The organism is Streptococcus ratti FA-1 = DSM 20564 (genome assembly GCF_000286075.1).
Lineage (GTDB): Bacteria > Bacillota > Bacilli > Lactobacillales > Streptococcaceae > Streptococcus > Streptococcus ratti.
Map to the genome: position 1 here is coordinate 1 of NZ_AJTZ01000004.1, position 57,321 is coordinate 57,321.

The following is a 57,321-nucleotide window of genomic DNA, read 5'->3' on the forward strand; positions in this document are numbered from 1 at the left end:
CACCCTTAAATATTTGGCCTCTCCATTTCCACGCTGATGAAGACCTTCCAGACTGCAATCCAATAAACTTTCAGTGAATTTTTTTATCTTTTCTCGATCTTCTGTCTTTTCTTTCTTCTGACTAAAGCGCCGTCTCAACCCTTTGTAATCATGATGATAGACAGATAAAAAATCACTTGTCTGTAAAAATTTTTCCAAATTATCCAAATTTGCTAAAAGTCCGACATGAAAAGCAACAGGTGCAAAAGTTTGATCTAAGGGTTGAGTACAGACGCTGCGAAACTCAACGGTCCCACGCTTAGTCAAATTTTGATACTGATAACTGCGATGACTGTCAAAATCAGTTTCTTGAGGAAACAGTGTTACCTTTTCTCCTTTAAGATTCCAAGCTGAAATGTCTTTTTGCAGCAGGTAGTCTCTTGCACGAATCGGTTCAAAATAATAGACTTCCCCATTTCTTTCCGCAGTAAAAAGAGCTGAACCAGCAAGATAGTCAAAGAAATCTTCCTCTGTTTTAAAACTTCTGCTATTGACACCGACATTCTCCTTAAAGACGCCGTGCATGGAATTCTCCCAAAAAATATCTCGTGAAATCTTAAACGGCCAGTTTTGTCCCCAAAACTCTGAATTGGCAAACAGATAGGCCTTAGCTGCTTCGATCTTATTAAAGGCATTAATGACACGCAGATAGTTATCTTTACTGACATCTAGCTGAACTTGATTTCCACAGATAAAAGATCCGTATTGAGGAAATTTATGAAAAAAGGGATCTTTTTTATTTTTAGATAGGGCTAAGAAATCCAGTAACATTTGATAGCGCGGCAGTTTAACTGCACTATTGTCATTTAAATTCCAATAAGGATGCACTCCAAAGCCTTGTATGGCATGATTATATTGGCCTAAAAAATCCTGCACAGCCTCTAAATAATGATTAAATCTCTTTTCCGCATCCTGAATCTTTTTTACTTTTCCAAGAGCAAACTCTATCGTATTGTAAGATACCTCAAAGAGAATTCTGTCTTCTGTGCTCTTATTAACAAGCTGAACGGGCTGCCCATCTGTATCGCACTTTTCCACTTCAAAGGGAAGAACCTGAGGAAGATAAGACAGTAAAGCCTTTGTAACCCGCAGATCGGTCGCTTCCTGTTTTAAATTAACGATTGGAAATTCCAGTTCAACCCCTATGTAAGCTTCAGGAGATTCTTTGATATTATCAAGGTATCGTCTTTTCAGTAAATCTATAGCTTTAGTCATATTCTGCCCCCAAGTGTTTGAGATTAATTATAACAAAATTTCTAAAGAATTCAAAAAGCGCTTATTTAGGAAATGCTTCTAGCCTTAAAAACATTTCCTAAATAAACGCTGACGCTTCAATATGATGAGTGTTCCACTAGGAGAGGCTCCTAGTGGCAGACCAGAGCTAGACTAAGAATTCTTAAAATTCCATCATCGTAACACTCAACAAAATTGATGATCTTATACTAATTCAATAATTGCCATTGGGGCAGCATCACCACGGCGCGGTTCTGTTTTCAGAATACGAGTGTAGCCGCCATTGCGTTCTGCATAACGCGGTGCAATTTCTGAAAAAAGTTTTTGAAGAGCTGTAGTTGACGTGTACTTATCACTAGCTTCATCATAGTTTTCAGATGCAATTTCGTTGCGAACGAATGCAGCCGCCTGACGACGGGCATGGAGATCGCCGCGTTTACCAAGAGTAATCATTTTTTCAACTGTTTTGCGGATTTCTTTTGCACGAGCTTCTGTTGTTACAATAGATTCGTTGATAAGAAGATCAGTCGTTAAATCACGAAGCATTGCTTTACGTTGTGAGCTAGTACGTCCTAGTTTACGGTAAGCCATTATTTCCTCCTATATTATTATTTATCGTTTTTTAATCCCAAACCAAGATCAGCAAGTTTTACTTTAACTTCCTCGAGGCTCTTGCGTCCAAGATTTCTAACCTTCATCATTTCAGGTTCAGTCTTTTCTGTTAAATCATAGACTGTATTAATACCAGCACGCTTCAGACAGTTGTATGAACGTACTGATAAATCAAGTTCTTCAATCGTACGATCGAGTACTTTCTCATCAGAAACTTGTTCTGTTTCTTTCATGACATCCGTTGCTTTGGCAACTTCAGTTAAATCAGTGAAGAGATTTAAATGTTCAATCAAAACACGGGCAGATAAACCTAAAGCATCTTCAGGAATAATAGTCCCGTTGGTCATAATTTCGATTGTCAGTTTATCAAAGTTATCATTGCTGCCGACACGAGCAGGTTCAACCTGATAATTGACTTTCTTAACCGGTGTATAGATAGAGTCTATCGCAAGTGTCCCAACCGGTGCATCGTCTTTTTTATTTTCTTCTGCTGGAATATAACCGCGATTAGTACCCACAGTCAGAGTAGCTTTTAGGCTGGCACCTTCAGCAATAGTAAAGAGATAGTGGTCAGGATTAACAATTTCAATATCACTGTCTGTCAAAATATCTCCGGCAGTAATTTCTGCTGGACCTTCAACATCTAGTTCAATGATTTTTTCCTCTTCAACATAAGATTTTACAGCAAGCCCCTTAAGGTTCAGGATAATTTGCATGACGTCTTCGCGCACACCTGGAACGGTATCAAATTCGTGTAGTACCCCGTCAATCTTAATTGACGTAACAGCTGCACCTGGAAGTGAAGACAAGAGTACCCGACGAAGAGAATTACCTAGAGTTGTACCATAGCCACGCTCAAGCGGTTCAATGACAAATCTGCCGTAATCTTTATTTTCATCAATTTTTGTTATTATTGGTTTTTCAAACTCAATCATCTATTTTACTCCTCTAAAACATTCCTGTGTACTATGAGATTATGATTATACACGACGGCGTTTTGGAGGACGAGCACCATTATGCGGTACAGGAGTCACATCACGAATAGCTGTTACTTCCAGACCAGCAGCGGCAAGCGCACGAATAGCAGATTCACGACCTGAACCCGGCCCTTTTACGGTAACTTCAACAGTCTTTAGACCGTGTTCTTGAGCAGATTTAGCAGCAGCTTCTGCAGCCATTTGGGCAGCAAACGGAGTAGATTTACGTGAACCTTTGAATCCAAGCGCACCGGCTGATGACCACGCAAGAGCATTACCATGCACATCTGTAATCATAACAATAGTGTTATTGAATGTAGCGTGAATATGGGCAATACCAGATTCAATATTTTTCTTCACACGACGTTTACGTGTTGGTTTAGCCAATTTTTTTACCTCCTATTTTATTTTTTCTTACCAGCAATCGCTACAGCTTTGCCTTTGCGAGTGCGAGCGTTATTTTTAGTATTTTGTCCACGGACAGGAAGTCCACGGCGGTGACGGATTCCGCGGTATGAACCGATTTCCATCAAACGTTTGATGTTGAGGTTAACTTCACGGCGAAGATCTCCTTCAACTTTAATTGCATCAACTTCGCGGCGGATAGCATCTTCTTGATCAGATGTCAAATCTTTAACACGGATATCTTCTGAAACACCTGCTGCAGCAAGAATTTTTTTAGAAGTTGGCAAACCGATACCATACACATAAGTAAGTGATACGACTACACGTTTATCGTTTGGAATATCAACTCCAGCAATACGAGCCATTTTTTCTCCTTTCTATTTTAACCTTGACGTTGTTTGTGTTTTGGATTTGTCGGACAAATCACCATAACACGGCCGTTGCGGCGAATCACTTTACAGTATTCGCAAATTGGTTTAACCGATGGTCTTACCTTCATTCTTATCCCTCCATTTATTTCGACTATTTAAAGCGGTATGTGATACGTCCGCGAGTCAAGTCATAAGGACTCATTTCAACAGTGACCTTATCACCTACCAAAATACGGATATAGTTCTTCCGGATTTTCCCAGATACGGTCGCTAAAATTTGATGTCCGTTTTCTAACTCGACTGTAAACATCGCATTCGGCATTGTTTCAACAACCTTGCCTTCAATTTCAATCACATCTTCTTTTGCCACGCAAAAGCCCCCCTAAATTTCGATTTGATGTCCTCTGAGCACAGAGGTAACAATTATAAGTCAGACTAGCTTATTCTATCACTCTTTGCAATAAAAATCAAGCCACTAAGCTGATTTATTTTAAATTTGACAAAACCTTGTCAATAGCTTCAAAGACTAGTTCAATATCTTGATCTCCTTCGATATCATGAACCAATCCTTCAGCACGATAATATTCAATGATCGGCTGACCCTGAGCAATATTAACATCCAAACGGCGTTTGACAGCTTCCGGTTTGTCATCCTCGCGTTGATAGTAATCCTCTTCATTGTAATCAGCAGGGGGATTAAAAACTTTATGGAACGTTTCACCAGTCTTACGATTGATAATACGTCCGCTCAAACGCTCAACTAATTTGTCAGCTGCAATCTCAATGTTGACCACTGCATCTAATTTTAGGCCAAGTTCCTTCAAGATAGCAGTCAGCACTTCTGCCTGTTCCAAAGTTCGTGGGTAGCCATCAAGAAGGAAACCTTTTTCTTTGATGTCTTCTTGCGCCAGACGTTCTTTGACAATACCATTAGTCACCTCATCAGGAACCAAGTCTCCCTTGTCCATGTATGACTTAGCTAACAGGCCCAGCTCTGTTTGATTGGCGATGGCAGCGCGGAACATATCTCCTGTTGAGATATGAACAAGGCCAAATTTTTCAACAATTTTAACTGCCTGAGTTCCTTTCCCAGCACCCGGCAAACCCATAATTAAAAGATTCATGATAGTCTCCTTATTTTGTTTTCAAATAAATCTGCCAGTTTGGCAAACTTATTAAAAAGCAAAATAGAAGGGAGCAGAATATGAACTCCGAAAAAACCAGAGAATTCATTATTCTGCCCCCGCAGCCTTGCCCGCCTTGCTGGGCAAACAACTTCCGCATTTTTTAATGCTCTGTTATAAATGCTGCTCTATAGTCTATTCTGCAGTATTCATGAAACCAACATACTGTCTCTTCAAAAGATAGCCTTCCAGCTGTTTCATTCCTTCAATACCTGTTGAAATAACAATCAAGAGACTGGTTCCTCCCAGAGCTACGCTTGATGATAAATCAAACTGCTGCTGAGCAACAATGGGGCTCAGGGCAACAAAGGCCAAGAAAACGGAACCGATTGTAGCAAGCTTTTTAAGGAGCGATGACAAGTACTCTTCTGTTTCGCGGCCAGGTCTGACACTCGGAATATAGGAAGCATTCTTTTGCAGATTCTCTGCTGTCTTTTCCGGATTCACCTGTACAAAAGTATAGAAGAATGAGAAAAGAACAATGAGAACAGCATAGACAGCCATTCCTGTCGGATTAGTGTAAGACAGCCACTCTTGCAAGGTTGTCATCCAAGGAATATCTCGGCCGTGTTGGAAAAACGGCAATATTGTACTTGGAATAGTTGTAATGGAACTTGCAAAGATGACCGGAATAACTCCGGCTGGATTTATCTTCAAAGGAAGATAGGAATTAGTAGGCGCACCTTGGGCCAACTTAGTATATTGAATTGGAATTTTATACTCTGCCTGCTGAACAAATGTTGTAAAGAAGATAATGATCAGACTGGCTAAAATCAGTAAGCCTACAAAAATCAGAGAATTTGTCATCTCATCCGAGCGGATATTGACAAAATAATCTTCATAGACTGATTTAATGGTCCCAGGTATAGAAGAAATAATCCCTGCAAAGATAATCATCGACACACCATTGCCGAAACCTTTATCAGAAATTTGATCCCCAAGCCAAGTCACAATCACACTTCCTGCAGTTAAAACAGCACCAATTAAAAGGAATGTTTGCAGATTGGGAGTTGATACAATACCGACACTAGAGAGTGCATTGAAACCGTAAGCAATACCAATAGATTGGAAGAAAGCAAGAACCAACGAAATATAGCGCGTTGCCTGATTAAGTTTACGGCGTCCAACTTCGCCTTGCTTCCCCCATTCAACAAACTTAGGCAATATATCCATTTGTAAGAGCTGAACCACAATTGACGCGGTAATATAAGGGCTGACCCCCATGGAGAAAACCGAAAAGTTACTCATGGCATTACCACTGACCAAGTTTAGCATGTTTAAAAATGGCAGATCACTTATTTGTTCAAGACTTTTAGCATTGATGCCTGGTACGGTGATGTGTGTACCAACACGAAATACAAAGATGATAAAAATAGTAAAGAAAATCTTTTTTCTAACACTTTTCACCTTTAGGGCGTCTTTTAAAAGTCTAAAAAACATTAGATCACCTCGATTGAACCACCTTTAGCAGTGATTGCTGCTTCAGCAGATTTTGAGAATTTAGCTGCTTTAACAGTTAATTTTTTAGTTAATTCGCCATTACCAAGAATTTTAATTCCTGATTTTTCATTGCGAACGATTTTTGCTTCTTTAAGAAGAGCAGGAGTAACCTCTGTACCGTCCTCAAAGACGTTTAATTTGTCAAGGTTAACAAGCGCATATTCTTTAGCATTGATATTTGTAAAGCCACGTTTTGGAAGACGACGGAACAATGGAGTTTGTCCACCTTCAAATCCTGGACGGATACTGCCGCCGCTGCGGGATTTTTGACCTTTTTGACCGCGGCCTGCAGTCTTACCGTTACCTGATGACGAACCGCGGCCGACACGGTTGCGAACTTTGCGAGAACCTTCTGCAGGTTTTAATTCATGAAGCTTCATTTAAATTTTTCTCCTTATTTGTAAAATGCTAACGCCTTCACAGGGGAAAAGGTGTTCCCTGTAAAGACTCGCCTATACGATTTTATATTGCAGTCAAGCCGCAGTGATAAATCGCTGCGACTTGATAACTTTTAGCAGCTGACTGTGCAGCTCCTTCCAGCCAAAGCTGGGAGTATCTGTACAGTCAGCCTAGCAGGAACAAGCATGAAAGTATTTTTGAGAAAGCTGGATTTCTCATCACTTCAGCTGCTTGGCCTTATTTAACTTCTTCTACAGTCACTAAGTGTGAAACTTTGTTGACCATACCGCGAATAGCTGGGCTGTCTTCTTTAACAACTGAGCTGTTCAATTTACCAAGTCCAAGGGCAACAACTGTTTTACGCTGTGCAGGGATGCGGCCGATTGGAGACTTAGTCAAAGTAATTTTAATTTGTGCCATGACTTCTCCTTTCTTATGCTAAATCAGATACTGAAACACCGCGAAGAGCAGCAACTTCTTCTGCACGCTTAAGCTGTTTTAATCCTTCAACCGTTGCACGAACAATATTGATTGGTGTGTTTGAACCAAGTGATTTAGATGTAACATCTGCCACACCGGCCAATTCCACAACGGCACGGACAGCACCGCCCGCAGCAACTCCGGCACCTTCTACAGCCGGTTTCAGCAAGACACGAGCTCCGCCAAATTCTGAACGTACTTCGTGAGGAATTGTTGTTCCAACCATTGGTACTTCAATCATATTTTTCTTAGCAGTATCGACTGCCTTACGAATAGCTTCTGGTACTTCTTGAGCTTTGCCGGTACCAAAACCTACACGGCCGTTACGATCTCCAACAACTACAAGAGCAGCAAAGCGAAGACGACGTCCGCCTTTTACAACTTTTGTAACACGGTTAATTGCAACAACGCGTTCTTCAAGTTCTACTGCATTATCTTTAAATGCCATTATTAAGTGTCCTCCCTATTAGAATTTCAATCCGTTTTCACGAGCTGCATCAGCCAAAGCTTTAACACGTCCGTGATAGAGATATCCACCGCGGTCAAACACCACTTCAGAAATACCTTTAGCTACTGCGCGTTCAGCAACGAGTTTACCAACAACCTCGGCTTGTTCTGTTTTAGTTCCTTTTGAAACTTCTTTGTCAAGAGTTGAAGCACTTGCGAGCGTTACACCCGCTACGTCATCAATTACTTGAGCGTAGATGCCTGTATTAGAACGGAAAATGTTCAAACGTGGGCGATCAGCAGTTCCAGAGAGTTTACCGCGAACGCGACGATGGCGTTTTTGACGGATTTTATTTTTATCTGGTTTCGAAATCACAATTTTTACCTCTTAAATTTTATAATTATCAAACTGACAAAGTTGTTTTATAGCAGTGTAATATCTTACACATACTATTAAACCGATTCTATTTACCTGTTTTACCTTCTTTGCGGCGTACGTATTCACCAACGTAACGGATACCCTTGCCTTTATATGGTTCAGGAGCACGGAGTCCGCGAATATAAGCAGCTGTCTGACCGACAACTTCTTTATTAATTCCGTTTACAACGATAGCTGTAGCAGAGGGTACCTCAAAAGTGATACCTTCTGGAGCTTCCACTTCATCTTGGTGAGATTTACCAACGGAAAGCACAAGTTTTTTCCCCTGAAGCTGAGCACGGTAACCGACACCCTGCATTTCAAGTTCTTTTTTGAAACCTTCAGAAACACCAACAACCATGTTATTCAAGTTAGCACGAGCTGTACCATGGATGGTTTTCATTCCTTTAGAATCGTTTGGACGGTGAAGAGATACTTCAGTACCTTCAACCTTGATTTCAATATCTTTTGGAAACTCACGAGTCAGTTCCCCTTTAGGTCCTTTTACAGTAACCACATTGTCTTTGTTGCTGAGTTCTACACCAGCAGGCAATGTAATCACTTTATTACCAATACGTGACATATTTTCTTTTCTCCTGTTAGATTATCAGGCCGCTTGAGCGACTAGTTTTCACGGGGCAAACAAGATACAAAGTCGTGAAGCAACTCGAAGAAAAATAAGCGGTAAGTCCGAAATCTTTGATTTCGTAGACGCATCCTCGTCAGAACGACTAGGACTTTCCTGACCGAAGGGCAGAGAAAGTTCAGACGTTTACGACGCATAAAGTGAATATTTCTGAAACTACTTTTCACTTTTTTCAAAGAGTTGTAGGCGTGTTCAATTAGTGTATCTTGTTCATGTTTGGCTACATGACACCATCAAATCACATTATGAAATTTGATAGCATCATCATTTTAGGTTTCAATTTCTAAATGGGACAAGGCAGAGCAACGCGGGCTATACTCAAGTATACCAAGATGCTCTAACACAGGCCCATAACGAAATCGGAAGCTAAAAGATTACCAAACGTAAGCAATCACTTCGCCGCCAATATTCTTTTGACGGGCTTCTTTGTCAGTCAAAAGACCTTCCGAAGTTGAAATGATAGCAATTCCAAGTCCGTTAAGAACCTTAGGAACATTTTGGCTTTTCGCATAAATACGAAGACCTGGTTTAGAAATGCGCTTTAGGCCAGTAATAACTTTTTCACCATTTTGTCCGTATTTAAGAAAAACACGAATGATGCCTTGTTTGTCATCTTCAACGACTTCAACATTTTTTACAAAGCCTTCACGCTTAAGAATTTCAGCAATTCCTTTTTTGATGTTTGATGCAGGAGCTTCGACAACGCTGTGGTTTGCTTGGTTAGCATTGCGGATGCGTGTCAGAAAGTCTGCAATTGGGTCAGTCATAACCATTTGATTTTTTCTCCTCTTACTAGTAGTTTGATTTTTTCACTTGCTAGTTAATGTCGCCCGAGTGGGCTGGTTGTATGCTTCTCAGACGAAAAGCTAATTTGAACTCGCCCTATGAACTGTGCAAAATAGATAAATCGACTCGTTTGCAAGCAAACATCTTCGATTTCCTAATTTTGCTTTGTTCACCACGGGCTTAGTATCATAATTTTTGAGCACGGACTAAAATCCTAGTGAAAAAGATAGGCTTTCTCAAAGTCTAATGACTTCTGCGGCAGCCTCCTATTTTCATACGGATTTTTACGTCCTTTGCATCATCATTTTACCAAGACGCTTTGGTAACGCCAGGGATTTGTCCTTTGTATGCTAATTCACGGAAGCAAACACGGCAAAGTTTAAATTTGCGGTAGACTGAATGCGGCCGGCCGCATTTTTCACAGCGAGTGTAAGCTTGCGTTGAAAATTTTGCTGGGCGTTTGCTCTTAGCAATCATAGATTTTTTAGCCAAATTTAAACCTCCTTATTATTTTGCAAAAGGCATTCCAAGGCCTGTAAGCAATTCACGTGATTCTTCATCGGTATTAGCAGTTGTTACGATAACAATATCAAGACCGCGTACCTTATCAACATTATCAAAGTTGATTTCTGGGAAAATTAATTGTTCTTTAATACCAAGTGTGTAGTTTCCACGACCGTCAAATGATTTTGTCGGAACACCGTGGAAGTCACGGACACGCGGAAGCGATACGGTAACCAATTTATCCAAGAATTCATACATACGTTCGCCACGAAGAGTAACTTTCGCACCGATAGCAACCCCTTCACGAAGACGGAAGCCGGCGATTGATTTCTTAGCTTTAGTGATAAGTGGTTTTTGACCTGAGATAAGCGCCAATTCATCAGCAGCTTTTTCAAGGTTTTTCGCATTTGATACAGCGTCACCAACACCCATGTTAAGGACAATTTTTTCAACCTTAGGCACAGCCATTACAGATGAGTAGCTGAATTTTTCTGTCAATGCAGGAACTACTTCATTAAGATATTTTTCTTTTAAGCGATTTGCCATTATACTTCTCCTTTCCTTCGTGATTAATCAAGCACTTCGCCTGATTTTTTGTTGTAACGAACTTTTTTGCCGTCAACAAACTTGTAACCGACACGGCCAGCAACACCGTTCTTGTCAAGAACTTGAACGTTTGATGCATGGATTGGTGCTTCTTTTTCCACGATAGCACCTTGAGGGTTTTCGTTATTTGGTTTTTGATGTTTCTTGATAATGGCTACGCCTTCAACAACAACTTTATTTACTTTTGGAAGAGCTTTGAGAACTACAGCTTCGACGCCTTTGTCCTTGCCAGCAATAACGCGAACTTTATCGCCTTTTTTTACAAACATTTGAGTTATTCTCCTCTATATATTTCTTACGCCCTGAAGGCACCCTAGAAAATTCCCAGGGGACTAAGTTTGTTTTTTAGAATTAAAGTACTTCTGGTGCCAGTGACACGATCTTCATGAAGTTGCCTTCACGCAATTCACGTGCGACAGGACCAAAAATACGAGTTCCGCGAGGTGTTTTATCATCACGGATAAGAACAGCTGCATTCTCATCGAACTTGATGTATGAACCATCAGCACGGCGAGCGCCTGATTTAGTACGAACGATAACGGCTTTGACAACGTCACCTTTTTTAACCGCACCACCAGGAGTAGCTTGTTTTACTGAAGCAACGATGACATCACCGATGTTTGCGAATTTACGGCCTGATCCACCAAGAACTTTGATAGTCAAGATTTCGCGAGCACCAGAGTTATCAGCAACTTTTAAACGACTTTCTGATTGAATCATTTAAGTTTTCTCTCCTTTCAGGCTTGATTAAATAATAACGGCTTCTTCAACCACTTCAACAAGACGGAAATGCTTTGTCGCTGAAAGCGGGCGAGTTTCCATGATGCGAACGATATCGCCTTCTTTAGCAACATTGTTTTCATCATGCGCCTTATATTTCTTAGAGTAGTTAATACGTTTACCATAGACTGGGTGGTTACGTTTTGTTTCAACTACAACTGTGATTGTTTTGTCCATTTTATCTGATACAACACGACCAACTAATGTTCTACGTTGTTTACGTTCCATTTAAAAGACTCCTTTCCCAATCTATTATTTATTTTCAGACTGCACTGTTTTTACACGTGCAATTTGCTTTTTAACTTCGTTCAAACGGGCAGTTTGATCAAGTTGACCTGCTGCAGCTTGGAAACGAAGGTCGAAAAGTTCTTTCTTCAGTTCGTTTTCTTTCTTAGCAAGTTCTTCTTGAGAAAGACCACGAAGCTCTTTAACAAAATCTTTAATTTCTTGAAGTTTCATGTTTTTCTCCTTATTCTGCTTCACGTTTCACGAATTTAGTTTTAACCGGCAGCTTGTGGCTGGCAAGACGAAGCGCTTCACGTGCAACTTCTTCAGATACACCAGCGATTTCAAACATCACTTTACCGCGTTTAACCGGTGCTACCCAACCTTCAGGAGCACCTTTCCCTGAACCCATACGTACACCGATAGCTTTAGCAGTGTATGATTTATGAGGGAAGATTTTAATCCAAACTTTACCGCCACGTTTCATGTAACGTGTCATTGCAATACGGGCAGCTTCAATTTGACGGTTTGTAATCCAGTGACTAGTAGTAGCTTGAAGACCGTATTCACCGAATGCGACTTCTTTACCACCTTTAGCTTCACCGCGCATTTTCCCGCGGAATTCGCGACGGTGTTTAACACGTTTAGGTACTAACATTTGTTATTTGCCTCCTTTAGTGTTTTTACGAGCCGGAAGAACTTCCCCACGGTAAATCCAAACTTTAACACCGAGCTTACCATAAGTTGTATCAGCTTCTTCCCAAGCGTAATCGATATCCGCACGAAGTGTGTGAAGCGGAACAGTTCCTTCTGAGTATCCTTCGCTGCGGGCAATATCTGCACCATTCAAGCGGCCTGATACCTGAGTTTTGATTCCTTTAGCACCTGCACGCATTGTACGCTGGATAGCTTGTTTTTGTGCACGGCGGAAAGCAACACGTTGCTCAAGCTGGCGGGCAATATTCTCACCAACAAGGTGAGCATCAAGATCTGGTGATTTAATTTCAATGATGTTGATGTGAACTTGTTTGCCAGTCAATTTGTTAAGTTGCGCACGAAGAGCGTCAACATTTGCTCCACCTTTACCGATAACCATACCTGGTTTTGCAGTATGAAGGGAAACATTTACTTTATTTACTGCGCGTTCGATTTCGATAGTAGAAACTGAAGCGTCAGCCAATTCTTTTTGAATGAATTTACGGATTGCAAGATCTTCATGAAGGTAATCCGCGTATTCTTTTTCAGCATACCATTTTGCATCCCAGTCACGAATAATACCGACACGCATACCAATTGGATGTACTTTTTGACCCACGATTTTACCTCCTTATTTTTCTGACACAACTACTGTGACGTGAGTTGTGCGTTTGTTGATTGGTGAAGCTGAGCCTTTAGCACGCGGACGGAAACGTTTCATCGTTGGTCCTTCGTTTGCGAAAGTTTCAGATACTACCAAGTTAGCTTTTTCCAAACCAAAGTTGTTTTCTGCGTTAGCGATAGCAGAGTTAAGAGTTTTTTCAACGATACGGGCTGCTTTGTTTGGAGTGAATTTTAAGATTGCGATTGCGTCAGCAACGTTCTTACCACGGATAAGATCAAGTACAAGACGTGTTTTACGAGGTGAAACACGGACTGTACGAGCCATTGCTTTAGCTGAAATAATTTCTGCCATTGTGTCCTCCTCCTATTAACGACGTGTTTTCTTATCGTCAGCTGCGTGACCTTTGTAAGTACGAGTTGGCGCAAATTCACCAAGCTTGTGACCTACCATGTCTTCTTGGATGTAAACAGGAACATGTTTACGTCCATCATAAACTGCGATTGTATATCCGATAAAACTTGGGAAAATCGTTGAACGACGTGACCAAGTTTTGATGACTTTTTTCTTTTCATCATTTGCTTGAGCTTCAATTTTTTTCATCAAATGCTCATCGACGAAAGGTCCTTTTTTAAGACTGCGTCCCATTGTGTAGTTTTCTCCTTTAAATATAGTACCACAGCGGCTTGGGAGGAGGGTCGAAAACCCAACTTACCCTACCGAGCTGGCGGATTTATCATAACCGACCGGCGCAGTAGTTGACGGTCAAATAGCGGCATTTTTCAACTTGCTATTTTCCTCGTCAACTGTGCGGGGTCTCGCTACGAAGTTTTAACAACCTTCTGCTCGGCCGCCTATTTTTCGTTACGGCGACGAACAATAAGTTTATCAGTTCTAGCTTTTTTATTGCGCGTTTTAAGACCAAGCGCTGGTTTACCCCAAGGAGTAGATGGCGCTTTGCGTCCGACTGGTGCCTTACCTTCACCACCACCGTGCGGGTGATCGTTAGGGTTCATTACAGAACCGCGAACTGTTGGGCGAATACCTCTCCAGCGATTGCGTCCTGCTTTACCATAATTAACAAGTCCATGCTGTTCGTTACCAACAACACCTACTGTTGCGCGACAAGTTCCGAGAATCATACGAACTTCGCCAGACTGAAGGCGAACAAGCACGTATTTGCCTTCTTGACCAAGCACCTGAGCAGAAGCTCCAGCTGCACGAACAAGCTCGGCACCCTTACCTGGTTTTAATTCAATGTTATGAATAATAGCACCGACAGGGATATTAGCAAGCGGAAGTGCATTTCCGACTTTGATATCTGCTTCTGGGCCTGAAACGATACGTTGACCGACTTTGAGACCTTTCGGTGCAATGATGTAAGCCTTCACACCGTCAACATAGTGCACAAGAGCAATGTTAGCTGAGCGGTTTGGATCGTATTCGATTGTTTTAACAACCGCTTCAACACCGTCTTTATTACGCTTGAAATCAATCAAACGATAGTGGCGTTTGTGACCGCCGCCTTGGTGGCGAACAGTGATACGGCCGTTATTATTGCGGCCAGCCTTGGTTTTCAGCGGAGCAAGCAATGATTTCTCAGGAGTGCTTGTAGTGATTTCAGCAAAATCCAAAGAAGTCATATTACGACGGCCATTTGTCGTTGGTTTATAAACTTTAATACCCACGTTAATTCCTCCTTTGATTATTCAGCTTCAGCTGCAAACAACTCGATTGCTTTAGAATCAGCTGTAAGAGTGATGATAGCTTTTTTGGTTTTGCTTGTGAAGCCTGTGTAGCGACCCACACGTTTTTGTTTTGGTTTTACATTTACTGTACGGACACTGGCAACTTTAACACCGTCAAATGCTGCTTCAACAGCTTGTTTGATTAAAAGTTTATGTGCGCGAGTATCAACTTCAAATGTATATTTCCCCTCTTCAAGGGCAACCATTGATTTTTCAGTAACAACAGGTTTTTTGATTACGTCGTACAAATTCATTATGCAAGAACCTCCTCGATATTAGAGATTGCTTCTTTAGTAACAAGAAGTTTGTCGCTGTTTACGATATCAAGGACACTTGCAGTTGCTGCTGTAGCAACTTTTACATTTGGAAGGTTGCGAGCTGATAATTCAGCAAACTCATTTCCTTCTTCAAGAATAACAAGTACTTTTGAATCAATGCTGAGTGCAGCAAGCGCCTGTGCAAATTCTTTAGTTTTTGGAGCTTCAAAAGAAAGAGCATCAACAGCTACAAATTTTTCATCAGCAACTTTTGCTGAATAAACAGATTTCAACGCGAGGCGACGAACTTTTTGCGGAAGTTTGTAGCCATAAGAACGTGGAGTTGGTCCAAAGACAACACCACCACCACGCCATTGTGGTGAGCGGATAGAACCTTGACGCGCACGTCCAGTTCCTTTTTGACGCCATGGTTTACGGCCGCCGCCTGATACTGCTGAACGGTTTTTAACCGCATGGGTACCTTGGCGAAGGTTAGCACGTTGGCTGATAACAACATCAAATACTACTGATTCATTTGGTTCAATCCCAAAGACAGCATCATTAAGTGTCACTTGACCAGCTTCTTTACCAGTTTGGTCAAATAGTTTTACGTTTGCCATGTTAACTGATTTCCCCTTTCCTTATTATTTAGCAGCTTTGACTGCTGATTTGATGGTGATAAGAGATTTCTTAGCACCTGGCACATTACCCTTGATAAGGATAACGTTTTTTTCCGGAACAACTTGAACCACTTCAAGATTTTGAATGGTTACACGGTTGCCGCCCATGCGTCCTGCAAGGTTTTTACCTTTGAACACACGGTTAGGCGCAACAGGCCCCATAGAACCAGGACGACGGTGGTAACGAGAACCGTGAGCCATAGGCCCGCGTGATTGTCCGTGACGCTTAATAGCACCTTGGAAACCTTTACCCTTGGTTGTACCAGTAACATCAACAACATCACCAGCTTCGAATTGTTCAACTGTAATTTCTTGTCCAACTTCCAAGCCTTCAATGTTTTTGAATTCACGAATGAAGCGCTTAGGAGCTGTGTTGGCTTTCGCCACATGGCCTTTGGCAGGTTTGTTGCTCAACACTTCACGTTTGTCGTCAAAACCAACTTGAACTGCTTCATAACCGTCTGTTTCAACAGTCTTAACTTGAAGCACAACATTTGGAGTTGCTTCGATGACAGTAACAGGGATAAATTCACCAGCTTCAGTGAAGATTTGAGTCATTCCCACTTTTTTCCCTAAGATTCCTTTTGTCATGAGAAAATATTTCCTTTGCTTATTTTATTTAAAAAGTTTTTTATGAGCGTTTTTCATGCTCAAAAAAGTTTTTAACGAGCGTTTTTTATGCTCAAGGTAAGATGCAAAAAGCGTCAAACTCACAGCAAAAACAGGAAATCTGACGAAGAAACTTCTGTTTCTAGGAAGATTTATACCTAAAGGTAGCCACATCCGTAATCTAGCTAAAGCTATAACGGTTGCGTCTCTTTTTTTGCACAGAGTTTAGCTTGTGCTCAATTAGGTGAAATCAGATTAAAGTTTGATTTCGACGTTAACACCGCTTGGAAGATCAAGCTTCATCAGTGCATCAACAGTTTTTTGCGTTGGGTTCACGATATCAATAAGACGTTTGTGAGTACGCATTTCAAATTGTTCGCGAGAATCTTTGTATTTGTGAGTCGCACGAATAACTGTGTAAAGACTGCGTTCAGTTGGAAGTGGTACGGGACCAGCTACGCTTGCGCCTGTACGAGTCGCTGTTTCTACGATTTTTTCTGCCGCTGTATCAAGTGTACGGTGTTCGTATGCCTTCAAACGGATACGGATTTTTTTGTTTGCCATCTTTTCTCCTCTCGTCTATTTAAAATAATAGGCTAGCTCCACAAGAAAACCGACAGTCTTTGCGTGGCAATGCAACCGAGCGTGTCGCAACCTCTTGCATCAAAGCTAAAAGCTGTTTTTACAGCACCCGATTAGTATAACAAATAAAACGTGGCATTGCAAGGGTTTTGAGGACTTTTTTTATTTTCTTCTCATGAAAGGGCTTTTAAAAAGAAACAATCTCAGACTGTCCCCTTTCTTTAACTTAATTAATCGATTTTACATATACCCTTTTGTACATATAGTATAAAAAGAGCCAGCGAAAGACATTATCAGCCAAAGTCGCAAGCCAGACACCGGATAGACCCATTCCCATGCTGATACCTAGGCAATAACCCAAGACAATACGAATGAGCCACATGCCAATGGTCGTGGCATAAAAGGGAAGCTTTGCCTTCCCCAAACCTTGCCAGACTGCAGTGAAAACCAAGGTACCTGCTGTAGCAGGACCACCGATAAAAGAATAAAACAGTACAACCAAACTAGCCTGAAGAGCTTCTTTATTGGTTGTAAAAAGAAGAGTCAGATGCCTTCCCAGAAAAAAGACAAAGGCTCCAATTAACAGCATTAATATAGTTGAGAAAATATAGGATTCCCTGATGACCTGCTGGATATCGCTTTTTTTGCCCTCCCCCAGATAATGAGCCACCAAAATAACCGTCGCCGTGGCAACTCCCATACCAGGCATGTAATTAAACTGTGTCAGGGTCTCGCCGATTGCATTCCCGGCCACTGCTTCCGTTCCCAATCTGACAATGATGGCCACGATGACAACATCCCCTGCCCGCATCATCAGCCTCTCTCCAGCCGCCGGCAGCGCAAGATCGACTAAGTTTTTGTCCAGTTTAAACCGCATATCCGCTAGAATCGCTCTAATGGGCAGCTGACTCGCCAGAACAGCTGTTCCGACAAAGCGCGAAAAAACTGTGGCAGCAGCGACGCCAGCGATACCCCAATGGCATAGAAAAACAGCAACCGCCGATAAAAGAGCATTCAACACATTGGCCAAGAAACTAGCATACATTGGCAGCTTTGCCTTCCCTTGAGCTCTCAAAACAGCACCCAAGGTGGTTTGTAAACCAAGAGTGACAATCAGACCGCCGACCAGCGCTAAATAGAGGCTTCCCGTCCGTGTCACGTCAGCAGCCGTCCCCAAAAAACGCAGCATCTGCTGACCAAAAACCAGGGATACAGCCCCTAAAATCAAACTGATAACTATTGTTATAAAAATGGATTCCGCTTCATAAAATCGTGTTTTGGCCGCATCCCGTTCACCCAGACTCTTAGCAATCAGGCTTGACACCGCTGCTCCGAGGGCAATAAAAACAGCCTGGTAAACAGTGATAATATTATTTGCAACTGAAACGCCTGAAACAGCCACCAAGCCCAGCTGCGCAACCAGATAATTATCCACAACTCCCATTAGCATCTGCAAAAGATTTTCTGCCATAGCCGGCAGTGCAAGTCCAATAATTTTCTTTCTTTGTTTCATATTCCTATACATGAAAGCCCATAACAGCCTCCGTTAAACTGACAATATCAAATCTTTTTATAGCCATCCCCAAAACAGCACTCTGGGGTGTAATCAAGGCACTAAACAAAAAAGAGCTGACCAACGTAAGCTTAACAAAGCTATTTCCCCTACTATATTAAAAACAATCCTTGTCACAATACTTTTAGTTATAATTAAAAGGCTGGAATTGTGTCCCAGCCTTTTTTTAGATTTCCAAATAAGACTCAACCGCTTTTTGCATATCAGCTGCGGCAACGACCTTTCGATGACGAACCGGGGCAGTATCAAGGCCGGCAACTGCTGCTGGCACAGTAACACCCGATAGCTCTTTTAGGTCGCGGACAGCTGCAAAGTCATCTCCTGAATCCTTGCCGGTCACCGCCTGCACTGTAACCCGCGGGAATTTATAAGGACTGGCTGTTGAAGCAATAACTGTCGGTCTTTGATCTCCTGTAGCAGCCTTATAGGCACGATAGACAGCTGAAGCAACCGCTGTATGCGGATCCTCAATATACTTATTATCCTCATAAACACGCTTGATTTCTGCAGCAGTCTCTGCCTCGCTCGTAAAACCTGCTGCAAACAAGTCCAAGATAGCCTTATCTGCATTTTCTAAGGTATACTCGCCTTTTTCTGTCAGAGCATCCATAAGCTCTTTCGTTTTGGCAGAATTATTGCCCAACAAATGGAAAATGAGCCGTTCTAAATTTGATGAAACCAAAATGTCCATGGACGGACTGGTAGTGACATAGAAGTCACGCTTTTTATCGTAGGTTCCTGTTTTAAAGAAGTCTGTCAGTACATTATTTTCATTTGAAGCACAGATTAATTTTCCAACCGGCACACCAATTTGATAGGCATAATAAGCAGCTAAGATGTTGCCAAAGTTCCCGGTCGGCACCGTAAAGTTGACCTTATCACCGTTTTGAATATCTCCGGATTTAACCAACTGTGCATAGGCATAAACATAGTAAACAACCTGAGGAATCAGGCGGCCCACATTCATCGAATTAGCAGAAGAAAACTGAGTTCCTTTTTGCAGCAGTTTATTCCGCAGCTCAGCATCGTTGAACATTTTTTTAACATTGGTCTGAGCATCATCAAAGTTTCCTTCAATCGCAACGACATGAGTATTGCTGCCCTTTTGTGTTGTCATCTGCAGTTCTTGAATTTTGCTGACCCCTCCGTGAGGATAAAAAACAATAATCTCTGTTCCTGGAACATCAGCAAAACCGGCCATAGCGGCCTTGCCTGTATCACCAGAAGTTGCTGTTAAAATGACAATTTTATTATCAACACCCTGCTTTTTCGCAGACGTTGTCAGCAGATACGGAAGAATAGACAAAGCCATATCTTTAAAAGCAATGGTTGAGCCATGAAACAGTTCCAAATTATACTGACCATTAAGCTTAACAAGCGGTGCAATCTCCGGTGTATCAAACTTATCATCATAAGCATGTGCAATGCAGTAATCCAGTTCTTCTTCGGTAAAGTCATCCAAAAAAGCAGACAGCACTAATTTTGCAACTTCCTGATAAGAAGCTGTCTTAAGCTGTTCAAAGTCCAGCTCAACCTGCGGATAAGAAACTGGGGTGAACAAGCCGCCGTCTGCTGCTAATCCCTGCAGAATAGCCTGACTGGCAGTCACAGTATTATTGGCATCTCGAGTTGATTGATAAACTAGGGTCATGATTCATCCTCTTCTATTATAGATAGCTTTTTTAGCATTATACCATAATTAAATCAAAAGAGCGCAGCTTTATTCAGCTAAGCTAAAAATCTAAGTCTGCTGAATAAATCAGTCAAAAGCTTATTTTCTCCTTTAGCAGCAGCCAGACTGTAAAAACTCAAAAAGCCGGGACATCTGCCCAGCTTTTGCGGAAAAAATTTAGCTGCCCCAGCGAGCATCTACTCCAGCAATAGAAATCCAGACCACCGCTAAAGCATTGTAAAGCAAAACAGACATTTGCACCGCACCCTCCTTTTTTCTAACACTTGATGTCACCTATATTATAACGCAAGAATTTGTTTTTGCAAGCCTATTTTAAAAGTTTTTTAAAGTTTTTGTAAATGTTATTATTTCTAACATCAAAAGTTAGTTTTAGCCTCTGATTGCTCGAAACTATGTCAGCTAATTTTTTATTTCTTTTGCTTTTAGTCAGGCTTAACCCGCTATCCCTGGCAGCAATTTTCTGTTTTGCCCCCCATCAGGAAACAGACTGATTTTAAACAATCAAAAAACATACCATGCCGGATTTATGGCAGGTATGCTGTCATTTATTAGAGCTAGGAAACAAGTTGCCTGCAAATTAAGGCACCTGTTCCCCCTGAAGACTGCTTATTTTTCACCCTTAGCAGGCTTTTTAGCAGAAGTCTGAATAGCTTTTTTAATGGTTTCAACATAGAGTTTCGCGCCTTCATCGCTGCTGTCATTATAGTGAACACCATCAGACTCCGTCCATATTTCAGAATGCGCAACAGCAGCCTTATACCAGTCTGCAACCGTGACATATTTATACTTTCTGGTCAGACTCAGCTCATAGCTGCGAACATCAGGAATGCGCTCATCTTTAGTATTGTAAGGCGTCACAATAACTAAACGGTGACCGTCCGGAAGAGCATCAATGAATTGCTGAATATTATTTTCATAGCCCTCAATAGAATTAACACCAACGGCAAGGACTACTGTCTTGGACAAACTTTTATTGGCAATATGGTTCTGGAAAATCTCATAAGCATTTTCAAAATTTCGGCTGACTGCTGCATCAACCTGCGCTTCCGGCAGAATTTCTGAGAAAGCCGAACTGGAGCGCAGTGTGACAGAGTCTCCAATAACAGTAATGTCACTGATAGCACCAGCATCACCTGCAGTAAGCGTATGCGTACGGTTCATATTGTTATCAGCCTGATTAAGGGAATCAACCAAAAGACTGGTTTCAAAAGCACCGACACTTGGTGCAGTGACGATAATCCCCAAAGCGATAACACTCAGCAAGCTAGCAAAGCCATACAACCATTTTTTATAAAGGTTCAGATGGATTTCCAGTCCTAAGAGAGAGGAGCGCTTGCCGGCAATATAAGGCTCAACAACATAATAAGAAAGTGTTGAAAAGACAAGCGAGAAAAACAAAGTGAAGAGAACCGCCAGCCAATTAGTCATCAGCTGACCAAAAATGATGTAAAAGGGCCAGTGAAAAAGATACATGCCATAGCTAATATCTGCCAGATAAGTCACAGCAGCAGGCTCTGATAAATCAGGTGTCTGGTCATGTAAAACACGGCTTGAGTAGATCATGACAGCTGTAAATAAGCTAGCCAGACCAAAACCAAACAAATAAGTAATGATATTATTAAAATCAAGTATAAAGCCTAGCAAAAAGAGCATGGCCGCACTGCCAGCCGTGTAAATAACCACGCGCTTGGTCTGCCAGAGACGGACATTTTTCTTGAACCGCTTGGTTGTCTCTTTAATCCCTGAGGTTGTCGCAAAAATAGCTCCCAGGAAAAAAGGAAAGATATGTGTCAGCGTTGAGAAGTAAATGGTAGAAAAATTACTGACAAAGAAGGCACGCACAAACATGCTGATAAAACTAAAGAGGAACAGAACTGCTGAAATCAAGAAAATCAGCCCGCGGAACTGCCGCTGATTGTTAATTTTTCTGGACAAAAACCACACCAGAATACCCCAAAAAAGGTAAAAATGCACTTCGATGGCTAAACTCCAGGTATGGACGAAAAGATGCGGAATAAACTGGCTTTCATAACTGCTGCCAGTAAAAATTTCATAAAGATTAGTGGTGAATCCCAAAACAGCAGCAATCTGCCGGCCGATATCCGCTACAAAATCTTTTCTAATTAAAAGCGTAAAAGGCATGATTACCAACACCATGATAACCAAAGGCGGAACAATGCGATAAAAGCGCCGCCGCAAAAAGCCTAAGAGATCTATTGCCTTATTTCGGGCATACTCATCAAGCAGCAGGGCCGTGATCAGATAGCCTGAAAAGGTGAAGAAGACATCCACTCCAATAAAGCCGCCCGGAAAAGCCTGCTGAAAGAAGTGATAGAATAAAACCAGAAAAAGCCCGGTAATTCTAACAAAAGAAAACCATTTTATTCTCATTTTTGATAAATTCCCTGTTTAAACTTTCCTTTATAAATTTTCTTGTCCTTAGCAATCAGTTTGCCTTGACCATCAGCCTGACCCTTTTTGAACTCTCCAGTATAGGACCAGCCCATACCGGATTTAAAGGTGCCATGACCGTTGAAAACACCGTTAACAAAATTTCCCTCATAAACATCTCCGTTAGGATAGGTCAGCTTGCCTTGACCGTTCATCCGATTATTAAGAACATAACCCGTATATCGAATCTTGCCATTTTCATAGGTCAGCGTTGCCTTGCTTCCAAATTTAACGCTAAAAACAGATAAACCGCATACAACGATGACAATGGCTGCTAATAATTCTAATTTTTCTCTTGTTATCTGTATCTTTTTCATCTTATCCATTCAACTCTCTGTTAATAATGCCATTTTACTACAATTTGAAAATATAACAAGGTGCAGCTAATCCATTTTCCCCAGCCAAACTTGACAGCCCTTTTTGACTAGGCGGTAGGTTTCTTCAAAATCGCCTGTATAATAAGGATCTGGAACTCCGCCATCAGCAAATAGGAAGATTTTATCATCAAACTGACCCTTTGACATTTTCTTTAAATCATGGACATTTGCACGATCCATACCAATAATAAAATCAAAATAACGAAAGTCCGTCATGCTGATTTGCTGAGATCTTTTAGCAGAATCATAGGCGATATGATATTTTTTGAAAATTCTCTGTGTTCCGCGGTGAATGGGATTGCCGTGCTCCCAGCCAGAAGTAGCTCGGCTGGCAATTTCAACATTATCAGAAGCTGCAGCTTTCATGACAAACTCGGCCATGGGACTGCGGCAGATATTTCCCAAGCAAACAAAACAAAACTTCTTCATATTTATAATTCCCTTTAGCTGTTACACATCTCAGTTATCTTCTATATAATCATAGCCCAAGTGCTCATAGGCTTTAGCTGTTGCCACACGGCCGCTGCGAGTTCTCATCATAAACCCCTTTTGAATGAGATAGGGTTCATACATATCTTCAACGGTTTCCCGCTCTTCGGCAATATTGACCGACAGCGTTCCCAGACCGACAGGCCCGCCCTGATACATTTCAATCATTGTTTTAAGAATCTTCTGGTCAATATAATCCAGTCCTTCATGATCCACATCAAGCATAGTCAGAGCCTTATCCGTTATTTTATCATCAATCAGACCATCTCCCATAATCTGAGCGTAATCACGCACGCGCTTTAAGAGACGGTTAGCAATACGCGGAGTCCCGCGGGAGCGTCTAGCCAATTCCAGAGAAGCCTGATGGGTAATTTCCATCTCAAAAATATCCGCCGTTCGCTCTACAATCTCTGTTAGGTCAGTTTCTGTATAGTATTCCATGTGCCCTGTAATACCAAAGCGCGCCCGCAAAGGATTAGAGAGCATACCGGCACGTGTTGTTGCACCAATCAGCGTGAAAGGCGGCAAGTCAAGATGTACGCTGCGAGAGGTCTCCCCAGCACCAATCATAATGTCAATGTAAAAATCCTCCATGGCCGAATACAGCACTTCTTCAACAGCCATCGGCATTCGGTGAATTTCATCAATAAAAAGCACGTCACCAGGTTCTAATTCATTGAGGACAGCTACCAAATCGCCAGCCTTCTCAATAGCCGGTCCGCTTGTTTGCTTGAGATTGACACCCAATTCATTAGCGATAACAAAAGCCATGGTAGTCTTGCCGAGCCCCGGAGGGCCAAAGAGCAGCACATGATCCAGCGCCTCATCGCGCTGTTTGGCAGCCTCAATAAAAATCTTCAGCTGAGCCTTTACCTTATCTTGACCAATATATTCCTGTAAATACTGCGGGCGCAGAGTTCGTTCCGCAAACTCTTCGTCGCCCATAAGCTCATTATCTAAAATTCTAGTCATAGTTTAATTGTATCATCTTGCAGGCAAAAGAAAAAGACAAAAATCAGTCTTCGCTAAAAATTTAAAAAGCTCTGCAAAAAAAGAAAGACCTTTGCTGAGAGGCAAAAATCTTTCTCCTTTTGACCTAAGACCGCTTCCAGTACTTCTGGTAGTTCTATTTAGAGAACTATACGGTCTTATGCTGTTCAAAGAGCCTTATCTGGAAGTTTTAGTGTTCACAAACTAGATTCCCCACCAGTCAAGAGCTCTTAAAACGGTTGAAAAAATGGTAGCCATATCCTTCTTCTCCTTTCTTTTTTGATGTTATTCATTATAAAATATCGGAGAAGAAAAGAACAGGACATCTATGTCCTGTTTTGGTAGTCCTTCTGCCACTCTCTTTCTAACTTTTCTCTTAATGTGGTATTTTCAGTTAATTTCGCAAACAAAATAGCCGAGTCATAGCTTTTTCTTGCTTCTGCTTCATTATTCTCTGCCAACAGATAATACTTCCATTCAAGTATACTGACAATGGGTTTCTTTTGAAAATCAGAGGTCCTTACCATGATATCATTGGCAACTGCAATCAGCTCCTTGATAATGTCATATTTTTCTAAAAGAAGGAGAATGCCAAAATTATTTAATAAAACGTTATTCAGCACAAATAAATCTTCCACGGGCAGGTAATCACTCTGTTTTAAAAGGACCTGCATCAGCTTATGATACTTATCCAAATCAAAAATATCCATACGTAAATCACTGATCGTTAGGCAGGAAAAATAAAGATCAATGATGATTAAATCATTCACCTGATAGCGTTTGCGCATTAAAATCTGATCAAAGTAATCGTTTAAAATTCCGACCCCAAAATCAATATTTTGGCTCAAATGAATATCTAATTTTGACTGAAGAGCATCAATCACAAGCTGCTCTTCCTCAGGCAGGGTGTCATAAAAATGATTAAAAATCTCATCAAAATAAACCTCCCTTTCAGCCAGCTTTTCCTGATCGCCGTAGGTCGGTGTTCTCAGCAACAGATATTTCAGTTCCTTGTAACGGTTCGGCAGATCAATATTTCTTCCATCCGTCAGATAATCCAGTGTTACACCTAAGCGCTCAGCAATATAAACAGCCTTTCTGAGCGTAGGCACTGATTCCCCCGACTCAATCCTTGTCAGCTGCCGCATAGACAGCTCAGACTCATCTTGACAGAAAACTTCTTTGGTCAGTCCCTTTTCTAACCGCAGACGTTTTACTCTCTCCCCAAAATCTTCTAAAATAAAATCTCTTTCTCATTTTTTATTATTCTATCATAAGTCTATAATATAGTAAATTTCTCTGATATGTCAGCTGATTTTTATTCATTTGAATCCGTAAACGCAAAAAAACTGCGACTGTTGTCACAGCTTTCTGCAGTCTGTTAATCTTCCAAACCGATACGTTTGAAAATCTCATCTACGCGTTTAGTGTAATAAACCGGATTGAAGATCTCGTCGATTTCGTCTTGGCTCAGGCGGGAAGTGACTTCTGGGTCTGCTTCCAGCAGCGGTTTGAAGTCCACTTGATTGTCCCAAGACTGAGCCGTTTTAGGCTGAACAAGGTCGTAGGCTTCTTCGCGGGTCATGCCTTTTTCAATCAAGGTCAGCATGGCACGCTGGCTGAAGATAAGCCCAAAGGTAGAGCCCATGTTGCGCTTCATGTTTTCTGGGAAGACCGTCAGATTCTTGACGATATTGCCGAAGCGGTTGAGCATGTAGTCAATGAGAATGGTCGTATCAGGCGTGATAATGCGCTCCGCTGATGAGTGGGAAATATCGCGTTCATGCCAAAGTGACACGTTTTCGTAAGCTGTTACCATATGACCACGAATCACACGCGCAAGACCTGTCATATTTTCTGAACCGATTGGGTTGCGTTTGTGAGGCATAGCTGAGCTACCTTTTTGCCCCTTAGCGAAGAATTCTTCAACTTCACGTTGTTCAGATTTTTGCAGACCACGGATTTCAGTTGCCATACGTTCAATTGATGTTGCAATGCTGGCTAGAACTGCAAAGTATTCTGCGTGCAAATCACGTGGTAAGACTTGGGTTGAAATTTCTTGTGCACGAATACCTAATTTATCGCAGACGTATTTTTCTACGAACGGCGGGATATTAGCAAAATTCCCAACAGCCCCAGAGATTTTACCAGCTTCAACGCCAGCTGCCGCATGCTCAAAACGCTCGATATTCCGCTTCATTTCGCTGTACCAAGTCGCAAGCTTAAGGCCAAAAGTCGTTGGTTCCGCATGGACACCATGGGTACGTCCCATCATGATGGTAAACTTGTGCTCACGCGCCTTATCCGCAATAATATTGAGGAAATTAGCCAAATCCTTGCGAATGATGTCGTTAGCCTGCTTGTAGAGGTAGCCATAAGCCGTGTCCACCACGTCTGTCGAGGTCAGCCCAAAGTGAACCCACTTGCGCTCCTCACCCAAGGTCTCAGAGACCGCACGGGTAAAGGCTACCACATCGTGTCGGGTTTGCTGCTCAATCTCCAAAATACGGTCGATATCAAAATCCGCCTTCTCGCGAATCTTGGCCACGTCCTCTTTAGGAATTTCTCCCAATTCAGCCCAAGCTTCGTCAGCGAGGATTTCCACCTCTAACCAAGCCTTGTACTTGTTCTCTTCACTCCAAATGTTCGCCATCTCAGGGCGTGAATAACGTGTTAGCATGATTTACTCCTTTATTTTTCTCAGTTTATTAAGCCTTTCTTGAAAAACATTACATTTTGACTTTGCATTACCTGCTGAAGATTTTTCTAAATAGTATAGCCCTTGCCGTAAAATTTCTTCCTCATCAGAAATTCTTTTTTGCTTTCTATAAATGATTGCCAATCTCATAAATGGATTAGGGGGAGGAATCTCTCCTTCTGCCAAACTAATTTTTATTGCTGATAAGTAAGCTAATTCTGCATTATCAAAAGACTTAGCTTGTTCAAAAGATTTACCAAGAAATTGATCCTCTACATAATCCCCTGTAGATTTAAATGAAGCAACTTTAGAAACTCTATCAGTATCTTCAAAATGATAAATTATTTTTCCTTCCACATCATAACTTTTTCTTGCTCTATGCTTTCGTACGATTTCATTATACTTTTCTAATTGCTCCTTACCTAAATTAGTTAGCTCCCAACCATTCAATATTTTCTTTTCATTTAAATAGTTAATCTCATTTTGAAAATCTAATCCGTACTGATAAAGAAAATATTTTGGAATATTGTTCTTATTTGTTTTGGAGTTACTAAGCCACCATAACATTATTATGTGCCCAAATATTAGCTTATACTCACTATCCAAACTACTCATATATTCCTTAGCTACTAAAGTAGCCGGAAAACTACGATATTCTTTCAAAATCCTAGAACATTCTTCTTCACTAGGCAAATACGGCATTCGACTATAGTTATTTGAGGTATATAGTTCCTCAAGTTTTTTCCTACTAGATTTAATTTTAAAAAAATCAAATAAACCCATCAACTTTCCTCTATCCTCAAGTTCAAAACTTCTCAGCACTGTCTGCATCTTTTTCCAATACCGTCACATGTCCCATTTTACGATTCAATGCTCAGCGCTTTTTCTAAATCTTGGAAATACTTCTTTTGCTGTTTCCTTAGATAAAACCAGACCAAAGGCTTCATAAAACTATTTTTGACTGTAACTTCTTCTGTAAAATCCAGAATTGTTTGACCTTCATGATAATCAAACCGTCCTAGCCAAGTGCCTTGGAGATTTTTATTTTCAAACTCAAGCTCCCAGACCTTGTGCAAATCAACTTTGGTCACCTTAAAATTTGTCTGAATATCATTTTGAGTGTATTCAATAAAATGGGTCTCGTCTATCTTTTCAAATTGACCAAGATCACTTCTCCAGGTTTGATTTGATAAGTCAGTGACAAGTTCCCATACCTTATCAATGGGATAGGAAAAACTTGCTTTCCTATTAGATTTTACCATAAATTCGCTCCCTTTTAACGACTAATTTAATACTAAATCAGCATAAATGCAGCACATATGCCTGAAAAAATGTTAGCTACTGCATGACTAACCCAGCTTGGAATAATAGAGCCTTTGGCTAATTTTTCATTAAAATAGCCCATTCCATAAGCAATTCCAAATACAAAAACTGTAATTATTGCCGTTGAAAGAATATCCAAAGATTTTAAAAACATCAAACCATGTAGTAAGGCAAAGCACAATGATTGAATGACATTAGCCAAGCGAAATGCCATCTTTTGCAACAGACGCTTCAATAAAAATCCTCTAAAAAACAATTCTTCCGGCAAGGCAGTGTTAAATATCCCATAAATTAGAATAGCGGGCAGAACCTTAAAGCCACCACCTCGAAAAACGGTTATTGCTGTCGATAGCCCTTTTAAGCGGAATAAGATAAAAAGGGAGACCAATGAAAAGAGAGCTGTCACCACCAACAGGGGCACAAATAATAATTTAAGATCATGTTTACTAACTTTCTTAAATCCCAGCCAACTTAGAAAATGAGCATTTTTTCTGTCTTTGCTAAGCCAATAGATAAAGGGAAGAGCAGCAAATAATACTATTTCTAAAAGGCTACTGACAACTTTTTGGATGAATAGTTCCATTGTTAACCTCCTGATACCTATCTACCACCTCAGCATCTTCTGTCAATTACAGGGCCTTTTTGATTTACTCATTCACCGCTAGTTGTGCCGCTTTCTCCGCATGGATAACGGTTGTGTCATAAAGGGGGAGGTCTGTATCTGCTTGTTTGACCAAGAGACCAATTTCTGTGCAGCCGAGGATAACGGCTTCTGCGCCAGCTTTTTTCAAATCATCAATGATGGCAAGGTAAGTTTGTTTTGAGCTGTCTTTGATGTCTCCCAGACACAGCTCATCATAGATGATTCGGTTGACCTCAGCAATGCCTGTTTGATCTGGAACCAACACTTCCAATCCTGCTTCAAGCAGTTTGTCCTTGTAAAAATCTTGAGTCATGGTGTACTTGGTGCCCAAGAGACCAACCTTTTGAATGCCATTTTCAAGAAGAGACTCAGCAGTCGCCTGCGCAATGTGCAGAATCGGAATAGTGATTTTTTCTTGAATCTGCGGAGCCACCTTGTGCATGGTATTGGTGCAGATGACAATGAAGTCCGCACCAGCCTGCTCCAGCTTCTGGGCAATTTTGCTCAGCACTTCCGCACTCTTAGCCCAGTCGCCGCTTGCCTGATAGTGCTCAATCTCTGCAAAGTCAACACTGTAAAGCAGAATTTTGGCCGAATGCAGCCCGCCAAGCTCATTTTTGATTGTCTCGTTGATGAGCTGATAATAGGAAGTCGTACTCTCCCAGCTCATACCACCGATAAGACCGATTGTTTTCATATAGTTCCTTCTACTTGCTCAAAAAATAATCACATATACGAGGAGCTGCTAAATTTTTAGGATAGCCTACTCCATAATTCTTTTTCGTAAGACTACAATATCCCTTACTATCAATCTGATAAATATAACTATTAATCTCTCCTGCTAATGTCGTAAAATAAATCGTAACTTTGTTAGGAACATGCTCAAAATTTGCTTTACCTTCAAGTAAATGTGTCTGTATTTCATTTTGATGTGCCTTTGAAATTATATATATTTTCTGATCCACATCCAGTTTTGGTATAATTTCACAACTTTCATTCTCTCCAAATATTATATGAAGATTGAAAATTGGTTGAACATTTACAATTTCAACCGAGCAAATTTTATCTCTTTTATTGTCCGATGCATAGGATTTTTCAAAGCCATTCGGTTCAACAAACTGATTTTTTTGATTCTTTTTTACAAGATAATACCAATGTTTGTCATCAAAATATACTCTACAATTAGGTTTTATAAGCTGGTAATCATAACTTAAAACAAATTCTGGACGATATTTTAATAACTCTCTGTGTTTTTCTTGGGATATTTGAAAATGTATTACTAGTACTGATATAACAATGCCAGATATACTACCATAAAAACTTAACCAATCCCCTAAACTAGAATTCAAATATTTCGATATAAAAGATAGAACAACAGAAAATATTGGACCCAACAAAATGATAAATATGAATAAAAAGATAAATATCCTAAAATTTTCCCTAAAATATTTAATCATATTCTGCTCCTCCTAAAAATCCATCCCTTCCCCAAACTCCCTCACTTTATTCGCATCTTCTGCGAACACCGTCACATGTCCCATTTTGCGGTTGTGTTTGGCTTCTGCTTTGCCGTAAAGGTGGAGGTGGGCGCTAGGATTTTCTGCGACGTAGTGCTCAGCTTTTTCGACATGCTGGCCGAGGACGTTGAGCATGACAGCTGGGGCGTGGAGGTGGATTTGAGGAAGGGGTGCGCCGAGCACGCCTAGGATATGGGTGTCAAATTGTGAGAAGTCGCAGGCTTCGATGGAGTAGTGACCTGAATTGTGGGGGCGCGGCGCGATTTCGTTGACGAGGATGTCGTCAGCTGTCGCAAACATTTCTACGCAGAGGGTGCCTGAGAGATGGAGCTTTTTGGCAATTTGTACCGCCATGCTCTTGGCTTTCTCAGCCAGTTGGTCTGAGATACGGGCTGGGACAATGGTTTTTGAGAGGATATTGTTGCGGTGGATATTTTCCTGAACAGGAAAAACCGTCACGTCCTTGCCATTGCCTGACACGATGACCGAAATTTCGAGGTTGAAATCCACAAACTCTTCCAAGACGCACTCGGCCGAGTTTGCTAATTGGTTCGCGGCAGCTAAATCGTCGCTGGTCTTGATGACGACTTGACCGTGGCCATCATAACCGCCCGTGGCCGTTTTCAAGACGTAAGTCTTGCCCAAATCCAAATCCTCCAAGTCCAGGCTGGAAGTCACCACCTTGTAGGGGGCGACCGTCACGCCGGCCTTGTTGGCGAGGAAGTCTTTCTCAAAAATACGGTTTTGCGAAATGCGCAGCAGGTCAGTTCCCTGCGGCAGCTGACCGTCTCCTACAACCACGTCCAATCCGTCGGCATCGACATTCTCAAACTCATAGGTCAGCACGTCGCAGCGTGCAGCCAATTGGCGCAAAGCGTCCACGTCGTCGTAAGGCGCCACAATCATGTCAGACACGCGCGAGGCAGGACAGTCCGCTGTCGGATCCAGCGTCACCACCTTGTGCCCCATGTAAATAGCGGAAATGGCCATCATCTGACCCAGCTGCCCGCCGCCGATAATACCAATGGTTTTAGTCGAGTTCATCTGTTGAGGCCTCCGCAACTTTTCCTTGTTCCTCTGCGAAATGGGCTAGCGCTGCTGCCAAATCTTGATCTTCAATCGAGAGAATGCGCAGGGCAGTCAGGGCAGCATTGGTAGCTCCCGCTTCCCCAATGGCCATGGTTGCCACAGGCACGCCGCCCGGCATTTGCACAATAGAGTAGAGGGAATCAAGTCCACTAAGAGCACGTGATTTGACAGGTACACCGATAACGGGCAGCGTTGTTTTGGCTGCTACCATCCCCGGCAAGTGCGCTGCACCGCCAGCACCGGCAATGATGACTTTGATGCCGCGCTCACGTGCTTCCTCTGCATGTTTGAACATGAGGTCAGGTGTGCGGTGGGCAGAGACGACTTTTTTCTCATAGGCCACACCGAACTTATCTAAAACTTCAGCTGTTTTTTGCATGGTTGCCCAATCGGATTTGGAGCCCATGATAATGGAAATAATTGGTTTCACGATTTTCTCCTTTTTCAAGCCCGCCTTAGGCTGTGAGGTCGTCGTGAGCTTTCTTGCGTGTGTTGCTGCACTTTTCTTCTCGTCTTTTCTTAAAAGTCGAGGAAAAGCTAGCAACACATCTTAGAAATCTCCCTGACTAAGTTTGTAGCCCAAAGGTCTACAAACTTCCCTAAATACCACAGCGGCGGCGGGCTTGGTTTCATAGCGACCTGCGGTCGCTTATTGCTGTCGCTGTTAGTCTTTTATGGCCTTGCTTCCGATGTCATGTCGGTAAAAGAGGCCTGTGGTGTTTTGTTTATCAAGCTGGGCGTAAATTTTGTCCTGCGCAGCTTTGACGGTATCGGCTGTGGTAACGAGCATATAGACGCGTCCGCCGTTTGACAGCAAGGCTTTGCTATTGCCATCAAACTTAGCCCCTGCATAGTAGGTGATAATGTCGCCGTCAGTCTTTTCTGGCAGAGGCAGGCCTTTTTCGTAGGCGAGCGGATAGCCATCTGAAGCGACCACTACACCGAGGGTAACGCCCGCGTCCAGCCAAGTGATGTCAGGCGCCTTGCCAGCCAAAATGTCCGTGATGTTCTGCGCAAAGTCAGAAGTCAGACGCGGTAGGATAATCTGGGTCTCGGGATCGCCAAAGCGGGAGTTGAACTCAATAACCTTAGGACCATCAGCCGTCAGGATAAGCCCCGCGTAAAGCACGCCCAGATAAGGACGTCCTTCCTTAATCATGCCCTCAAGCACGGGCTTGATAATAGAATCAACCGACTGGTCAATCACGCTTTGAGACAGGTGAGGGACAGGAGCGTAGGCCCCCATACCGCCTGTGTTTGGTCCCTTGTCGCCGTCATAGGCACGCTTGTGATCCTGCGCCGCAGGCATGATGTAGAACTTGTCGCCATTGACAAAGGCAAAGAGGGAGAACTCCTCACCGTCGAGAAATTCTTCAATCACCACACGCGCACCGGAGTCGCCAAACTTATTGTCCAGCAGCATCTCATGCGCTGCTTCGACCGCCTGCTCCACGGTTTCTGCCACAACCACGCCTTTACCTAGCGCTAAGCCATCCGCCTTGACCACGATAGGAGCCCCCTGCTTTTCGATATAAGCTTTTGCTTCCTCGAAGTCGGAAAATGTGCCATAGGCTGCTGTCGGAACGCCGTATTTAACCATGATTTCCTTAGCAAAATCCTTGGACCACTCCAGCTCCGCTGCTAACTTAGTCGGACCAAAAGCTTTAAGCCCAGCCTGATTAAAATCATCAACGATACCAGCTGCTAAAGCGTCATCAGGACCGATAAAGGTCCAAGCGATGTCATTCGCTTTAGCAAAGTCAATCAGCTTAGAATGTTCGGAAATTCCGATATTAACCAAATCCACCCCATCAAGCGTCATGCCATCATTTCCAGGAGCCACAAAGACCTGCTCCACCTGCGGAGACGCCAACAATTTCTTAGCAATCGCATGCTCACGACCGCCAGAACCAACAACCAAAAGTTTCATAAACAAGATACCAAGAGCGAACAGAAAAGCAGCAGAATTTTAGGAAATCAACGCAGTGTGCGGGCACACAAGGCGATTCCTCTAAATTCCGAGCTTTCCGCTCGGGTTCAATTCCTTTCATTTCACGAATTATATAGGACTATTATAACACATTTGTTCGGGGAGTTGGATTCTGTACAAAAATTTATAACCAGACTATGAAAATTCGTATTTATGTAAAAGAAAAAGTATACGCTAAAATAGTTTAACGTATACTTTTGTTCGTAAGAATTATACCTACGCTAATTGTAAAAATTTTTCAATATCGCCAATTTTTGTTTCTTTTGAAAAGAAAATATATTCAATTCCCTTACTTGGTTTAGTTACAGAATAATTGAGGTAATAAAGATAACTCTCATAATCCGAATATAGGTTACCAATGTTAATATTATAATCATATGTCACAATCCATTTTTTACCAGACATATATTTTTCAATCGTTTTAACTAAACTTTCATGGTCTTTAGGCTTATAAAAATTTGTATAAAGACCTGGACCTTTTTCGTAATATGGTGGATCAAAAAATGTGAAAGATTTTTTTGTTCTAGATATTGATTTTTTAATAAATTCTTCAGCATCCAAATTATAAATTTTAATACTTTTTTTGTATTTTGCTATCTCTTTAATACGTTCTACAATACTATCTTTATTAAATCTACAGTCCATTTTATAATTTCCGGACTGACTTTTTCCTCCAATAACACCACCTTTAATAATCCCAGAGCGATTAACTCTATTTAAAAATAAAGTTGAAAAACCCAATTCCAATAAATCTTCTGTTTCTTCCTTTATTTTTTGTATTTCCTTCTGTCGATACCATTCTTCAATACAAATATCTACAGATTGTATTTTGGTAATGAGCTCATCAGTATGATATAACACAGAATACCAAAAAGCATAAATTGACTTATCGAAATCATTTATCATAATTTTTTCGACATCTCTATTTAAAAGCAATTTCACTGCAACACCTGCTCCACCTGCATAAGGTTCAATATAGGTTGTACACTGATTAAGCTTTACTAATTCTTTTATGTACTCATAAACTTTCGATTTTCCACCTGGATATCGTAAAGGAGTATAGGCCTTATGAGTCATTTTCACCCCCAAAATTCCACTGCTTAGAGTCAATATCATGAAATTCAGCAGTTTTTTTAAAAAGCTTAAATAGATTTTGATAAAATTTTTCTACTTCAACGCTATTATTCTCATCTCTTATCCAAAAATAAAGGACTTGCAACCAAAATTGTGAATAAGAATTAAACAACCTCTTATTTAAATCCTTTTTTTACCATGTGATTTATTAGCTTCTTGTAGCTTTTCTAAAGTTTTTAAATTAGACTCATATTCAGACAATAAATGATCTCTATAATAAGTTTTAGTGAATCCAGCATTTAACAAAACCCTATTTTCCCAAAATTTATTATACTTAGAATCTTCATATAACATTTTGGAATAAGTAAAAGCAATTTCTTCTGGAGAGTCAGAGCCTGGTAAAGTTATAATATTATCATTTAAATTATTTTGCATGTCTCCATCTAAAATATTTATTGTCCTAAGGGTAGAACGACTTAACAGTTTATCCTTTGCTAAGTTCTCTATAGCGGAGCTAGATAGTTTTGCTTGAACTAAATGGAAATATTTTTCTATACTATTATTGTTCTTTTCAGTATATCGTCCTAATAATAATTGTAAAAACTCCCTAGCTTCATCGTCTTCTGTAATTATAGGAATTTTGTTCCCAATATACACTTCATTTTCCAATGCCTGATTAAGAAACATTTTTATTTTATAAATATCAACATCTTCCATCTGTAAAACATAGTCAATATTATCCAATAGATAAACAACATTTACATCATTTTCAAGTAAACATTTTTCAAGTAACGTTAAACTATGAGAAGTAAAAATAACTTGAATTTTATAGTTTCTTGAGTATTCCAAGCACAACTCTAGTAGTTTAAGTTGAAATGCTGGATGCAACGTTGCATCAATTTCATCAATTAACAAGATACTTTCTACCTTTTGGTTTGAAGTAATTGACTCAAAATAATACTTTAAAGATACTAAAGATAATAAAATAATAAATAAATTATCCTCACCTGCCGAAATTGTATTAGAATCAACTCCTTGAATATCCGTCTCAAATTCTGCTCTATTTTTTATCTCCCCCATTGCATTTAATTTTTCTAAGGCAATATCATACCCTGTAAAATTTTTATATAGAATTTGTAGTTCTTCTTTTATTTGATCCGGCAACCTTCTTGTAACACTTTTTATCAAATCATCATTTGAAAACTCTCCGAAAGAGAATAATCGAAATAAACCCAAATAAATTATAGGCATCATCGGCAGAGAATCTTTTTTACCATTTTTATATTCCGGTTTAATTGCAAATCTTTTATTGTCTGCAGCGTTATGTCTTCTAAAATTGAGCTGGTAATCATTATCATATAGGCATGAATACAACGTTCCCGGAACTCCCGGTGCTGGATTATTATATGATTTATCTCCTCTTGTTAACCCTTCAATCTTAGGATTCAAAATCTTATTTATTTTGGAAATAACTTTAATCGCATTTGGTTCTCTAATATAATCTGCCGTAGTCTGCACTTTACGATATGAATTACTAACTAAATGTAAAATCGATGATTTACATGTCCCATTTGTCCCAGCAATTACATTTACAAATGGAGAAAAATTTATTTTTATTGCTTTTAATTTTCGGTATGCTACAAAATCCAATTCTTTTACCATAATTCAATTACCTCTAGCTTTATCATACCTTATTTTATCATAATTACCAATTGATTATCCAAACTAACTAAAGATTATACCAAAAAAGCAAGCCTCTCGGCTCACTTCTTGTATCTTTATTTCCTCAAAACAACTTCCCAGTCACTGGTAAAGCCCAAGTGGTGCAAATGGATACTAGACTGATATTTGGTAAATAAGGCTTTTAAACGTGGAATAAAATGGTTATTCCATTTATCATTATTAATGTATAGGTATTTAAGGGCGTATAATTGTGCCATGAGGCGGTTTTTAATTTTGATATTTTCAGTCATAAAAGGTGGAAGCTGACCAGGAATTTTTGTGAAACTTCTGTAATATAGTCTGCCATAATGCGCACAATAATTTCTGAGGACGACTGCAACTTCAAGCTAGGTACGAGCTTGAGCTGTCTTTATGTTTAAGTCTTTAGCGATAAGACTTTGAAGGTCATTTGAACTATCGGCATAAAACTTAGAAGTCATACAAAATGAGAAAAATTCAACCAAAACCCAGAGAGGGAATTCACCATTGTATTTGGTTTGATGATGCTTATAAACAGGATCCTTTCTTCGATAGTTCAGTTCTTTTTCAAGATTGTCCATAAACTCGTCGTGTTTATGAAACTTGTTGAAGTTCTTGCCATCTTTATAAGCCAGTGCACCATACTGTTCAGAATGATGGTAAGCAACTTGCGTTCTAAAATATAACTCAATATCTTCAAGATACTCCATTAACAGCAGCCTGAGTTCTGAGTCAAACTGATAAATGCTGTAAATCTTTTCTAAGGATATTTTGCTACTGTCATATTTTTGAGTCTTTTCATCTCTGAAAGGTAGAAAATAAGCAGTTAGCCGATAATAGTTGATACGTTTCAGAATATTAACAGCATATTCCTTAGAGATGATTTCCTCGCACCCGTGCTCAATTAGTTTAGCTACCTGCTCTTCAAAAGTCTTAAATTCCTTAATTTCCATCCCATCGTCCACATAAAAAAATGTCCGCCTTGTCACATCAGAGAGAGGTGGGCGGTCCTATTAATCTTATTTTACTAAAGTTAATTAAGGTTTGTCAAGATTGGGATGCCACGACAAACGACAAATGCATGAAGCCATCTAGCTCACTTCTTGTATCTATCTTTCTTATTTCCTATATCCGCCGCTGACAGCTATAATGATTAACTCCTCAATTTGTCAATCTTGTTTGAGACTAATCAATTCTGTGTCTTTCCCCAGAGTTGAAATTTTCTACTGTCTGATACAACTCGGAGGCCACATCATCAAGTTTATGGGACACATTTTGAAGATTGTCATATAAGACTTCTGTAATCCTATACAGATAGATTGTCAATAATTCACGATTGCTAGGTTTATTGTAACCACTTAGCATATCTATTGATACAGTCTGTAAATCAAGATTATCTTTCGCCTCTAATAATTCGTATGCTAATTTTTCCATTGTTTCTGGTTTCATTTTTTACCTCACTATATTTATAATTTCCTAAAATGAAAGAACGTTGATAATCAACGTTCTGTTCTTTTAGGAGATTTATGAAAAAGAAAAGTTTTTAGGATTCCTATTGCTAGGATGGTTGTAGTATAATCCATCTTGCTTAAGAGAGGCTTAAAGAAATCTTGCAGAAAGCTTAAAAATCATTTAATAAATATCTCGACGATGACCAACTGAAAAGATTTCTATCACAATTTCGTCGTCAAGGATATTAGCAAGAATCCGATAATGTCCAACACGGTAACGCCACTCGCCTGAGTGATTAGCTGTCAGTCCTTTTCCATGCTGGCGAGGATTGTCTGTGTGGTAAAGATTTTTCTTAGTCCAAGACAAAATCATCTTCCTAGTGAAGGCATCCATTTTTTTCAGCTGTTTATCCGCTTTTGAAGTGATAACAATTCGGTATTTCATATGTCAAATTCCTCAAAAACATCTTCAATCGGAATTCTCACGCCATCGTCTTCAGCCATGGCCTGGCGGAGAAGCTGCAAATCATATTCGTCCTCAATTTTTTCCAGCATAGACTGTCTGGCAAACTCAGAAACCGTCAATCCATGTAATTGAATATATTTTTTGATCAAATCCCCATCTTGGTCGTTGATTCTCAAGGTCATCGTCGTCATGTTTATTCTCCTTGAATACATTGTATTTACACCTATTATAATCCTCTCATTTATTTTTGTCAAAAAATTCCTCTCTCTTTTCTATTCGTAAAAAGCACCCCAACTTTTTCAGCTGGGATGCTTCTTGCTATTTAACAAAAACATAAAGTAAGGGACGCTGCACATTCAAGTAAAGACCGGCCGATCAACCCAACAGCTGTCATGCTCAGAGCAGCTACTGCTGCTAGTTTAAGAAGCTTCGTCCTTCTTTTATTTAGCAAAACGCATGCCAAAGAAAAACTAAAGTCTCCATTACAAGGCTGAGTTTCTAAGGGATTATTGAACAAGCCTGTGAGAACTTAATCGACAACATCTGCTAAAGGACTGATGGCAATGCCTTCTTGCTGAAAGGCTTGCCTGATTTCGTTAACAAATTGAAGCGCCTTGGGACCATCACCGTGGACACAGACAGAGTCAGCCTCAATCGGTATAGTCTTGCCATCAATACTGACAACTGTCTTTTCCTTAATCATTTGAATTAAACGTTCAATAGCCAAATGTTCATCGGTAATCATGGCACCTTCTTTGTTTCGGCTAACCAAGGAGCCGTCATTTTCGTAGGCACGATCAGCAAAGACCTCCTTTGCCACTCGTAAACCGCTGGCCTTGGCAGCCAGCGCTAATTCACTGGCACCCGGACACAAAAGAATTAATCTGTCATCGTAACTGGCAACCGCCTGAGCAATGGCTCTGGCTAGCTTGCTGTCTTTGCAGGCCATATTATAAAGTGCACCGTGGGGCTTTACATGCTGCAGCTGCATATTGCTGGCCTTAGCAAAAGCATCTAAGGCTCCTATCTGGTAGGTCGTATCGGCTGCAGCCTCTTTAGTGCTTATCTGAAGGTTGCGGCGGCCAAAGCCCATCAGGTCAGAGAAACCTGGGTGAGCTCCCATGGCAATTTTATTTTCCTGAACCAATCTGGTCGTTGTCAGCATAACCAAGGGATCTCCTGCATGAAATCCGCAGGCAATATTAGCTGAGCTAATCAAAGGAATAATTTCACTGTCTTGTCCCATGTGATAGGCGCCAAAGCTCTCACCTAAATCACTGTTCAAATCAACTTTATATGTCATACCGATCTCCTTGGGGTAAGAATTCATAATGATTCTATCAAATTTTTATCAATCTTACCTTCCCTAAATTTTGGATCTTCCATTATACTATACTGAAAATCTAAATTGCTTTCAACACCAAGTACCACCATTTCATCTAAGGCTGCCTGCATTTTTTGAATGGCCGCCAATCTATCAGTTGCCTGAACAATAATCTGAGCAATTTCTGGACTGTGATTTTCAGGAATTTGATAACCGGCATAAAGAGCGGTATCCACTCTAACACCATTGCCCGCAGGTAGATGCAAATGCTTAACCAAGCCAGACTCTGCCTTAGAATCTTTGCAGGAAAGCTGCGCTCTAACGCGGCAGGCAAGAGCATGTCCCTTGGCAGCAATGTCTTCCTGTTTAAAAGATAGGGGCTCCTCGTCGGCAATTCTAATCTGCTCAACAATCAGGTCTGTCCCCGCTGCCATTTCTGTCAAAGCATGACCAGATGAGATGCTGGCAGTGATTCCTGTAAAACAGAATCGATTCGATTTATCCAGCGCAAAGCTAACCGTCCCGGCATTGGTATAGTGGGTAGCCTTGGCAATCTCAACAGCAGCCTGTCCTAAATTTTTTTGACTTTTCGTATCAAGAGCAGGCGAGGGCGTCTCTTCCAGTATTGTCTGTCCATTTTCCTGACTCAAACAGTCCCTTTCTCCCAAAGCAACAATATTGCCAAAATGATCAGCAACAATTGGGACTTCAATCGTTCGAGAAAAGTCCATGACTTCTTTTGCAGTTTCATTAAGAGAGATAGGAGTTGAATTTCCAGATAGCAGAGCAGGGGTAACCTTTGCCACTATCTGCTCCATTTGAGAGCCATCATGCAGCTGTTCAAGAAGCTCAGGACTCGGGCCAATAAAAATAAGGCCATGTTGTTGACAAAGCTTGGCAAATTCGGCATCTTCTGCCAGAAAACCACAGCCCGGATGAATGGCATCGGCCCCCATATATAAAGCAGCCGAAATCATATGCTCTCGATTCACATAACTATTTTCAAGTGAGCCCTGACCAATGCAAATGCTTTGGTCTGCCAGCTGTACATGAAGGCTCTTGGTATCTTCTTTGGAGTAAACAGCGACCGACTGGATTCCTAGGCAGCGGCAGGCTCGAATAATACTGACCGCTATCGTGCCGCGGTTGGCTACAAGTATTTTTTCAATCATCGCATTTCCTACTTAAATATCATACAATTGCAACGTTCATCCTTGCTCAAAAAGCGCGGCCAGACGTTTAGCGGTAGGACGTCTCGTCAGTACTTCCGGGCAGGGCTGGTGAATCTGGCTGCGCATTTGATCCAATGCAGCGGCTTCCTTTTGCAGCAAGTCTTGGGCTTCTTCAACCGAAACAGCTTCAAAGTTAATGCTGTGATTCATCTTTCTTTGAACCAATTTGGGAATATCCACAGAAATAACCGCTGCTATCTTAGTATAACCGCCCGTTGTCTGACGATCGGCCAATAAGACAATGGGCTTGCCATGAGCTGGCACCTGGATGGCACCAAAAACAGTCGCATCCGAAATAATATCTGCCTTGTCCTTGTGAGCAATAGACGGACCGTCTAAACGGCAGCCCATGCGATCAAAATCTTTGGTAACCATATAGGTTTCCCGTAGAAAAGTCTGCAGGCCCTCTTCCGTAAAATGCTGTGCCTGAGGTCCTAAAACAACCCTTAAAACAGCTGCATCCTGATCAAAGTCATCAGCCGGCAGTTTTCTGGATAAAAAGTGAGGCAGGTACAGACGGTTGCTGCGAAAGGAAATATAGTCATCCGCTTGCAGCTGTCGGCCTTTAAAGCCACCCAGGCCAACTTTAACATTGGTTGAGCGACTCCCCATGACTTCTGGAATTTTCAAACCGCCGGAAAAACTGATGTAACCCCGAGAACCCGTCCTAGCACCACCAAAGGCTAGAACATCTCCTTCATGTATATAAAGAGCAGTATACATGGCTGCTGGCTCTCCGTTGACTGTTGGCTGAAAGTCACCGCCGGTGACGGCAATAATCGTATCCCGAGTGAATGCTAAGGTTGGCCCTACCAGAGAAAATTCGAGAACAGCTTCATTTTCAGGATTGTCCAAAAGAAGATTGGCTATCCGAAACGATCTGATATCCATAACCCCTGAAACACTGAATCCTTGACTTTGATAGCCATTGCGGCCGCTGTCCTGAACAGTTGTCATGAAGCCCGGTTTAATGATTCTAATGCCCATCCCTGACCTCCTCTCCGCTTAGCACAGTGAGCTCATAGCTGCCGGCTAAAACCGCTTGATAAATGTTATCATAATCAGATTCGTCAATAGCCTTAAAACGAATATAATCACCAACTCCAAAGATAAAGGGCGGCTGTCTTTGAGGATCATAGGTCTTAAGAGGTGTTCTGCCAATTAAACGCCAGCCGCCAGGAGAAGCCATAGGGTAAATACCTGTTTGGCTGCCACCAATACCAACACTGCCAGCTGCAATAGTCAGCCTTGGATTTTCCAAACGAGGCGTATGAATGCTCTCATCGAGACCGCCTAGATAAGGAAAACCCGGTAGAAATCCCAGCATATAAATGAGGTAGTCACGACTAGTATGCCTAGCAATAACTTCTGCTTCTATCAAACCGGCATTCTGGGCAACAAATTGTATATCCGGACCGTATGCTCCGCCATAGCAGACAGGAATTTCAATGATCCGCTGCTGATCCTGATTCTCCTTGACCTCCTGCTGCAATAAAGCATCTAATTGATTTATTAAACTATCGTAAGAAAGGAGGCGCGGATCATAACTGATCAGCAGAGAAGCAAAAGCAGGAATCAAGTCAAGAATCCCTTCAATAGACTGTTCTTTCAGCCATTGAAGGATAGCCTTAATCTTTTGATTTGTCTCCTGCTTGATTTCCTGCTTAAATTCAATCAGCAGTGCTGAATCACCAGCGATTCTAATCCTGTATTCCATACAAGCCCCCTTTCATTCTCATTATGAGAACAATTGTCCCAGATTTCCCAAGGACACTATCCCTAAATAAGCCGTAATTCCAACAACAATAACACCCAGCCAGAACAGCCATTTAGGGTGCTTATAAACCGACCCCATAATACTCGTTTTTTGGCTGGCAATTAGACAAATTCCTAAAGTCAATGGCAAAATCAAACCATTTAAAGCTCCAGCAACAACCAGTAAATTAGCCGGCTGTCCTAAAAAGGCCATAATAAAAGTTGAAATAATGATAAAAATAATCGTAACCGCTTTTTCGTACTTAGCCACTATTTTGCTCAAGGTCTTTAGAAAAGAAACCGAGGTATAGGCTGCACCAACGATTGAAGTTAAGGCCGCTGACAGAAGCACCAAGCCAAAGAAGCGGTAGCCAAGTTCGCCAGCCCCCTGCTTGAAAGCATCTGCGGCCGGATTATTGGGATCTAAGGCAGCACCTTTGGCAACAACTCCTAAGATGGCCAGAAATAAGAAAATGCGAACAATTGTTGCAATCGAAATTCCCATGATGGAACTTTTCTTAATATGATCTAAATTTTCCTGTCCTGTAAAACCAGCATCAATCAAACGGTGAGCTCCTGCAAAGGTAATGTAGCCTCCAACCGTGCCGCCTAAAAGCGTTAAAATAGCATTAAAGAGGCTTGGAAGACTAGCCGATGGCATAAAAGTTTCTTTTAAAGCAGTTCCATAAGGAGGATTGACAATGAGAATAACGAGAAAGATGACAAGAATCATTAGGCCGCCCAACACCTTGGTGAAAGTATCCATGGCTGTCGTGGCATTTTTAAAAAGAAAAATTAAAATGGCCAAGCCGCCGGCTAGAAAATAACCCACTGTCGTGGGAACTCCCAACAAGGTATTAAAACCAAGCGCTCCGCCGCCGACATTCCCAATATTAAAAACAAGACCGCCCAAAACAATCAGAAAAGCCAAAATATAACCTAATCCCGGCAGCACTTTATTGGCAATATCCTGTCCTCTCAAACCGCTGACCGTCAAGACACGCCAGATATTGGTCTGAGCAATCAAGGCTAAAGCAATCGAAGCAAGAATGACAAAGCCAAAGCTAGCAGAGAAGTCGCTGGTAAACTTTGCCGTTTGCGTTAAAAAACCGGGACCGACAGCAGAAGTAGCCATGATAAAGGCGGCTCCCAGAAGAGCTCCCTTGTTATTCTTTTTATTCTTCATATCTGTCCTCCTTTTATTAAGATACAAAGAGCGTTAAGAAATCCGTATAAAAATAGGAAACTGACCTTTTTACTAGGATTTTAGCGCGTGTTCAATTTATTAAGATACAAAGGCGTAAAGCGACACACCGCAAAATAGGAAAGCTGACGAAGGTGCGACAGCATCTAGGCAGTCTTTATCTTTTTGCACAGTGTCGTAGCCGTGTTCAATTATCAGAATAACTACATTATAACCCACAAAAGATAGCTTGCCAAGGCAAATTTTCAAATTGATGGTATGTTTTGTAACATATGTACCCTTTATCTCACAGAATTTTTTGCAATTTTAAAAGAATATAACAAGCAAAATCTCAAAAAATTTAAAATTGATGGTATTCATAACATAACGAAAAAGTTCTACATTATTGCATGTAAGAACTTTTTTGATTGTTTAAAAATTAGAAATCTATTACTTGATCAAAGAAAATGGACTGTTCCCTAGTTTTCAAGTGAATCCTGTCTGTCAAGACTCCATAACCGTTTTTAAAGCAGAATAAATCTTGCAATATTTAGAATAGCTCTTTTGGTAAGCAGCAACATTTGCAGGAATAGGCTGAAAACATTTTTTATAGGATACAAAAACTTCGACAGCTTCTTCCAGTGACGAAAACCAGCCAACTCCTACAGCCGCAAGCATAGTAGCTCCCAAAGCAGGCCCTTGTTCTGTTTTTAAACTAACAACTGTGCTATTGAAAATATCAGCCTGTATCTGAAGCCAATCAGTGTTTTTAGCGGATCCGCCAACTGAGATAATCTTTGTAAACTTCTTTTGTTTGGCAGTTTCCATAATTTTTAGTAGATCTTTAAGAGAAAAAGTAATTCCTTCAATGACAGCCCTTGTAAAGTGCTGCAAACGATGATGGACATCTATTCCAACAAAAGATCCGCGTATTGTGCTGTCAGCATAGGGCATGCGTTCTCCAACAATATAAGGAGCAAACAATAGACCTTCTGAACCCGGAGAAACTGTCTTTATATTCTTTAATAACAGTGAAAAATCCATTCCTTTAGCAAAGGTTTGAGCTTTAGCTCATTACAGTGACGGATGCCGAACTAATTCGGCGAAAGTTTTGACAATGAGTCTGGGCAAAAACTAGCTTCAAAAAAGAAAAAACGGGCATTTCCGCAGTTGGAAATGCCCGTTTTCTGATGCCATGGTTTATAATTATAATAAGCACAAGACAACTAGAAAGCCATGACGATGTATAAAGAGTATAACACAAATCAGTTATCCGTAAGTAGCTGAAGCTACTTACGGATGTCTATGCAAGGTTGTCCCAAGAGTTAGATTTGCAAAATCCTTTCAAACACAGCAAAAGAGCTAGACTTGCATCTAGCTCTTTCTAGGAGATTTTATGAAAAAGAAAAGTTTTAGGAGTCCTATTGCTAGGATGGTTATAGTATAGCCGGACTAGCTTAAGACAGGCTTAAAGAAAACTTGCGGAAAACTTAAAATAAGAACCCCAGACATTCTGATCTACTCCCCTTGTAGTGGAAGTAGATCAAAGCCTAGGATTTTATTAATTCTTATTAGCTGTTAAATGACACATGAACGTGATCATAGTGGTTAGCAGTATCACTGCCGCGATCTGGCATTTGATTCCATGTATAGGCAGCTCCATAAACATTATTGTACGGAGCATAGAATTTTTGCTGATAAATCACATAAGAGATGTTATTTGCCTCCATGTTTGACGTTGCATAATTAGCAACTTCTTGACCGAGTTGGGTGTTATCGTAGGTCATAACATCAACTGCATTACCTGTACCATGGTCTTGAGAATCACCAGCACGGTATCCACTGATATCAGTAATACCATATTGGTTAGCAACATTATTAGCAAAGGCCGCGGCTGATGGTTGGAGACCGCTCGTATTAACAGTTGTTCCTGCGGGAGCTGTCGTTGTGGTATCAGTTGAAGCGGCTTCTGTTGCTACAGGAGAGGCAGACTCTTCAGCGGCAGCGGTTGGTGTTTCAGATTGTGCTGGAGCTGCTGACTCTGCAGCACCCGCTTCACTTGTCTCTGAAACGGATGTTGCTTCTGCTGTTGAAGCTTGAGCCGCTGTTTCTGTTGCTGTAGCATTTACTTGGGCAGCAGAATCGGTCGGAACTTGGGCTGCTTCGGAAGTTACTCTAGTATCAGCTACTGCTGCTTCAGAAGTTTGGGTTTGAGTTTGTTCAGACGAAGCTGCCGTTGAGGCTTGGGCTGCTTCCGAGCTAGCTGCTGGAGCTTCGCTTGAGGCAGGAGTTTCAATGGTATCTAGCGATGTTGTTGTATTACCGACAGTTACTTCATTAGCAGGAATATCAACAGAAGCTGATTGATAAGCACCGCTGCCATTATCAGTTCCATTAACAGTGAGTCCTGTAAGATGATGCTGAGCATCATAAGTTGCTGTGATAGTAGTACCTGGGAAAATCATATTGATATTAGAAATTTGATTAACCTTTGCCAGTACATTGACATCAACAGACATAGCTTCTGCGATTGTACTAAGTGTGTCTCCGTATTTCACGGTATATGTTGAGCTGTCGCCTTGATTGACAAGGTCAGTTTTCACTTCTTCTACTGAACGCGGAGCCCAGTTTGCTGACTTATCTTCAGCTTGTACTTTAAAAGCTCCAAAAATGGACAAAGTCAGTGTGGAGGCTAATAGCATTTTTTTATTGAATTTCATGTTATAGTCCCTTTCAATTTTAAAGATAGTGACTATCCTACCATAGTTTCTTCAAAAATCCTCCTTATGTGCTCGCTTTAAAGAAATTAACTTATTACTGTAATATCTTGTCTTATTTGTCATGATTTACTCATTATCAGTAAAATGTTGTTGCACTGACTAAAAAAATTCCACCGCTCTTAAGGTGGAATTGTAAATGATTGAACAAAAATCAGTGTCTAAAATGTCTGACACCCGTAAATACCATGGCAATGCCGTATTTATCAGCCATGTCGATAGACTCTTGGTCACGGACTGAACCACCCGGCTGGATGATAGCTTTAATGCCTGCAGCTGCAATTTCTTCAACATTGTCTGCAAATGGGAAGAAGGCGTCAGAGGCAAGAACAGCACCGTCAAGACGGTCTTTGGCTTGGTCAAGAGCGATACGAACAGAAGCCACACGGTTGGTTTGACCAGGGCCAACGCCAAGGGTCATATGGTCATTGGTCACAATGATACCGTTAGATTTCACGTATTTGATAGCCTTCCAAGCAAATTCAAGGGCTGTGGCCTCGGTTTCCGTTGGCTGGCGCTTGGTGACAATCTTCCAGTCAGCTGGCCTTTCCTTGACCACATCTTGGTTTTGCACGAGAAGACCGCCAACTACGCCAGTGTACTCTGGCTCAAGCTCACTGGCTTCTTGAGCTTCAAATGGCAGCTCAAGGATGCGCAAATTCTTCTTCTTGGTTGTAAGAATGGCTAGCGCTTCGTCTGTATAGCTTGGTGCGATGATGATTTCAAGGAAAATAGCGTGCATCTTTTCAGCTGTCGCAGCATCTACTTCTCTGTTAAGCACAACAATGCCACCGAAGATCGATACTGGGTCTGCTTCATAGGCATAGTCCCAAGCTGTCTCGATGTCATCTGCCTGGCCGATACCGCATGGATTCATGTGCTTGAGGGCCACAACAGTTGGACGGTCTTGGAAGTCGCGAATGATACGGATAGCGGCATCCGCATCACGGATATTGTTGAAGGACAGCTCCTTGCCGTTGAGCTGCTTGGCGGCGGCAATGGAATACTCTGTTGGCAGAGCTTTTTGGTAGAAATCCGCATCCTGTTGCGGGTTTTCACCGTAGCGCATAGGCTGTTTGAGGTCGTAGGTAAGGGTCAGCTTTTCAGGCTTGCTTTCGCCGACTTGAGCAGTGAAATATTCCGCAATGAGGGCATCATAAGCTGCGGTATGACGGAAAACTTTTGCAGCCAAGCGTTGGCGAGTTTCAAATGTTGTCTGACCTGCGTCAGCCAATTCTTCCAAGACCACCGCATAATCAGCTGGATCAACCACAACCGTCACACTGGCGTGGTTTTTAGCAGCAGAGCGCAGCATGGAAGGCCCGCCGATATCAATATTTTCAACTGCATCCGCATAGGTTACATCGGGTTTGAGGATGGTTTCCTTGAATGGATAGAGGTTAACCACGATTAAATCGATAAGTTCGATACTGTTGTCTTTAGCCGCCTGCAAATGGCTGTCAAGGTCACGACGAGCCAAGAGACCGCCGTGAATGTTTGGATGAAGGGTCTTAACACGGCCATCCATCATCTCAGGAAAACCAGTCACATCATCAATCGCGATAGTGTCAACACCTGCTTTATCAAGTGCAACTTTTGTCCCTCCAGTTGAGATGATTTCCCAACCAAGTTTTGTCAATTCTTGGGCAAAGTCAACAATGCCCGCCTTATCAGAAACACTAATCAGTGCGCGTTTAGTTGTCATCAATTTTTCCTTTCTTCTGTGATATTTCTTTTGGGTGATGCGAATAGAAGGAAAACTAATCCTGTGGATTATTTTAGAGACCCAAAGGATTTCATTTTTAACTTTTGAGTCAAAATCTCAAAAATTCCAAGACGATTGATAATCTTGTCAATTGTCTATTCGCCACAGCAAGAAACATCGGTTAGGCGCTATAAAGTTGCTGAATTACTACTTTCTATTTGAATATTTTTCTATAAATACGAGAACAACTAGCCCCATTATTGCTGCAATAATATAGGACAAAGATAATCTTAAAGGATTTTCTAAACTAGAAAGAATTACACTGTTGATTACCAAGGCAGTAACAACAAATGTCAAAATATAAATAAGGATTTTCTTAATCATACCTATTATCTCCCTTACGATAAAAACTATTTCCTCTCCACTCCCAAACTATCCAGCACTTGTGAATAAAGCTGGTATTCTGCTTCGTGAATGCGAGCTTCGAAGCTCTCAATGGTGTCATCTGGCAGGCGCGGCACGCGCACTTGCTTGATGATCTTCCCCGTATCAACACCGCTGTCCACCCAGTGAATGGTGACACCAGACTGAGCCACTCCTGCTTCCCAAGCATCCTCAATGCCATGAGCTCCTGGAAATTCAGGTAGGTAGGCTGGGTGAATATTGATGATACGCCCTTCGTAAGCCGCTAACAGGGTCGGACCAACAATCTTCATGTAACCTGCTAAACAAACCAAATCAATATCATATTTTTCAAGCAAAGCCACAATAGCCTCTTCATAAGCGGCCTTATTATCAAACTCTTTGAGTTCAAAAGCATAAGCTGTCACACCAAGCTTTTCTGCACGCTCTAAGACGTATGCATCTCGGTGATCTGAAAAGACAAACTCAACTGGAAATTGCTCTGCAATGACTTGAAAATTTGACCCGTTACCACTCGCAAAAACTGCGATTTTTTTCATTACTTAATCACCACACTTGCATCAGCTTTTTTCACTATACGACCAAGTTCGTAAACTGGTTCGTCAAGCAATTCTTTCACGCGCTCAACCTTATCAGGGCTGACTGCTAGCATAAGACCGATACCCATGTTGAAGATTTCAAACATTTCTTCGTGTTTCAGCTTACCGTATTTTTCAAGAGCTTTGAAAATTGGAAGAACAGGAACTTTATCTTCTTCGATTTCAGCAGCTAAATCATCCGCAAACATCCGTGGGACATTTTCAATGAAACCACCACCAGTGATGTGAGCAATCCCATTAACCAATCCTTCTTTGATAAGTGGAAGCACCGCTTTAACGTAGATACGAGTAGGTTCAAGAAGGACATCTTTGAGTTTTTTACCTTCCAACTCTGGCAATTCTTCCTCACCTGTATAGTCGGCAAAGACACGGCGAACAAGCGAGTAGCCGTTTGAATGAATACCGCTGGAAGCAAGGCCCAGAAGCACATCGCCTTCTTTGACCTTTGATCCGTCAATGATTTGTGATTTTTCAGCGACACCGACCGCAAAACCAGCCAGGTCGTAATCGTCTTCACCATACATACCAGGCATTTCGGCTGTTTCACCGCCGATCAGACCAGCACCCGCTCGAACGCAGCCCTCGGCCACACCAGCCACCACCTGCTCCAGCTTAGCCGGTTCGTTTTTACCAGTTGCGATATAGTCAAGGAAATAAAGGGGCTCGGCACCTGCCGCAATGATGTCATTAACACACATGGCCACACAGTCCTGACCGATGGTATCGTGTTTATCATATTTGATGGCAAGCATGAGTTTTGTTCCCACACCGTCAGTTCCTGAAATCAAAACAGGTTCTTTCACGCCAGTTTTTGTAAGATCGAACATACCACCAAAGCCACCTAAAGCTCCCATCACACCTGCACGTTCAGTACGAGCAACGTGTTTTTTGATACGCGCAACAACTTCATAACCCGCTTCAACATCCACCCCAGATTGGGCATAAGCATTTTTGTTTTCTGTCATAATCAATTCCTTCTTTTTAAAATCACTATACTGAAGATTGCGACGCCTTTTTAGTCAAACCATATTTTTGACTGAAAAGGCTAATCAGGTCTTTAGCTTTAGTCCTCTAGGACAAAGCGTCCGCTGACAAATGCTTCAGCCTTTAGTCAGTGGTAAGACGTGGAGCGTAAGCATTTTTTGTCATAATATTTTTCCTCATTTTCTTTTGAAAATAGCAGAGCTGCTATTTAGTTTAGCCTCATCAATAAAAACTTGTTTTTTCTTTTAGGCTTTCCAGATAACGCTCCTCATAATCATAGAGCGGTGTTGGGTACTCTCCATCAAAGTAAGCGACGCAAAGTCCGCCGTTAGGTGCATCTGTTTCTAAACCAATAGACTCAATTAAGCCATCAATGGAAAGATAAGTCAGGCTGTCAGCTCCGATAATCTGGCGCGTTTCTTCCACAGAGTGGTTAGCCGCAATCAATTCACGGCGCGTTTGAATATCAATGCCATAAAAACATGGGTATTTGAGCGGCGGGCTGGCGATAGCCACATGAACTTCTGCGGCACCTGCTTCACGCAGCAGCTGAACGATACGGCGAGAAGTTGTTCCGCGCACGATGGAATCATCCACCATAACCACGCGCTTGCCCTTAACGATACTTGACACCGCTGATAATTTCATACGTACTCCCTGTTCACGCAATTCCTGCGTGGGTTGAATGAAGGTACGCTGTGTATACTGATTCTTGATAAGCCCCATTTCATTTGGCAGACCTGATTCTTCGGAAAATCCGCTGGCCGCAGATAGCGATGAATTCGGTACACCGACTACAATATCCGCTTCATATTTAAATTCTTGAGCCAAACGGCGACCAGTGTTTTTCCGAGCCGTATGAACGTTGACCCCATGAATTACGCTATCAGGACGTGAAAAATAAATATATTCCATTGAGCAGATAGCTAGTTGCGTCTCATCCGTATAAGTATCATAATGGATACCTTCTTCATCAATAACTACCAGCTCACCCGGCTTCACATCGCGAATCCACTTGGCTCCGACCACTTCAAAGGCACAAGTTTCCGAAGAAACAACGATAGCCCCATTGGCCATTTGTCCAAGAGACAGTGGTCTGAAGCCATTAGGGTCAAGAGCAGCAATCATTTTATCTTCCATCATGAGGAGGTAAGCAAAGCCGCCTTTAACAGTGTTAAGAGCTTCCTTGACCTTGCCCATAAAACTAGGATTGTGACTGCGACGAATGAGATGCGCTAAGATTTCTGTATCAGATGATGAAGAAAAGATGGCCCCATCACGTTCCAGTCCTTTTTTCAAGGTTTGAGTATTGGTCAGGTTTCCATTATGAGCCAAGCCAAATTCCATATCATAAAATTTGAAATAGAAGGGCTGAATATTATCAATGGAAGCCTCACCTGCTGTCGCATAACGGACATGCCCAATGGCAGCAGAGCCTGTTAATTTTTCCAGATTTGCTGGATTTTTGAATACTTCTGAAACCAAGCCAGTATCACGATGGCGCAAGAGTTTCCCTTGATCGTTTGATAAAATACCAGCTCCTTCTTGTCCGCGGTGCTGCAAACTATGAAGACCAAAATAAGTCACCTGAGCAGCTTGAGGATGTCCCCAAATACCAAACAAACCACATTCTTCATTAAGAGATTTTACTTCGTATGTCATTTTTACCTCGATACAAAGGCCGTTAAGCACACCATCAAACTAGGAAAGCGGCAGAAAATCCTGATTTTCTAGACGCTTTATCTTTTTGACACAGTGCTTAGGCCGTGTTCAGTACAGCATGTAATCTACTGTGATTATTTCCCTGTAAAGTAGGCTACTGCACTTTCAAATAATTTCTGGTCTTTGTTTCCTGGGATGTTTTGGAAGAGACCATTTTCATAACGTTCTGAGTGTCCCATTTTACCGATGATTTGACCATTCTTGCTTGTAATACCCTCAATCGCATTAACAGAGCCGTTTGGATTGTACTTAGAATCCATACTTGGTTTACCATCAAAGTCAACATATTGGCTGAAGATTTGTCCATTATCACGAAGTTCTGCAAATTCTTCATCTGTTACGACGAATTTACCTTCACCATGTGATACTGGAATGGCATGAACGTCACCCACTTCAACACCTGCAAGCCAAGGTGAATTTGTATTGGCAATACGTGTTTCAACTATTTTCGCCACGTGTTGGTTAGCATCATTGTAGAAAAGAGTTGGGCTTGTTTCAGTCGCATCTTCAAAGTTACCGTATGGAAGCAGACCTGATTTCACAAGCGCTTGGAATCCATTACAGATACCGATGATAAGACCACCTTTTTCAATAAAGCTGTCAATAGCTGCGCGGACTTTTTGGTTCAACAAGATGTTGACAATGAATTTAGCCGAACCGTCTGGTTCATCAGCAGCTGAGAAACCACCTGCAAAGAAGATAATATTAGCTTTACTGATATTGTCAACCATTGTGTCAACAGATGCTTCAATAGCCGCTTCATCAAGTGTCACAAATGGTACCAAGTTAACTTTTGCTCCAGCCTGTTCAAAGGCTTTGGCTGAATCGTACTCTGAGTTTGTACCAGGGAAAACCGGAATGTAAACCAATGGTTCAGCAACTTTTTCACTTGCTTTAATCACTGCATCTGAAGCAACTGCTGGAACATCTTCAAGTTTAGTGCTTTGTTCAAATTCAGTTGGGTAAACATCTTCGAGTTTGCCTTCAAAGGCTGATAAAAGTTTATTTCCTGAAAGGTTGACACCGTTGACAGCAAGTGTAAAGTCCGCTACTGTCTGACCTATTTTAAGTGCGCCAGCAAGGTCTTCGTTAGATGTAAAGACAAATCCACCAAGTTGTGCTGTCAAGCTTCTGTCAAGATCAGCTATTCTCACATCAGCACCGATACGATTGCCGAAGCTCATAAGAGCAAGACTTTCGATAAGACCACCATATTTAACAGCTGAAGCTGATGTGATATGGTGTGTCTTTTGAATCGCTTCAAATTTAGCAAAGTTAGCTTTAATCAAATCAAAATCAATGTCTTGTGAAATAGCTTGCCCTGGAATGTAGTAAATGTATTCACCAGCTGTTTTAAATTCTGGCGAAAGAACTTTACAACTATCTGCTGTTGTCACACCAAAAGCAACCAAGGTTGGCGGTACTGTCAATTCTTCAAATGTACCAGACATTGAGTCTTTACCACCGATTGATGGCAAACCAAGTTGTAATTGCGCTTCGATTGACCCAAGAAGGGCTGACACTGGTTGTCCAAAGCGTTCAGCTTGTTTATCCATACGTTGGAAATATTCTTGATAAGAGAAGCGTGCTTTAGACCAATTCGCACCTATTGCCACCAAACGAGCTGTTGCTTCGATAACAGCGTAAGCTGCACCATGATATGGTGACCATTCAGCAATATAAGGGTTGAACCCTTGTGCCATAACTGACGCTGTTGTTGTTACACCGTTTTGAACAGGAAGTTTTTGAACAGAACTTTCTGTTGGCGTGATTTGATAACGACCACCAATCGGATGGTTAACCGTTGAACGACCAACAGAGCTATCAAAAATCGTTTGTAAACCTTTTTGACTGGCATGGTTAAGGTCAGAAAGAACATTTACAGTATCAGATTCAAGTGTCGCAGCTGAAGTTGTACGTTGTTCTGGCATGTCAACTTGACTGTCAACAACATTAGCATCAACCACCACGCGCACACCGTTTGTATCAAGGAAACGACGTTCAATATCAACGATTGTTTGACCATTCCAAGTCATAACAAGATTTGGTTTTTCAGTAACTGTGGCAACCACTACCGCGTCAATATTTTCTTTATGACATTCTGCAATAAAGCTATCCACATCTTTCGGACGAACCACAACTGACATCCGTTCTTGTGATTCAGAAATAGCAATTTCAGTTCCGTTAAGTCCTTGGTATTTCAAAGGCACTTTGTTAAGGTCAATTTCAAGACCGTCAGCTAATTCACCGATTGCCACACAGACACCACCAGCACCAAAGTCATTGGATTTTTTGATGAGACGAGTCACATTACCATTGCGGAAAAGACGTTGAATTTTACGTTCTTCAATGGCATTCCCTTTTTGTACTTCTGCACCAGCTGTTTCAACAGATTCAACCGTTTGAACTTTAGATGAACCAGTTGCACCACCGACACCGTCACGACCAGTTTTACCACCGAGAAGAATAACCACATCACCAGCTTCTGGTTTCTCACGAACAACATTTCCCTTAGGAGCTGCACCGACAACGGCACCGAGTTCCATACGTTTAGCGACGAATCCTGGGTGGAAATATTCTTTAACATAAGTTGTGGCAAGACCAATTTGGTTACCATATGAAGAATAACCATGTGCCGCTGTTTTAGAAATCACTTGTTGTGGCAATTTACCAAGACGTGTTGCTGAAATTGGTCTTGTAATATCACCAGCACCTGAAATACGCATGGCTTGGTAAACATAAGAACGTCCTGACAATGGGTCGCGGATTGCGCCTCCGATACAGGTTGCGGCACCACCAAAGGGTTCAATTTCCGTCGGGTGATTGTGTGTTTCATTCTTGAACATCAAAAGCCATGGTTCTTTAACACCGTTCACATCAACTTCAATTTCAACAGAACATGCGTTAATTTCGTCTGACACTTCCATATCGTCCAAGCGACCATTCGCACGTTCATAACGACCAAAGATTGTCGCCATGTCCATCAATGTTTGTGGCTTTTCAGAACGTCCAAGTTCATCACGCATAGCAATATATTTATCATAAGTTGCCTGTAATTGTTTTTGGAATTTAGACGCTGAGAAATCAATATGTTTAAGCTCTGTTTCGAAAGTTGTGTGGCGGCAGTGGTCTGACCAATAAGTATCCAAAACTTTCAATTCTGTTTCCGTTGGCACGCGCCCAATTGATTTGAAGTACTCTTGGATAAAGACAAGGTCATCAACTTCCATGGCCAAACCTTGCTCAGCTTTATAATCAGCAAATTCAGCCGCTGTATAAGTCTTGAAGAAATCAAGATTTGGAATCGTTTTATCTGATTCTGAGAATGCTTGTGGCGCAATGCCTGTCGTAATATCTTTAAAACGAGAATCTACTGGATTAAGAAGATAATTCTTAACCGCATCAAGTTCAGCAGTATCAATATCCTTGTTAACAAGATAAAGTTGAGCCGTATTAACTGTTACATCATTACTGCTACCAAGAAGAAGCAAAGCTTCTTGTGAGGACGCTGCACGCTGGTCAAATTGACCTGGAAGTGATTCAATAGCAAAGAAAGCAGAAGTATCCAGAGCTACAGCCACTTGCTCCTCAGTTAAAATATCATCAGTCACCTGTTCTGAAAAAAGGTGCTTCTCAGCTCTGTCAAAGAGCTCCTCAGATAAATTAAAAACATCGTAAACCTGTACAATCCGCAAATCTGACAGTGTTTTTAGCTGCAAATTATGGCTCAGCTCCTTGGCCAAAGATTCTGATTTAACGCGAAATGCTGCTTTTTTCTCAACAAAAATACGTTTATCCATACTTTTTTCCTACTTGATTCCCTTCAATCTCTCTAAAACGACCGTATAGACATCTGTCAGCTCACCCAGCCCGCGGCGGAAGACATCTTTATCCATATGATGTCCTTGTGCATCCCAAAGACGGCAGTTATCTGGCGAAAACTCATCTGCCAAGATAATTTTGCCATCCTTGTCCTTACCAAATTCCAATTTAAAATCAATCAATTTAAGACCAATTTGGCTGAACCAATCTTTCAAAAGTTCATTAATACGACGTGTTTCTGCTTTGATATAGGCAATATCTTCATCATTTGCAATACCAAGGAATTTTACGTGTTCATCATTGATAAACGGATCATCCAAATCATCATTTTTGTAGTAAAATTCAACGATTGGCGTATCTAATTTAAGCCCTTCCTCAACACCAAAGCGTTTGGAAAAAGAGCCCGCTGTATAGTTACGAAGTACCACTTCAAGCGGAATAATAGCAACTTTTTTATTTAGCTGTTTTGTATCTGAAATTTTCTCAATAAAGTGTGTTGCAATTCCTGCCGCATTTAATTTTTCAAAAATTAAAGACGAAATCTGATTATTTAACTGCCCCTTGCCCGCGATCTGCTCCTTTTTAACGCCGTTAAAAGCAGTCGCTTGATCCTTGTACTGTGCAATAATCACATTTTCGTCTTCTGTTGCAAAAATATCCTTAGCCTTACCCGAATAAATAAGTTCTCTGGTCATTAAATTGTTCGCCTTTCATATATTCTACTTTAAATTTTAACACACAGATTTCTATAATTCAAGATTTAACAAACTTTGTTACAGAACAAAAATAAAATCGTTCGTTATTTGCGAACGATTTTATTTTAAAGCCTTTGTTCCAGATAATCTGTCAATTCTCCCACAGTCTGGATATCTTCCACATCTTCATCAGAAATATCAAGATTAAATTCATCTTCTAAAGTAATGATAAACTCCACGAGAGCAATCGAATCCATCCCTAGGTCGTCATGAAAAACGGTTTCTTTGCCTACCTTTAATCTTTCATCGTGCAGCTGTTGCTTAATCAAAGCAGAAAGCCTTGCAAAAATCTCACCATTAGTCATGCTAATCCCCCTTTTTAGAAAATTCTCCTACTAATTGACCGACAACATCAGTCTCAAGCATCGTACGTATTTGCTTTATCGTGTAATAAACAGACTTGGCATCACTCGATCCATGACACTTAACAACTGGTGCTTTAAGCCCAAAAAGCACTGCGCCGCCGGCACCTGAATAATCTAAATTATCTTTCAAATCATAAAGACTGTTTTTTAGTAAAAGGGCTCCCAATTTTGCTCTGACTCCTCCCTTTTTAATGGAAGTTTTCAACTGTCCCATAATACCAAGTGCCGTTCCTTCGATAGCCTTCAAGACTGCGTTTCCCGTGAAACCATCAGCGACAACCACATCGGCAACACCATTCATCAAATCACGCGCTTCAACATTGCCGATAAAATGAAGAGACTGA

69 protein-coding genes and 1 pseudogene (1 of these 70 only partly in view) are annotated in these 57,321 nt (G+C 41.3%); all 70 read right to left on the minus strand.

Going from position 1 to position 57,321, the window contains the following annotated elements:
- On the minus strand, positions 1–1,254 hold a 1,254-nt coding region (locus SRA_RS01585), incomplete at its 3' end, for a glutamate-cysteine ligase family protein (RefSeq protein ID WP_003086880.1).
- 222 nt (positions 1,255–1,476) lie between these two features.
- Entirely contained in the window at positions 1,477–1,863 is a 387-nt protein-coding gene (rplQ, locus tag SRA_RS01590; RefSeq protein ID WP_003086882.1) for a 50S ribosomal protein L17, read from the minus strand.
- Positions 1,864–1,880: 17 nt separating this feature from the next.
- A complete protein-coding gene (locus SRA_RS01595) occupies positions 1,881–2,819 on the minus strand; it encodes a DNA-directed RNA polymerase subunit alpha (protein ID WP_003086884.1) in 939 nt (312 codons plus the stop codon).
- A 45-nt stretch (positions 2,820–2,864) separates the two neighbouring features.
- The gene (gene rpsK / locus SRA_RS01600) at positions 2,865–3,248 is read right to left on the minus strand and encodes a 30S ribosomal protein S11 (RefSeq protein WP_003080097.1); all 384 of its coding nucleotides are present in this window, start codon (positions 3,246–3,248) and stop codon (positions 2,865–2,867) included.
- A gap of 17 nt (positions 3,249–3,265) precedes the next feature.
- Positions 3,266–3,631 (minus strand): 30S ribosomal protein S13, encoded by a 366-nt coding sequence (gene rpsM / locus SRA_RS01605; RefSeq protein ID WP_002262317.1) that lies wholly within the window; start codon positions 3,629–3,631, stop codon positions 3,266–3,268.
- Between the two features lie 17 nt (positions 3,632–3,648).
- The gene (rpmJ, locus tag SRA_RS09880; RefSeq protein ID WP_000868345.1) at positions 3,649–3,765 is read right to left on the minus strand and encodes a 50S ribosomal protein L36; all 117 of its coding nucleotides are present in this window, start codon (positions 3,763–3,765) and stop codon (positions 3,649–3,651) included.
- 23 nt (positions 3,766–3,788) lie between these two features.
- Positions 3,789–4,007, minus strand: a complete 219-nt coding sequence (gene infA / locus SRA_RS01610) for a translation initiation factor IF-1 (RefSeq protein ID WP_002262318.1) — start codon at positions 4,005–4,007, stop codon at positions 3,789–3,791.
- A gap of 115 nt (positions 4,008–4,122) precedes the next feature.
- Positions 4,123–4,761: an adenylate kinase gene (locus SRA_RS01615; protein ID WP_003086888.1), complete on the minus strand. Its 639-nt coding sequence runs from the start codon at positions 4,759–4,761 to the stop codon at positions 4,123–4,125.
- A gap of 195 nt (positions 4,762–4,956) precedes the next feature.
- Entirely contained in the window at positions 4,957–6,261 is a 1,305-nt protein-coding gene (gene secY, locus SRA_RS01620) for a preprotein translocase subunit SecY (protein WP_003086889.1), read from the minus strand.
- Positions 6,261–6,701, minus strand: a complete 441-nt coding sequence (rplO, locus tag SRA_RS01625; RefSeq protein WP_003086890.1) for a 50S ribosomal protein L15 — start codon at positions 6,699–6,701, stop codon at positions 6,261–6,263. Before rplO ends, secY begins: the two co-directional genes overlap by 1 nt.
- 256 nt (positions 6,702–6,957) lie before the next feature.
- A complete protein-coding gene (gene rpmD / locus SRA_RS01630) occupies positions 6,958–7,140 on the minus strand; it encodes a 50S ribosomal protein L30 (protein ID WP_003086891.1) in 183 nt (60 codons plus the stop codon).
- A 13-nt stretch (positions 7,141–7,153) separates the two neighbouring features.
- Positions 7,154–7,648 carry a 30S ribosomal protein S5 gene (gene rpsE / locus SRA_RS01635; RefSeq protein WP_003086892.1) on the minus strand — a complete coding sequence of 165 codons (495 nt, stop codon included), beginning with the start codon at positions 7,646–7,648 and terminating at the stop codon, positions 7,154–7,156.
- A gap of 18 nt (positions 7,649–7,666) precedes the next feature.
- The gene (gene rplR / locus SRA_RS01640) at positions 7,667–8,023 is read right to left on the minus strand and encodes a 50S ribosomal protein L18 (protein ID WP_003086893.1); all 357 of its coding nucleotides are present in this window, start codon (positions 8,021–8,023) and stop codon (positions 7,667–7,669) included.
- 88 nt (positions 8,024–8,111) lie between these two features.
- On the minus strand, positions 8,112–8,648 hold the full coding sequence (gene rplF / locus SRA_RS01645) for a 50S ribosomal protein L6 (RefSeq protein WP_003086894.1): 537 nt from the start codon (positions 8,646–8,648) through the stop codon (positions 8,112–8,114).
- A 437-nt stretch (positions 8,649–9,085) separates the two neighbouring features.
- Positions 9,086–9,484, minus strand: a complete 399-nt coding sequence (gene rpsH / locus SRA_RS01650; protein WP_003086895.1) for a 30S ribosomal protein S8 — start codon at positions 9,482–9,484, stop codon at positions 9,086–9,088.
- Positions 9,485–9,803: 319 nt separating this feature from the next.
- Positions 9,804–9,989 (minus strand): type Z 30S ribosomal protein S14, encoded by a 186-nt coding sequence (locus tag SRA_RS01655; protein WP_003086896.1) that lies wholly within the window; start codon positions 9,987–9,989, stop codon positions 9,804–9,806.
- A gap of 15 nt (positions 9,990–10,004) precedes the next feature.
- Positions 10,005–10,547, minus strand: a complete 543-nt coding sequence (rplE, locus tag SRA_RS01660; protein ID WP_003086897.1) for a 50S ribosomal protein L5 — start codon at positions 10,545–10,547, stop codon at positions 10,005–10,007.
- A gap of 23 nt (positions 10,548–10,570) precedes the next feature.
- Entirely contained in the window at positions 10,571–10,876 is a 306-nt protein-coding gene (rplX, locus tag SRA_RS01665; protein ID WP_003086898.1) for a 50S ribosomal protein L24, read from the minus strand.
- Between the two features lie 82 nt (positions 10,877–10,958).
- On the minus strand, positions 10,959–11,327 hold the full coding sequence (rplN, locus tag SRA_RS01670) for a 50S ribosomal protein L14 (protein WP_003086899.1): 369 nt from the start codon (positions 11,325–11,327) through the stop codon (positions 10,959–10,961).
- Between the two features lie 27 nt (positions 11,328–11,354).
- On the minus strand, positions 11,355–11,615 hold the full coding sequence (gene rpsQ, locus SRA_RS01675; RefSeq protein WP_003086900.1) for a 30S ribosomal protein S17: 261 nt from the start codon (positions 11,613–11,615) through the stop codon (positions 11,355–11,357).
- Positions 11,616–11,639: 24 nt separating this feature from the next.
- The gene (rpmC, locus tag SRA_RS01680; protein WP_003086901.1) at positions 11,640–11,846 is read right to left on the minus strand and encodes a 50S ribosomal protein L29; all 207 of its coding nucleotides are present in this window, start codon (positions 11,844–11,846) and stop codon (positions 11,640–11,642) included.
- A gap of 10 nt (positions 11,847–11,856) precedes the next feature.
- Positions 11,857–12,270 (minus strand): 50S ribosomal protein L16, encoded by a 414-nt coding sequence (gene rplP, locus SRA_RS01685; protein ID WP_003062852.1) that lies wholly within the window; start codon positions 12,268–12,270, stop codon positions 11,857–11,859.
- Between the two features lie 3 nt (positions 12,271–12,273).
- Complete coding sequence (rpsC, locus tag SRA_RS01690; RefSeq protein ID WP_003086902.1) at positions 12,274–12,927, minus strand: 30S ribosomal protein S3; 654 nt, start codon at positions 12,925–12,927, stop codon at positions 12,274–12,276.
- 12 nt (positions 12,928–12,939) lie between these two features.
- The gene (rplV, locus tag SRA_RS01695; RefSeq protein ID WP_003086903.1) at positions 12,940–13,284 is read right to left on the minus strand and encodes a 50S ribosomal protein L22; all 345 of its coding nucleotides are present in this window, start codon (positions 13,282–13,284) and stop codon (positions 12,940–12,942) included.
- Between the two features lie 15 nt (positions 13,285–13,299).
- A complete protein-coding gene (gene rpsS, locus SRA_RS01700) occupies positions 13,300–13,578 on the minus strand; it encodes a 30S ribosomal protein S19 (RefSeq protein WP_003086904.1) in 279 nt (92 codons plus the stop codon).
- 206 nt (positions 13,579–13,784) lie between these two features.
- Positions 13,785–14,618, minus strand: a complete 834-nt coding sequence (gene rplB / locus SRA_RS01705) for a 50S ribosomal protein L2 (RefSeq protein ID WP_003086905.1) — start codon at positions 14,616–14,618, stop codon at positions 13,785–13,787.
- Between the two features lie 17 nt (positions 14,619–14,635).
- Entirely contained in the window at positions 14,636–14,932 is a 297-nt protein-coding gene (locus SRA_RS01710) for a 50S ribosomal protein L23 (RefSeq protein ID WP_003086906.1), read from the minus strand.
- On the minus strand, positions 14,932–15,555 hold the full coding sequence (gene rplD / locus SRA_RS01715) for a 50S ribosomal protein L4 (RefSeq protein WP_003086909.1): 624 nt from the start codon (positions 15,553–15,555) through the stop codon (positions 14,932–14,934). Before rplD ends, SRA_RS01710 begins: the two co-directional genes overlap by 1 nt.
- Before the next feature lie 24 nt (positions 15,556–15,579).
- Positions 15,580–16,206, minus strand: a complete 627-nt coding sequence (rplC, locus tag SRA_RS01720; protein ID WP_003086911.1) for a 50S ribosomal protein L3 — start codon at positions 16,204–16,206, stop codon at positions 15,580–15,582.
- A 273-nt stretch (positions 16,207–16,479) separates the two neighbouring features.
- On the minus strand, positions 16,480–16,788 hold the full coding sequence (gene rpsJ / locus SRA_RS01725; RefSeq protein WP_002262341.1) for a 30S ribosomal protein S10: 309 nt from the start codon (positions 16,786–16,788) through the stop codon (positions 16,480–16,482).
- 244 nt (positions 16,789–17,032) lie between these two features.
- Positions 17,033–18,319, minus strand: coding sequence for an MATE family efflux transporter (locus SRA_RS01730; protein ID WP_003090540.1), 1,287 nt, complete (start codon positions 18,317–18,319; stop codon positions 17,033–17,035).
- A 226-nt stretch (positions 18,320–18,545) separates the two neighbouring features.
- Positions 18,546–20,030, minus strand: coding sequence for a threonine synthase (gene thrC / locus SRA_RS01735; RefSeq protein WP_003086918.1), 1,485 nt, complete (start codon positions 20,028–20,030; stop codon positions 18,546–18,548).
- A 648-nt stretch (positions 20,031–20,678) separates the two neighbouring features.
- A complete protein-coding gene (locus tag SRA_RS01740; RefSeq protein WP_003086923.1) occupies positions 20,679–22,463 on the minus strand; it encodes an acyltransferase family protein in 1,785 nt (594 codons plus the stop codon).
- Positions 22,460–22,840 carry an MORN repeat-containing protein gene (locus SRA_RS01745; RefSeq protein ID WP_003090541.1) on the minus strand — a complete coding sequence of 127 codons (381 nt, stop codon included), beginning with the start codon at positions 22,838–22,840 and terminating at the stop codon, positions 22,460–22,462. The genes SRA_RS01740 and SRA_RS01745 overlap by 4 nt, the downstream gene beginning before the upstream one ends.
- 66 nt (positions 22,841–22,906) lie before the next feature.
- Complete coding sequence (locus SRA_RS01750) at positions 22,907–23,329, minus strand: low molecular weight protein-tyrosine-phosphatase (RefSeq protein WP_003086927.1); 423 nt, start codon at positions 23,327–23,329, stop codon at positions 22,907–22,909.
- A gap of 30 nt (positions 23,330–23,359) precedes the next feature.
- On the minus strand, positions 23,360–24,361 hold the full coding sequence (gene ruvB, locus SRA_RS01755) for a Holliday junction branch migration DNA helicase RuvB (protein WP_003086929.1): 1,002 nt from the start codon (positions 24,359–24,361) through the stop codon (positions 23,360–23,362).
- A gap of 344 nt (positions 24,362–24,705) precedes the next feature.
- On the minus strand, positions 24,706–25,620 hold the full coding sequence (locus SRA_RS01760; protein WP_003090542.1) for a helix-turn-helix domain-containing protein: 915 nt from the start codon (positions 25,618–25,620) through the stop codon (positions 24,706–24,708).
- A gap of 140 nt (positions 25,621–25,760) precedes the next feature.
- Positions 25,761–27,059 (minus strand): adenylosuccinate lyase, encoded by a 1,299-nt coding sequence (gene purB / locus SRA_RS01765; RefSeq protein ID WP_003086936.1) that lies wholly within the window; start codon positions 27,057–27,059, stop codon positions 25,761–25,763.
- A gap of 3 nt (positions 27,060–27,062) precedes the next feature.
- Positions 27,063–27,860, minus strand: a complete 798-nt coding sequence (locus SRA_RS01770) for a hypothetical protein (RefSeq protein WP_225310761.1) — start codon at positions 27,858–27,860, stop codon at positions 27,063–27,065.
- 22 nt (positions 27,861–27,882) lie between these two features.
- Positions 27,883–27,936: a hypothetical protein gene (locus SRA_RS10510; RefSeq protein ID WP_162129578.1), complete on the minus strand. Its 54-nt coding sequence runs from the start codon at positions 27,934–27,936 to the stop codon at positions 27,883–27,885.
- Between the two features lies 1 nt (position 27,937).
- Positions 27,938–28,339 (minus strand): SRPBCC family protein, encoded by a 402-nt coding sequence (locus SRA_RS01775; RefSeq protein ID WP_003086941.1) that lies wholly within the window; start codon positions 28,337–28,339, stop codon positions 27,938–27,940.
- Positions 28,340–28,371: 32 nt separating this feature from the next.
- Positions 28,372–28,983, minus strand: a complete 612-nt coding sequence (locus SRA_RS01780; RefSeq protein ID WP_003086942.1) for a CPBP family intramembrane glutamic endopeptidase — start codon at positions 28,981–28,983, stop codon at positions 28,372–28,374.
- A gap of 64 nt (positions 28,984–29,047) precedes the next feature.
- Positions 29,048–29,740 (minus strand): aspartate/glutamate racemase family protein, encoded by a 693-nt coding sequence (locus SRA_RS01785; RefSeq protein WP_003086943.1) that lies wholly within the window; start codon positions 29,738–29,740, stop codon positions 29,048–29,050.
- 10 nt (positions 29,741–29,750) lie between these two features.
- On the minus strand, positions 29,751–30,500 hold the full coding sequence (locus tag SRA_RS01790) for a hypothetical protein (protein ID WP_003086944.1): 750 nt from the start codon (positions 30,498–30,500) through the stop codon (positions 29,751–29,753).
- 12 nt (positions 30,501–30,512) lie between these two features.
- On the minus strand, positions 30,513–31,604 hold the full coding sequence (purK, locus tag SRA_RS01795; protein WP_003086945.1) for a 5-(carboxyamino)imidazole ribonucleotide synthase: 1,092 nt from the start codon (positions 31,602–31,604) through the stop codon (positions 30,513–30,515).
- Positions 31,591–32,079, minus strand: coding sequence for a 5-(carboxyamino)imidazole ribonucleotide mutase (gene purE / locus SRA_RS01800; RefSeq protein WP_003086947.1), 489 nt, complete (start codon positions 32,077–32,079; stop codon positions 31,591–31,593). Before purE ends, purK begins: the two co-directional genes overlap by 14 nt.
- 234 nt (positions 32,080–32,313) lie before the next feature.
- The gene (gene purD, locus SRA_RS01805) at positions 32,314–33,579 is read right to left on the minus strand and encodes a phosphoribosylamine--glycine ligase (protein ID WP_003086948.1); all 1,266 of its coding nucleotides are present in this window, start codon (positions 33,577–33,579) and stop codon (positions 32,314–32,316) included.
- Between the two features lie 276 nt (positions 33,580–33,855).
- Complete coding sequence (locus SRA_RS01810; RefSeq protein WP_003086951.1) at positions 33,856–34,716, minus strand: DNA adenine methylase; 861 nt, start codon at positions 34,714–34,716, stop codon at positions 33,856–33,858.
- Between the two features lie 177 nt (positions 34,717–34,893).
- Complete coding sequence (locus SRA_RS01820) at positions 34,894–36,375, minus strand: AAA family ATPase (RefSeq protein WP_003086953.1); 1,482 nt, start codon at positions 36,373–36,375, stop codon at positions 34,894–34,896.
- A 116-nt stretch (positions 36,376–36,491) separates the two neighbouring features.
- Positions 36,492–37,367, minus strand: a pseudogene (locus SRA_RS01825) (Abi family protein).
- Positions 37,368–37,599: 232 nt separating this feature from the next.
- On the minus strand, positions 37,600–37,863 hold the full coding sequence (locus SRA_RS01830; protein ID WP_003086955.1) for a hypothetical protein: 264 nt from the start codon (positions 37,861–37,863) through the stop codon (positions 37,600–37,602).
- A gap of 183 nt (positions 37,864–38,046) precedes the next feature.
- The gene (locus SRA_RS01835; RefSeq protein ID WP_003086956.1) at positions 38,047–38,310 is read right to left on the minus strand and encodes a type II toxin-antitoxin system RelE family toxin; all 264 of its coding nucleotides are present in this window, start codon (positions 38,308–38,310) and stop codon (positions 38,047–38,049) included.
- The gene (relB, locus tag SRA_RS01840) at positions 38,307–38,522 is read right to left on the minus strand and encodes a type II toxin-antitoxin system RelB family antitoxin (RefSeq protein ID WP_003086957.1); all 216 of its coding nucleotides are present in this window, start codon (positions 38,520–38,522) and stop codon (positions 38,307–38,309) included. Before relB ends, SRA_RS01835 begins: the two co-directional genes overlap by 4 nt.
- Positions 38,523–38,860: 338 nt before the next feature.
- Positions 38,861–39,634 carry a LamB/YcsF family protein gene (locus SRA_RS01845; protein ID WP_003086958.1) on the minus strand — a complete coding sequence of 258 codons (774 nt, stop codon included), beginning with the start codon at positions 39,632–39,634 and terminating at the stop codon, positions 38,861–38,863.
- Between the two features lie 23 nt (positions 39,635–39,657).
- Entirely contained in the window at positions 39,658–40,827 is a 1,170-nt protein-coding gene (locus SRA_RS01850) for a biotin carboxylase N-terminal domain-containing protein (RefSeq protein WP_003086959.1), read from the minus strand.
- Between the two features lie 36 nt (positions 40,828–40,863).
- Entirely contained in the window at positions 40,864–41,874 is a 1,011-nt protein-coding gene (locus SRA_RS01855) for a 5-oxoprolinase subunit C family protein (RefSeq protein ID WP_003086960.1), read from the minus strand.
- Entirely contained in the window at positions 41,864–42,604 is a 741-nt protein-coding gene (pxpB, locus tag SRA_RS01860; protein ID WP_003086970.1) for a 5-oxoprolinase subunit PxpB, read from the minus strand. The genes SRA_RS01855 and pxpB overlap by 11 nt, the downstream gene beginning before the upstream one ends.
- A 21-nt stretch (positions 42,605–42,625) precedes the next feature.
- Complete coding sequence (locus tag SRA_RS01865; RefSeq protein ID WP_003086971.1) at positions 42,626–43,828, minus strand: NRAMP family divalent metal transporter; 1,203 nt, start codon at positions 43,826–43,828, stop codon at positions 42,626–42,628.
- Between the two features lie 99 nt (positions 43,829–43,927).
- A complete protein-coding gene (locus tag SRA_RS10285) occupies positions 43,928–44,065 on the minus strand; it encodes a hypothetical protein (protein WP_162129577.1) in 138 nt (45 codons plus the stop codon).
- 264 nt (positions 44,066–44,329) lie between these two features.
- A complete protein-coding gene (locus tag SRA_RS01870; protein ID WP_003086972.1) occupies positions 44,330–44,869 on the minus strand; it encodes an FGGY-family carbohydrate kinase in 540 nt (179 codons plus the stop codon).
- 527 nt (positions 44,870–45,396) lie between these two features.
- Positions 45,397–46,545: a LysM peptidoglycan-binding domain-containing protein gene (locus tag SRA_RS01875; RefSeq protein ID WP_003086973.1), complete on the minus strand. Its 1,149-nt coding sequence runs from the start codon at positions 46,543–46,545 to the stop codon at positions 45,397–45,399.
- Positions 46,546–46,756: 211 nt separating this feature from the next.
- Complete coding sequence (purH, locus tag SRA_RS01880; RefSeq protein ID WP_003086974.1) at positions 46,757–48,307, minus strand: bifunctional phosphoribosylaminoimidazolecarboxamide formyltransferase/IMP cyclohydrolase; 1,551 nt, start codon at positions 48,305–48,307, stop codon at positions 46,757–46,759.
- 207 nt (positions 48,308–48,514) lie between these two features.
- Complete coding sequence (locus tag SRA_RS10330) at positions 48,515–48,691, minus strand: hypothetical protein (protein WP_003086975.1); 177 nt, start codon at positions 48,689–48,691, stop codon at positions 48,515–48,517.
- Positions 48,692–48,717: 26 nt separating this feature from the next.
- A complete protein-coding gene (gene purN, locus SRA_RS01885; protein ID WP_003086977.1) occupies positions 48,718–49,269 on the minus strand; it encodes a phosphoribosylglycinamide formyltransferase in 552 nt (183 codons plus the stop codon).
- Entirely contained in the window at positions 49,269–50,294 is a 1,026-nt protein-coding gene (gene purM, locus SRA_RS01890; protein ID WP_003086979.1) for a phosphoribosylformylglycinamidine cyclo-ligase, read from the minus strand. Before purM ends, purN begins: the two co-directional genes overlap by 1 nt.
- Positions 50,295–50,535: 241 nt before the next feature.
- A complete protein-coding gene (purF, locus tag SRA_RS01895) occupies positions 50,536–51,975 on the minus strand; it encodes an amidophosphoribosyltransferase (RefSeq protein ID WP_003086980.1) in 1,440 nt (479 codons plus the stop codon).
- A gap of 134 nt (positions 51,976–52,109) precedes the next feature.
- Positions 52,110–55,835 carry a phosphoribosylformylglycinamidine synthase gene (locus tag SRA_RS01900; RefSeq protein WP_003086982.1) on the minus strand — a complete coding sequence of 1,242 codons (3,726 nt, stop codon included), beginning with the start codon at positions 55,833–55,835 and terminating at the stop codon, positions 52,110–52,112.
- 9 nt (positions 55,836–55,844) lie between these two features.
- The gene (gene purC / locus SRA_RS01905) at positions 55,845–56,552 is read right to left on the minus strand and encodes a phosphoribosylaminoimidazolesuccinocarboxamide synthase (protein ID WP_003086984.1); all 708 of its coding nucleotides are present in this window, start codon (positions 56,550–56,552) and stop codon (positions 55,845–55,847) included.
- Between the two features lie 125 nt (positions 56,553–56,677).
- The gene (locus tag SRA_RS01910) at positions 56,678–56,917 is read right to left on the minus strand and encodes an acyl carrier protein (protein WP_003086986.1); all 240 of its coding nucleotides are present in this window, start codon (positions 56,915–56,917) and stop codon (positions 56,678–56,680) included.
- A gap of 1 nt (position 56,918) precedes the next feature.
- Positions 56,919–57,321, minus strand: partial view of a phosphate acyltransferase PlsX gene (gene plsX / locus SRA_RS01915; protein ID WP_003086987.1) — the 3' end only. 596 nt of this gene lie beyond the right edge of the window; only the last 403 of its 999 coding nucleotides appear in the window; the start codon falls outside the window, past its right edge — the gene reads right to left on this strand; its stop codon occupies positions 56,919–56,921.

Coding starts and splice junctions, on each gene's coding strand:
- SRA_RS01810 (WP_003086951.1), bottom strand. CDS start 34,716: ATGACTCATAAGGCCTATACTCCTTTACGATATCCAGGTGGAAAATCG.
- SRA_RS01740 (WP_003086923.1), bottom strand. CDS start 22,463: ATGAGAATAAAATGGTTTTCTTTTGTTAGAATTACCGGGCTTTTTCTG.
- SRA_RS01770 (WP_225310761.1), bottom strand. CDS start 27,860: ATGGGTTTATTTGATTTTTTTAAAATTAAATCTAGTAGGAAAAAACTT.
- purM (WP_003086979.1), bottom strand. CDS start 50,294: ATGACAGAAAACAAAAATGCTTATGCCCAATCTGGGGTGGATGTTGAA.
- SRA_RS01730 (WP_003090540.1), bottom strand. CDS start 18,319: ATGAAACAAAGAAAGAAAATTATTGGACTTGCACTGCCGGCTATGGCA.
- rpsJ (WP_002262341.1), bottom strand. CDS start 16,788: ATGGCAAACAAAAAAATCCGTATCCGTTTGAAGGCATACGAACACCGT.
- rplF (WP_003086894.1), bottom strand. CDS start 8,648: ATGTCACGTATTGGTAATAAAGTGATTACATTGCCTGCTGGTGTAGAA.
- purH (WP_003086974.1), bottom strand. CDS start 48,307: ATGACAACTAAACGCGCACTGATTAGTGTTTCTGATAAGGCGGGCATT.
- SRA_RS01710 (WP_003086906.1), bottom strand. CDS start 14,932: ATGAATTTGTACGACGTAATCAAAAAACCTGTTGTTACTGAAAAATCA.
- rpsM (WP_002262317.1), bottom strand. CDS start 3,631: ATGGCTCGTATTGCTGGAGTTGATATTCCAAACGATAAACGTGTAGTC.
- rpmC (WP_003086901.1), bottom strand. CDS start 11,846: ATGAAACTTCAAGAAATTAAAGATTTTGTTAAAGAGCTTCGTGGTCTT.
- rplD (WP_003086909.1), bottom strand. CDS start 15,555: ATGGCAAACGTAAAACTATTTGACCAAACTGGTAAAGAAGCTGGTCAA.
- SRA_RS01845 (WP_003086958.1), bottom strand. CDS start 39,634: ATGACATATAAAGTTGATTTGAACAGTGATTTAGGTGAGAGCTTTGGC.
- SRA_RS01875 (WP_003086973.1), bottom strand. CDS start 46,545: ATGAAATTCAATAAAAAAATGCTATTAGCCTCCACACTGACTTTGTCC.
- purC (WP_003086984.1), bottom strand. CDS start 56,552: ATGACCAGAGAACTTATTTATTCGGGTAAGGCTAAGGATATTTTTGCA.
- SRA_RS01785 (WP_003086943.1), bottom strand. CDS start 29,740: ATGAAAACAATCGGTCTTATCGGTGGTATGAGCTGGGAGAGTACGACT.
- rplQ (WP_003086882.1), bottom strand. CDS start 1,863: ATGGCTTACCGTAAACTAGGACGTACTAGCTCACAACGTAAAGCAATG.
- pxpB (WP_003086970.1), bottom strand. CDS start 42,604: ATGGAATACAGGATTAGAATCGCTGGTGATTCAGCACTGCTGATTGAA.
- purD (WP_003086948.1), bottom strand. CDS start 33,579: ATGAAACTTTTGGTTGTTGGTTCTGGCGGTCGTGAGCATGCGATTGCT.
- rpsS (WP_003086904.1), bottom strand. CDS start 13,578: ATGGGACGCAGTCTTAAAAAAGGACCTTTCGTCGATGAGCATTTGATG.
- SRA_RS01775 (WP_003086941.1), bottom strand. CDS start 28,339: ATGGTAAAATCTAATAGGAAAGCAAGTTTTTCCTATCCCATTGATAAG.
- relB (WP_003086957.1), bottom strand. CDS start 38,522: ATGACGACGATGACCTTGAGAATCAACGACCAAGATGGGGATTTGATC.
- rpsH (WP_003086895.1), bottom strand. CDS start 9,484: ATGGTTATGACTGACCCAATTGCAGACTTTCTGACACGCATCCGCAAT.
- thrC (WP_003086918.1), bottom strand. CDS start 20,030: ATGACCCTAGTTTATCAATCAACTCGAGATGCCAATAATACTGTGACT.
- rpmJ (WP_000868345.1), bottom strand. CDS start 3,765: ATGAAGGTAAGACCATCGGTTAAACCAATTTGCGAATACTGTAAAGTG.
- rpmD (WP_003086891.1), bottom strand. CDS start 7,140: ATGGCACAAATTAAAATTACTTTGACTAAGTCTCCAATCGGCCGCATC.
- SRA_RS01830 (WP_003086955.1), bottom strand. CDS start 37,863: ATGAAACCAGAAACAATGGAAAAATTAGCATACGAATTATTAGAGGCG.
- SRA_RS01910 (WP_003086986.1), bottom strand. CDS start 56,917: ATGACTAATGGTGAGATTTTTGCAAGGCTTTCTGCTTTGATTAAGCAA.
- rpsE (WP_003086892.1), bottom strand. CDS start 7,648: ATGGCATTTAAAGATAATGCAGTAGAACTTGAAGAACGCGTTGTTGCA.
- rplC (WP_003086911.1), bottom strand. CDS start 16,206: ATGACAAAAGGAATCTTAGGGAAAAAAGTGGGAATGACTCAAATCTTC.
- secY (WP_003086889.1), bottom strand. CDS start 6,261: ATGTTTTTTAGACTTTTAAAAGACGCCCTAAAGGTGAAAAGTGTTAGA.
- SRA_RS01780 (WP_003086942.1), bottom strand. CDS start 28,983: ATGGAACTATTCATCCAAAAAGTTGTCAGTAGCCTTTTAGAAATAGTA.
- purK (WP_003086945.1), bottom strand. CDS start 31,604: ATGAACTCGACTAAAACCATTGGTATTATCGGCGGCGGGCAGCTGGGT.
- rplN (WP_003086899.1), bottom strand. CDS start 11,327: ATGATTCAATCAGAAAGTCGTTTAAAAGTTGCTGATAACTCTGGTGCT.
- SRA_RS01900 (WP_003086982.1), bottom strand. CDS start 55,835: ATGGATAAACGTATTTTTGTTGAGAAAAAAGCAGCATTTCGCGTTAAA.
- rplP (WP_003062852.1), bottom strand. CDS start 12,270: ATGTTAGTACCTAAACGTGTTAAACACCGTCGCGAATTCCGCGGGAAA.
- rplV (WP_003086903.1), bottom strand. CDS start 13,284: ATGGCAGAAATTATTTCAGCTAAAGCAATGGCTCGTACAGTCCGTGTT.
- SRA_RS01820 (WP_003086953.1), bottom strand. CDS start 36,375: ATGGTAAAAGAATTGGATTTTGTAGCATACCGAAAATTAAAAGCAATA.
- SRA_RS01615 (WP_003086888.1), bottom strand. CDS start 4,761: ATGAATCTTTTAATTATGGGTTTGCCGGGTGCTGGGAAAGGAACTCAG.
- SRA_RS01850 (WP_003086959.1), bottom strand. CDS start 40,827: ATGATTGAAAAAATACTTGTAGCCAACCGCGGCACGATAGCGGTCAGT.
- SRA_RS01790 (WP_003086944.1), bottom strand. CDS start 30,500: ATGATTAAATATTTTAGGGAAAATTTTAGGATATTTATCTTTTTATTC.
- SRA_RS01745 (WP_003090541.1), bottom strand. CDS start 22,840: ATGAAAAAGATACAGATAACAAGAGAAAAATTAGAATTATTAGCAGCC.
- SRA_RS10330 (WP_003086975.1), bottom strand. CDS start 48,691: ATGATTAAGAAAATCCTTATTTATATTTTGACATTTGTTGTTACTGCC.
- SRA_RS01835 (WP_003086956.1), bottom strand. CDS start 38,310: ATGAAATACCGAATTGTTATCACTTCAAAAGCGGATAAACAGCTGAAA.
- ruvB (WP_003086929.1), bottom strand. CDS start 24,361: ATGACTAGAATTTTAGATAATGAGCTTATGGGCGACGAAGAGTTTGCG.
- purF (WP_003086980.1), bottom strand. CDS start 51,975: ATGACATACGAAGTAAAATCTCTTAATGAAGAATGTGGTTTGTTTGGT.
- SRA_RS01865 (WP_003086971.1), bottom strand. CDS start 43,828: ATGAAGAATAAAAAGAATAACAAGGGAGCTCTTCTGGGAGCCGCCTTT.
- SRA_RS01870 (WP_003086972.1), bottom strand. CDS start 44,869: ATGGATTTTTCACTGTTATTAAAGAATATAAAGACAGTTTCTCCGGGT.
- rplO (WP_003086890.1), bottom strand. CDS start 6,701: ATGAAGCTTCATGAATTAAAACCTGCAGAAGGTTCTCGCAAAGTTCGC.
- SRA_RS01750 (WP_003086927.1), bottom strand. CDS start 23,329: ATGAAGAAGTTTTGTTTTGTTTGCTTGGGAAATATCTGCCGCAGTCCC.
- purB (WP_003086936.1), bottom strand. CDS start 27,059: ATGCTAACACGTTATTCACGCCCTGAGATGGCGAACATTTGGAGTGAA.
- SRA_RS01595 (WP_003086884.1), bottom strand. CDS start 2,819: ATGATTGAGTTTGAAAAACCAATAATAACAAAAATTGATGAAAATAAA.
- purN (WP_003086977.1), bottom strand. CDS start 49,269: ATGAAAAAAATCGCAGTTTTTGCGAGTGGTAACGGGTCAAATTTTCAA.
- rpsQ (WP_003086900.1), bottom strand. CDS start 11,615: ATGGAACGTAAACAACGTAGAACATTAGTTGGTCGTGTTGTATCAGAT.
- rplE (WP_003086897.1), bottom strand. CDS start 10,547: ATGGCAAATCGCTTAAAAGAAAAATATCTTAATGAAGTAGTTCCTGCA.
- SRA_RS01855 (WP_003086960.1), bottom strand. CDS start 41,874: ATGGGCATTAGAATCATTAAACCGGGCTTCATGACAACTGTTCAGGAC.
- rplX (WP_003086898.1), bottom strand. CDS start 10,876: ATGTTTGTAAAAAAAGGCGATAAAGTTCGCGTTATTGCTGGCAAGGAC.